The sequence below is a fragment of the Janthinobacterium sp. SUN118 genome, assembly GCF_030397695.1.
Lineage (GTDB): Bacteria > Pseudomonadota > Gammaproteobacteria > Burkholderiales > Burkholderiaceae_D > Janthinobacterium.
In genome coordinates, this window is record NZ_JAPUBV010000006.1 from 55848 (window position 1) to 112271 (window position 56424).

At 63.1% G+C, this 56424-nt stretch carries 51 protein-coding genes (2 of these 51 running past the window's edge); 31 read left to right on the top strand and 20 right to left on the bottom strand.

The window, feature by feature from the left end; translation table 11 throughout:
* Positions 1-54, bottom strand: partial view of a methionine synthase gene (gene metH / locus O0880_RS25910; RefSeq protein ID WP_289889394.1) — the start only. 3717 nt of this gene lie to the left of the window's left edge; only the first 54 of its 3771 coding nucleotides appear in the window; the start codon lies at positions 52-54; its stop codon lies beyond the left edge, outside the window.
* Between the two features lie 268 nt (positions 55-322).
* Between metH and O0880_RS25915 the strand changes: the two genes are divergently transcribed.
* Both O0880_RS25915 and O0880_RS25920 read left to right on the top strand, forming a co-directional pair.
* Positions 323-499: a hypothetical protein gene (locus O0880_RS25915; protein ID WP_289889395.1), complete on the top strand. Its 177-nt coding sequence runs from the start codon at positions 323-325 to the stop codon at positions 497-499.
* Between the two features lie 231 nt (positions 500-730).
* The gene (locus tag O0880_RS25920) at positions 731-3214 is read left to right on the top strand and encodes a hypothetical protein (RefSeq protein ID WP_289889396.1); all 2484 of its coding nucleotides are present in this window, start codon (positions 731-733) and stop codon (positions 3212-3214) included.
* Between the two features lie 70 nt (positions 3215-3284).
* On the opposite strand, the gene fmt is transcribed toward O0880_RS25920, so the two are convergent.
* Complete coding sequence (gene fmt, locus O0880_RS25925) at positions 3285-4241, bottom strand: methionyl-tRNA formyltransferase (protein WP_071325419.1); 957 nt, start codon at positions 4239-4241, stop codon at positions 3285-3287.
* Positions 4242-4340: 99 nt separating this feature from the next.
* Positions 4341-4883 (bottom strand): peptide deformylase, encoded by a 543-nt coding sequence (gene def, locus O0880_RS25930; protein ID WP_071325418.1) that lies wholly within the window; start codon positions 4881-4883, stop codon positions 4341-4343.
* A 336-nt stretch (positions 4884-5219) separates the two neighbouring features.
* On the opposite strand from def, the gene dprA reads away from it, so the two are divergent.
* From dprA to O0880_RS25945, 3 genes are all read left to right on the top strand, one after another.
* Positions 5220-6326 (top strand): DNA-processing protein DprA, encoded by a 1107-nt coding sequence (dprA, locus tag O0880_RS25935; RefSeq protein WP_289889397.1) that lies wholly within the window; start codon positions 5220-5222, stop codon positions 6324-6326.
* Positions 6327-6420: 94 nt separating this feature from the next.
* Positions 6421-6885, top strand: a complete 465-nt coding sequence (locus O0880_RS25940) for a DUF494 domain-containing protein (protein ID WP_071325416.1) — start codon at positions 6421-6423, stop codon at positions 6883-6885.
* Positions 6886-7252: 367 nt separating this feature from the next.
* The gene (locus O0880_RS25945; protein ID WP_289889398.1) at positions 7253-9922 is read left to right on the top strand and encodes a DNA topoisomerase III; all 2670 of its coding nucleotides are present in this window, start codon (positions 7253-7255) and stop codon (positions 9920-9922) included.
* Between the two features lie 80 nt (positions 9923-10002).
* Here O0880_RS25945 and pcaC read toward each other — a convergent pair whose 3' ends face one another.
* The 5 genes from pcaC to O0880_RS25970 form a co-directional block, all read right to left on the bottom strand.
* Complete coding sequence (pcaC, locus tag O0880_RS25950) at positions 10003-10401, bottom strand: 4-carboxymuconolactone decarboxylase (RefSeq protein WP_071325414.1); 399 nt, start codon at positions 10399-10401, stop codon at positions 10003-10005.
* A gap of 83 nt (positions 10402-10484) precedes the next feature.
* Positions 10485-11216, bottom strand: a complete 732-nt coding sequence (locus O0880_RS25955) for a hypothetical protein (protein ID WP_071325413.1) — start codon at positions 11214-11216, stop codon at positions 10485-10487.
* A gap of 79 nt (positions 11217-11295) precedes the next feature.
* On the bottom strand, positions 11296-12720 hold the full coding sequence (locus O0880_RS25960; RefSeq protein ID WP_289889399.1) for an alkaline phosphatase: 1425 nt from the start codon (positions 12718-12720) through the stop codon (positions 11296-11298).
* Positions 12721-12749: 29 nt separating this feature from the next.
* A complete protein-coding gene (locus tag O0880_RS25965) occupies positions 12750-14150 on the bottom strand; it encodes an alkaline phosphatase (protein WP_232251324.1) in 1401 nt (466 codons plus the stop codon).
* Between the two features lie 165 nt (positions 14151-14315).
* The gene (locus tag O0880_RS25970) at positions 14316-14993 is read right to left on the bottom strand and encodes a hypothetical protein (RefSeq protein WP_289889400.1); all 678 of its coding nucleotides are present in this window, start codon (positions 14991-14993) and stop codon (positions 14316-14318) included.
* A 96-nt stretch (positions 14994-15089) separates the two neighbouring features.
* On the opposite strand from O0880_RS25970, the gene O0880_RS25975 reads away from it, so the two are divergent.
* The 5 genes from O0880_RS25975 to O0880_RS25995 all read left to right on the top strand — a co-directional run bounded on the left by O0880_RS25975 (position 15090) and on the right by O0880_RS25995 (position 19762).
* Complete coding sequence (locus tag O0880_RS25975) at positions 15090-16010, top strand: LysR family transcriptional regulator (RefSeq protein ID WP_289889401.1); 921 nt, start codon at positions 15090-15092, stop codon at positions 16008-16010.
* 87 nt (positions 16011-16097) lie between these two features.
* The gene (locus O0880_RS25980; protein ID WP_289889402.1) at positions 16098-16967 is read left to right on the top strand and encodes an MBL fold metallo-hydrolase; all 870 of its coding nucleotides are present in this window, start codon (positions 16098-16100) and stop codon (positions 16965-16967) included.
* Positions 16968-16984: 17 nt separating this feature from the next.
* The gene (locus O0880_RS25985) at positions 16985-17641 is read left to right on the top strand and encodes a DsbA family protein (protein WP_289889403.1); all 657 of its coding nucleotides are present in this window, start codon (positions 16985-16987) and stop codon (positions 17639-17641) included.
* A 106-nt stretch (positions 17642-17747) separates the two neighbouring features.
* Positions 17748-19211, top strand: a complete 1464-nt coding sequence (locus O0880_RS25990) for a catalase (protein ID WP_289889404.1) — start codon at positions 17748-17750, stop codon at positions 19209-19211.
* Positions 19212-19384: 173 nt separating this feature from the next.
* Entirely contained in the window at positions 19385-19762 is a 378-nt protein-coding gene (locus O0880_RS25995; protein ID WP_156894961.1) for a hypothetical protein, read from the top strand.
* 59 nt (positions 19763-19821) lie between these two features.
* On the opposite strand, the gene O0880_RS26000 is transcribed toward O0880_RS25995, so the two are convergent.
* The 4 genes from O0880_RS26000 to O0880_RS26015 form a co-directional block, all read right to left on the bottom strand.
* Entirely contained in the window at positions 19822-23400 is a 3579-nt protein-coding gene (locus tag O0880_RS26000; RefSeq protein ID WP_289889405.1) for a M1 family aminopeptidase, read from the bottom strand.
* A gap of 10 nt (positions 23401-23410) precedes the next feature.
* Entirely contained in the window at positions 23411-24304 is an 894-nt protein-coding gene (locus O0880_RS26005) for an ABC transporter ATP-binding protein (protein WP_071325407.1), read from the bottom strand.
* Between the two features lie 194 nt (positions 24305-24498).
* On the bottom strand, positions 24499-25695 hold the full coding sequence (locus tag O0880_RS26010) for an ABC transporter permease (RefSeq protein ID WP_071325406.1): 1197 nt from the start codon (positions 25693-25695) through the stop codon (positions 24499-24501).
* Positions 25696-25699: 4 nt separating this feature from the next.
* Positions 25700-26479 carry an ATP-binding cassette domain-containing protein gene (locus O0880_RS26015; protein WP_289889406.1) on the bottom strand — a complete coding sequence of 260 codons (780 nt, stop codon included), beginning with the start codon at positions 26477-26479 and terminating at the stop codon, positions 25700-25702.
* Positions 26480-26627: 148 nt separating this feature from the next.
* Here O0880_RS26015 and O0880_RS26020 point away from each other — a divergent pair, with 148 nt between their 5' ends.
* Together O0880_RS26020 and coq7 are read left to right on the top strand one after the other, a co-directional pair.
* Positions 26628-27059, top strand: a complete 432-nt coding sequence (locus O0880_RS26020; RefSeq protein ID WP_071325405.1) for a hypothetical protein — start codon at positions 26628-26630, stop codon at positions 27057-27059.
* A gap of 87 nt (positions 27060-27146) precedes the next feature.
* The gene (coq7, locus tag O0880_RS26025; protein WP_071325404.1) at positions 27147-27791 is read left to right on the top strand and encodes a 2-polyprenyl-3-methyl-6-methoxy-1,4-benzoquinone monooxygenase; all 645 of its coding nucleotides are present in this window, start codon (positions 27147-27149) and stop codon (positions 27789-27791) included.
* A gap of 160 nt (positions 27792-27951) precedes the next feature.
* Here the strand turns inward: coq7 and O0880_RS26030 are convergent, their stop codons facing one another.
* The gene (locus O0880_RS26030; protein ID WP_071325403.1) at positions 27952-28380 is read right to left on the bottom strand and encodes an OsmC family protein; all 429 of its coding nucleotides are present in this window, start codon (positions 28378-28380) and stop codon (positions 27952-27954) included.
* A gap of 225 nt (positions 28381-28605) precedes the next feature.
* Between O0880_RS26030 and rplM the strand changes: the two genes are divergently transcribed.
* From rplM to erpA, 5 genes are all read left to right on the top strand, one after another.
* A complete protein-coding gene (gene rplM, locus O0880_RS26035) occupies positions 28606-29034 on the top strand; it encodes a 50S ribosomal protein L13 (RefSeq protein WP_010393282.1) in 429 nt (142 codons plus the stop codon).
* A 9-nt stretch (positions 29035-29043) separates the two neighbouring features.
* Positions 29044-29436 (top strand): 30S ribosomal protein S9, encoded by a 393-nt coding sequence (gene rpsI / locus O0880_RS26040; protein ID WP_010393285.1) that lies wholly within the window; start codon positions 29044-29046, stop codon positions 29434-29436.
* Positions 29437-29604: 168 nt separating this feature from the next.
* Positions 29605-30642: an N-acetyl-gamma-glutamyl-phosphate reductase gene (gene argC / locus O0880_RS26045; RefSeq protein ID WP_289889407.1), complete on the top strand. Its 1038-nt coding sequence runs from the start codon at positions 29605-29607 to the stop codon at positions 30640-30642.
* Between the two features lie 98 nt (positions 30643-30740).
* Entirely contained in the window at positions 30741-31130 is a 390-nt protein-coding gene (locus O0880_RS26050) for a polymer-forming cytoskeletal protein (protein WP_289889408.1), read from the top strand.
* Between the two features lie 98 nt (positions 31131-31228).
* A complete protein-coding gene (gene erpA, locus O0880_RS26055) occupies positions 31229-31591 on the top strand; it encodes an iron-sulfur cluster insertion protein ErpA (protein WP_029496047.1) in 363 nt (120 codons plus the stop codon).
* A 142-nt stretch (positions 31592-31733) separates the two neighbouring features.
* Here erpA and O0880_RS26060 read toward each other — a convergent pair whose 3' ends face one another.
* Positions 31734-32828: an anhydro-N-acetylmuramic acid kinase gene (locus O0880_RS26060; RefSeq protein WP_289889409.1), complete on the bottom strand. Its 1095-nt coding sequence runs from the start codon at positions 32826-32828 to the stop codon at positions 31734-31736.
* Between the two features lie 150 nt (positions 32829-32978).
* Positions 32979-34346: a M23 family metallopeptidase gene (locus tag O0880_RS26065; protein ID WP_071325400.1), complete on the bottom strand. Its 1368-nt coding sequence runs from the start codon at positions 34344-34346 to the stop codon at positions 32979-32981.
* A 154-nt stretch (positions 34347-34500) separates the two neighbouring features.
* Between O0880_RS26065 and tyrS the strand changes: the two genes are divergently transcribed.
* The 11 genes from tyrS (at position 34501) to O0880_RS26120 (ending at position 43834) form a co-directional block, all read left to right on the top strand.
* Complete coding sequence (tyrS, locus tag O0880_RS26070) at positions 34501-35766, top strand: tyrosine--tRNA ligase (protein ID WP_289889410.1); 1266 nt, start codon at positions 34501-34503, stop codon at positions 35764-35766.
* A complete protein-coding gene (gene dtd, locus O0880_RS26075) occupies positions 35763-36209 on the top strand; it encodes a D-aminoacyl-tRNA deacylase (RefSeq protein ID WP_289889411.1) in 447 nt (148 codons plus the stop codon). Before tyrS ends, dtd begins: the two co-directional genes overlap by 4 nt.
* A 131-nt stretch (positions 36210-36340) precedes the next feature.
* The gene (locus O0880_RS26080; protein ID WP_071325397.1) at positions 36341-36982 is read left to right on the top strand and encodes a YbhB/YbcL family Raf kinase inhibitor-like protein; all 642 of its coding nucleotides are present in this window, start codon (positions 36341-36343) and stop codon (positions 36980-36982) included.
* Positions 36979-37623 carry a histidine phosphatase family protein gene (locus tag O0880_RS26085; protein ID WP_289889412.1) on the top strand — a complete coding sequence of 215 codons (645 nt, stop codon included), beginning with the start codon at positions 36979-36981 and terminating at the stop codon, positions 37621-37623. The genes O0880_RS26080 and O0880_RS26085 overlap by 4 nt, the downstream gene beginning before the upstream one ends.
* Before the next feature lie 150 nt (positions 37624-37773).
* Positions 37774-38814, top strand: coding sequence for a tRNA dihydrouridine synthase DusB (dusB, locus tag O0880_RS26090; RefSeq protein ID WP_289889413.1), 1041 nt, complete (start codon positions 37774-37776; stop codon positions 38812-38814).
* Positions 38815-38992: 178 nt separating this feature from the next.
* Positions 38993-39226 (top strand): helix-turn-helix domain-containing protein, encoded by a 234-nt coding sequence (locus O0880_RS26095; protein ID WP_008445162.1) that lies wholly within the window; start codon positions 38993-38995, stop codon positions 39224-39226.
* A gap of 95 nt (positions 39227-39321) precedes the next feature.
* On the top strand, positions 39322-40908 hold the full coding sequence (gene purH / locus O0880_RS26100; RefSeq protein ID WP_289889414.1) for a bifunctional phosphoribosylaminoimidazolecarboxamide formyltransferase/IMP cyclohydrolase: 1587 nt from the start codon (positions 39322-39324) through the stop codon (positions 40906-40908).
* A 184-nt stretch (positions 40909-41092) separates the two neighbouring features.
* Complete coding sequence (gene ruvC / locus O0880_RS26105) at positions 41093-41632, top strand: crossover junction endodeoxyribonuclease RuvC (RefSeq protein ID WP_034784777.1); 540 nt, start codon at positions 41093-41095, stop codon at positions 41630-41632.
* A gap of 61 nt (positions 41633-41693) precedes the next feature.
* The gene (gene ruvA, locus O0880_RS26110) at positions 41694-42272 is read left to right on the top strand and encodes a Holliday junction branch migration protein RuvA (RefSeq protein ID WP_070222695.1); all 579 of its coding nucleotides are present in this window, start codon (positions 41694-41696) and stop codon (positions 42270-42272) included.
* A gap of 6 nt (positions 42273-42278) precedes the next feature.
* Positions 42279-43334, top strand: a complete 1056-nt coding sequence (gene ruvB, locus O0880_RS26115) for a Holliday junction branch migration DNA helicase RuvB (protein WP_071325394.1) — start codon at positions 42279-42281, stop codon at positions 43332-43334.
* A gap of 32 nt (positions 43335-43366) precedes the next feature.
* Positions 43367-43834, top strand: coding sequence for a YaiI/YqxD family protein (locus O0880_RS26120; protein WP_071326709.1), 468 nt, complete (start codon positions 43367-43369; stop codon positions 43832-43834).
* 56 nt (positions 43835-43890) lie between these two features.
* Here the strand turns inward: O0880_RS26120 and O0880_RS26125 are convergent, their stop codons facing one another.
* From O0880_RS26125 to O0880_RS26140, 4 genes are all read right to left on the bottom strand, one after another.
* Positions 43891-45030: an OmpA family protein gene (locus O0880_RS26125; protein ID WP_289889415.1), complete on the bottom strand. Its 1140-nt coding sequence runs from the start codon at positions 45028-45030 to the stop codon at positions 43891-43893.
* A gap of 13 nt (positions 45031-45043) precedes the next feature.
* Positions 45044-46819 carry an ice-binding family protein gene (locus O0880_RS26130; RefSeq protein ID WP_289889416.1) on the bottom strand — a complete coding sequence of 592 codons (1776 nt, stop codon included), beginning with the start codon at positions 46817-46819 and terminating at the stop codon, positions 45044-45046.
* Between the two features lie 278 nt (positions 46820-47097).
* Positions 47098-47565 (bottom strand): DUF2147 domain-containing protein, encoded by a 468-nt coding sequence (locus O0880_RS26135; RefSeq protein WP_289889417.1) that lies wholly within the window; start codon positions 47563-47565, stop codon positions 47098-47100.
* Positions 47566-47680: 115 nt separating this feature from the next.
* Positions 47681-50488 (bottom strand): valine--tRNA ligase, encoded by a 2808-nt coding sequence (locus O0880_RS26140; RefSeq protein ID WP_289889418.1) that lies wholly within the window; start codon positions 50486-50488, stop codon positions 47681-47683.
* Between the two features lie 489 nt (positions 50489-50977).
* On the opposite strand from O0880_RS26140, the gene O0880_RS26145 reads away from it, so the two are divergent.
* The gene (locus O0880_RS26145) at positions 50978-52042 is read left to right on the top strand and encodes a porin (RefSeq protein ID WP_289889419.1); all 1065 of its coding nucleotides are present in this window, start codon (positions 50978-50980) and stop codon (positions 52040-52042) included.
* Here the strand turns inward: O0880_RS26145 and O0880_RS26150 are convergent.
* Positions 52039-54123, bottom strand: a complete 2085-nt coding sequence (locus O0880_RS26150) for a bifunctional diguanylate cyclase/phosphodiesterase (protein ID WP_289889420.1) — start codon at positions 54121-54123, stop codon at positions 52039-52041. The genes O0880_RS26145 and O0880_RS26150 overlap by 4 nt on opposite strands.
* Positions 54124-54364: 241 nt before the next feature.
* On the opposite strand from O0880_RS26150, the gene O0880_RS26155 reads away from it, so the two are divergent.
* Positions 54365-55105 carry a Crp/Fnr family transcriptional regulator gene (locus O0880_RS26155; RefSeq protein ID WP_289889421.1) on the top strand — a complete coding sequence of 247 codons (741 nt, stop codon included), beginning with the start codon at positions 54365-54367 and terminating at the stop codon, positions 55103-55105.
* Between the two features lie 45 nt (positions 55106-55150).
* Positions 55151-56424 carry the 5' portion of an ATP-binding protein gene (locus O0880_RS26160; RefSeq protein ID WP_289889422.1) on the top strand. It continues 631 nt past the right edge of the window, so 1274 of the gene's 1905 nt are visible here — the first part of the coding sequence; the start codon lies at positions 55151-55153; the stop codon falls past the right edge of the window.

Below are 56424 nucleotides of genomic sequence, written 5' to 3' on the forward strand. Positions count from 1 at the left end.
GATCATGATCCGGCGCGCCAGGATGGCGCGCAGCGTGGCTTCGGTCGGGGACATGGCGGGGATCACGGTATCGTTCATTTCATGCTTTCAATAGGCAAACGGGCGGCGGCGCGGTGACGGGGCGTTGCGGGCCAGCAGGGTCGGCTGGCGGAGAGTGCCGGCCGGGTAGGGCGGGCAGAAGGTGGCAATCGCCGGATTTCACCGGGTCTAAAATTATACGGCATCAGGCTGCTTTGGTTTTGAGCAAAAGCGGCCCAGCCCCAGTCTGCGGCCGTCTACGCAACACATCGTGCCCCTGCGCCTGTCCTGTGGCGGCCATGGCATGTCCGTCCTCAAAAATTACATTCCTGAAAATCTTACTGAAAATGTTAATTCTTCCGCCAAAGTTGGCGAGAAAGCAGCATCTCTATGCTGTGGAAAAATTCCCACATTATTTGTGCCTGATCAAAATATTTTTCATGAATGGAATGGCAATAGGTGTATGGGGAAACAATCTTGATTTAGAACAACACAGAATGACGCCAATAATGCTCCTAATAAAGCTTGCCAAGCAGATACATTAATTATTATCAAAACCAATTGAATCAAAAGCATTAATAGTTGTCCTTCGGAATCAAATTGACCGATAATATTGGTTCCCGGAAATTAAATTCTCACCAAAAGTCACCGATATGTCACATTTCTCCCGTCTTTCCCTTGCCAGCGCACTGCGTGCCCTAGGTTGCCAGCCATGAAAAACCATTTGCTGATTGCATTGTTTCTCGCGTTGGGCCTGTCCGCCTGCGGCGGCGGCGGAGGCGGTGGCGGCGGCGACACGGTGGTGGCGACCACGTCGGGCAATCCCGTCGTCATTCCCGCCGTGACGGCCGTTTCGGCAACGAATGTGGCCGTCGGCGGCAGCCTCGTCGTCACTGGCGCAAATCTCAGCCGTGTGACGGCTTTCCAGGTGGCCGGCGTGACGGTCGCCACCAGCGCAGCCAGCGATGGCAGCGTCACCCTGGTCATGCCGGGCGTGCCCGTCACCGGTGCGCTGAGCCTGGTCAGTGCCAGCGGCACGGCCGCCACCAGCTATAACGTGAACGTGTACGTGCCCTTGACCGTCAGCAGCGTCGCCCCGGCGACGGGCGGCGTCGGGTCCAGCGTCACCATCGCGGGCAGCGGCATGGGCGCCGTGACGGGCGTGCAGTTTGGCAATGGCGCGGCGGCGACCCCGCAAAGCCAGAGCGCCACCAGCGTCACCGTGGTCGTGCCTGCGGGCGCCGTAACGGGACTGCTGACGGTGCGCGGCCCTTACAACGACGTGATCAGCAACGATACCTACACGGTGTTGGCGAATGTGACGGTGACGTCGATCTCGACGGTGATCAGCGGTTCGACGATGTCGGTGACGGTACAGGGTAGCAACCTCGACCAGGTGAGTTCGGCCTCGGTGGGCGGCACGCCGGCGAGCATCGTCAGCGCCAGCGTCGGCCAGCTGGTCTTGTCGGCGCCGGCCACGGCGACGGGCAATGTGCTGTTGTCGGCCGCCTCGCGCGTTGCCGTCAATGCGGGCACGGTGGCGGCCTTTACCCTGGGCAGCATTGATTTCGCGCAGGTACTCAATCTGAACGCCAGCGATACGGCCTTGCGCCTGACGCGCGGCAAGTCGGCTGCCGTGCGCGTGTCCGTGCTGGGCACCCAGGCTGGCCGCGCCAGCCCTGCCGTTACCCTGACCGCCACGGCGGCCAATGGCAGCAACCTGGGCAGCGTCAACATGACCGGTCCCGCCATTTTGCCGACAGGAAAAAGCGATTACAGTTTCAATGGCAACTTCAGCGGCGTCTTGCCGGCGGCCTGGATTCTGCCCGGCGTGCGCGTGCGCGTGACGGCCGTGGGCAACGACGGCACGCAAGTGAGCCAGGAGGCGGCACCGGCCGTGGCCAGCGCGGCGCGCATTCGCCTGGTGCTGGTACCGCTGAGCACTGACGATGGCGTGGCGCAGCTGCCTGACGCCGAGGCCATCCGTACCGCGCTGACCCGCGTGTATCCGTATGCGGTGGAAAACATCAGCATCAGCACGCGCGCGCCGCTGAGCATGCCTGGCAGCAGCACGGCCGACAGCTGGTGGAGCAATGCCCTGCAAGAACTGGAACGTAACCGTGTCCAGGAAGACAACGGCGCCTATTATTATGGTTTCGTGCCGAAAATGTCCGTCAACCGTTCCGCCGGCCTCGCGTACATCAACTTGCGCACCGGCAGCAGCGACTTCACGTCGGCCATCGGCCTGGACGCCAAGTTCAACAGCATCGCGGCGCTCGACCCGTTCGGCAATAGCTGGCCTGAATGGCTGACCACGCTCGTGCATGAACTGGGCCACAACCATTCGCTTTCCCACGTTCCCTGCGGCGGCCCCGCCAACGCCGTGACCGATTATCCGTACGCCAATGGCAACCTGGGACCGCAGCCACTGTATAACAGCAGCTATGCGGGCAGCCTCGGCCAGCTGAGCCAGGCCGCCTATGGCGCGGGCACGCCGATGAAGGACGTGATGAGCTATTGCAGCGGTGCCTGGTTCTCCGACTACAGCTATGCACGCGTGCAGCAGTTCCTGGAAAAGAGCAGCCGGCAGATCACGGGCAGCAATGTGCTGGCCGCCAGCATGTCCGTGGCCGAGAACGGCTACCTGACCATTTCCGGCCGCATCACGCCGGCCGGCGTGGCGCTGCGCCCGGCCGTTGCCTCGTCCGCGCGCGTCGGCGCCGCTGCCGGCAGCAGCGGCCAGGCGTACACGCTGCGCCTGCTGACGGCGTCAGGACAGACTATCGACTTGCCATTCGATGCCGTCGCGCTGGCCGATCATGGCGGCAGCGCCATCAGCCATTTCCGCGTCAGCTTCGCCAACCCGGGCGAGATCAGCGATGTGGAAGTGTTGTCAAAAGGCAAGGCCTTGGCCAAGCTGGAGCGTCCGGCCCGCCGCAGCAAGGCCGCTGCCAACGATGCGAGCTTTGAGGTCACACAAAGCGGCGGCAAGCTGGTGCTGGCCTGGAATGCGCAGGCCGAGCCGTATGCGGCCGTGCTGCACGTGGCCGCCGATGGCCGCAAGACGGTGATCGCCAGTGAGTTGACTGGTGGCAACGCCAGCGTCGACGTCAGCGCCTTGCCGGCCGGTGGCCGCTTCGAGGTCAGCCTGTCGTCGTCCGTCGGTGGACGCCTGATGAAGGTCATGCGTCGCTAAGCGCCATGGCCGGATAACAAAAAGGGCTTGCCGCGGCAAGCCCTTTTTTTATGTGCGTAGCGCCGTCGTGTTAAACGAAGCGCTTGCCTTCGAGGGGGAAGCCCTTGATGAATTCTGCGGCGGGCAGGCGCTTGCCACCCGGTTTCTGCAGTTGCGTCAGGCGCAGCGAACCATTGCCGCAGGCCACGATGATGCCATGCTGGGCATCGGCCGCCAGCACCTGGCCCGGCGCTTCCTTGCTGTCCGCTTCCAGCACGTCGGCGGCCCAGATCTTGATGGTCACGCCATCGACCTGGCCGCAGGCGCCGGGAAACGGATTGAAGGCGCGGATTTTCAGGCCCAGTTCCAGCGCCGGCAGGCTGAAGTCCAGCGCCGCCTCGTCCTTGGCGATCTTCGCCGCATAGGTGACGCCCGCTTCCGGCTGCGGCACGGCTTCCAGCGGCTGCTGCTGCATCTTGCGCAGGGTGTCGACGATCATCTTGCCGCCCAGGGTGGCCAGCTTGTCGTGCAGGGTGGCGGTCGAGTCGCCCGCCTCGATGGGCGTGCGCTCGATGGCCAGCATGGGACCCGTGTCGAGGCCTTCTTCCATCTGCATGATGGTCACGCCCGTCTCGTCGTCGCCGGCCTCGATGGCGCGGTGGATCGGCGCGGCGCCGCGCCAGCGCGGCAGCAATGAACCGTGGATATTGATGCAGGGTTTGATGTCGAGCGTGCTGCGCGGCAAGATCAGGCCATAGGCGGCCACCACCATCACGTCGTAGTCAAGGGCCAGCAGGCGCTCGTGGGCCGCTTTCGCCTCGGCGGCGCGCTGCGGGTCCTTGCTGTCCATGCGCAGGGACAGCGGCTGCAGCACTTCGATGCCATGCTGCTGCGCATACTGCTTGACGGCCGAGGCGTGCATCTGCATGCCGCGTCCGGCGGGGCGGTCCGGCTGGGTCAGCACCAGCGGAATTTCAAAGCCCGCTTCGTGCAAGTCCTTCAGTGCCGTGGCGGCGAATTCAGGCGTGCCTGCGAAGATCACTTTCATATGGTTCCTTGACGTGAGGTGCGCAGGCCCGCGCCCGAGGGCGCCAGGCTGGCGTGGTGTAACGGTTGGTCCAGTTTAGCAGCACTGGCGCCCGGAGGCTTAGAAACGGCGGTTCTGTGCGCGCAAGCTTGCTTCGCGCTCGAGACCACGGATTTCCTTGATCATCTTGGTCTTGATGCGGTTGCGTTTGAGCGGCGACAGGTATTCGACGAATACCTTGCCCAGCAGATGATCCATCTCATGCTGGATGCAGACGGCCAGCAAGCCATCGGCTTCCAGTTCAAACTGCTTGCCGTGGCGGTCCAGGGCGCGCACCTTGATGCGGGCCGGGCGCTCGACGCCATCGTAGACGCCAGGCACGGACAGGCAGCCTTCGTCGTACACCTGCTTTTCATCGCTGGCCCAGGTGATTTCCGGGTTGATGAACACTTGCAACTGGTTTTTTTCTTCGGTGATGTCGATCACCATCATCTGGATATGCTCGTCCACTTGCGAGGCGGCCAGGCCCACGCCCGGGGCGTCGTACATGGTTTCGGCCATGTCGTCGATCAGGGTTTGCAGGCGCTCGTCAAAGGCGGTGACGGGCTTGGCGACCGTGTGCAGGCGAGGATCGGGGTAACGCAGGATATTTAATATGGACATACGGATTCGACTGGTTAAGGTGGGCGCCGGTGCGCCGGATAATTCATGCCTGGGCCATGCGCGCGATGGCATGGCGGATTGTTATTGAGTGTCTGAGTACGCTACGGTTGGGTGCGTGTGGCGCAACGGCGCGGCAGATGCGTTTGCCAGTGCGTCGATTTGTCTGCTGTAAAGGGAAATTTTATCACAGACGCCCATGGCCCTGTGGATGGCGGGCCGTTTTGCACGGCCATTGCACGCATCCTTGCGCGCGTCGGCATCGCGTGCGCACCATGGCGCTAGCATGGAATGGCACAGCACTGAACGGGCACCGGGCGAGCAGGGAGCGAGGTTGTCATGCAGATAATTGCAACGGCGGCGGACGAGGCCAGCGAACTGGCGGGCTGGCTGCGCCTGCAGCACTTGCCCGGCGTGGGGCCGGTGGCGGCGCGCGCCTTGCTGGCCCGCTTCGGCTTGCCGCCGGAGATCTTTGCCGCGCCGTTCGAGGCCTTGCGCGAGGTGGTGCCGGCCGGCGTGGCGCGCGCCATCGTGCAGCCGCCCAAGCCGCTCGCCAACAGCCAGCTGGCACTCACCCTGCAATGGCTGCTACAGCCAGGCAATGCCGTGCTGACCCTGGCCGATGGCGCATATCCGCCGCTGCTGCTGGAAATCGCCGATCCGCCCCTGTTGTTATATGTGCGCGGCCGCGTCGAGCTGCTGTCGCGCCCGGGCGTGGCCATCGTCGGCAGCCGCAATGCCAGCGCGCAAGGCATGCAGAACGCGGCCGCGTTCGCGCAAGCGCTGAGCGCGGCGGGCCTGACCATCATTTCCGGGCTGGCGCTGGGCATCGACGCGCACGCGCACGAGGGCGGCTTGCGCGGCGCGGGCGCCACGGTGGCCGTGATCGGCACGGGCGCCGATCTCGTGTATCCGCGACGTAATCTTGATCTGGCGCAAAGAATTGCCGAACACGGCTGCATCGTCAGCGAGTATGCGCTGGGCTTGCCCGCCATGCCGGGCAATTTTCCGCGCCGCAACCGGCTGATCAGCGGCCTGGCGCGCGGCGTGCTGGTGATCGAGGCGGCGGCGCAATCGGGCTCATTGATCACGGCGCGCCTGGCCGGCGAGCAGGGGCGCGACGTGTTTGCCTTGCCCGGCTCCATACATTCCACCCTGGCCAAGGGTTGCCATGCGCTTATCAAGCAGGGCGCCAAGCTGGTCGAGTCGGCCGACGACGTGCTGCAGGAATGGCAGTGGCAGGGCGACTCCCCCGGCGTGCCGGCGCAGGCCGACGCGGCGGCAACACCGCTGCTGGCCGCGCTGGGCCACGATCCCGTCGACGCGGACAGCCTGGCCGCGCGCAGCGGCCTGTCCATGGGGGAACTGATGGGGCAATTGCTGGCGCTGGAACTGGCGGGCATGGCCGAACGCTTGCCGGGAGGACTGTTTCAACGCTGCAAATGACAGCTTGTCACTTGTGTGGCGGCCACGCCGCACGGGGGCGCTTTGTCGGTGCGCACCCTTGTGTCGCAGCGAACTTAGCTGCTAGAGTAGAGCCATGTTCGATATCCTGGTGTACCTCTACGAGACTTATTATCGCCCCGATGCCTGCCCCGAGCCGGCAGTCCTGGCGCGCAAACTGTCGGCCGTCGGTTTCGACGACGTGGAGATTTCCGAGGCGCTCGTCTGGCTGACGGACTTGAACGCCATGGCCGGCGTCGAGCAAACCCTGACGGCCAGCGCGACAGGCACGCGTTTTTACGTGCAGCAGGAAAGCGACGTGCTGGGCACGGCCGCCGTCGGCTTCATCCAGTTCCTCGAAAGCGCCAAGGTGCTCTCGCCGCTGCAGCGCGAAATCGTCATCGAACGGGCGCTGGCGCTCGACGAGGCGCCCGTCTCGCTGGGCAAGCTGAAAGTCATCGTGCTGATGCTGCTGTGGAGCCAGGGCAAGGAACCGGATGCGCTGATGTTCGACGACCTGTTCGTCGACGACGAAGACCTCCCCCCGCGCTTGCTGCACTAATCACCATGTCCATGGCGGCGTTGCCGCGCCTTGCCGTACCAGCTACTGCCTGCGACGCTGCGCCTTGCCCTGACTTTATGCCGGCTTGCGGCGTCTCCTGCAGCTGTTTGCCTGACCCTGGCGCCACCGCCGTGCCATCTCCTTTACGATGTGCTGCACCGGCGCGCACGCCAGTCCCTGGTGTTTGCGCTGGCGCATTCTTGCTTGCAGATAACTTGCCGAATTCTTCAATAGGCGCTTATCATTGGCCGCTTGACAAGACCACAAGTCACAAGGCCTTGCGCAGACAAAAGCGTCGGCGCCTGGCAATGCACTGTATGATGCGCATGCTGAAACTATCCTAGAGCATTTTTCGAGACTAAAAAATATGACAAAAACCCTCATCATCGCCGAGAAGCCTTCTGTCGCGAACGATATCGCGAAGACGCTTGGCGGCTTTACCAAGCACGATGAGTACTTTGAATCGGATGAATACGTCCTGTCGTCGGCGGTCGGCCACTTGCTGGAGATCGCCGTGCCGGAAGAATTCGACGTGAAGCGCGGCAAATGGAGTTTCGCGCACTTGCCGATGATTCCACCGTATTTCGCGCTGAACCCGATCGCCAAGACGGAAGCGCGCCTCAAAGTATTAAACAAGCTGATCAAACGTAAAGACGTTACCACCCTCATCAACGCATGCGATGCGGGGCGAGAAGGCGAGCTGATTTTCCGCCTGATCGCGCAAAACGCCAAGGCCAAGCAACCGGTCAAGCGCCTGTGGCTGCAGTCGATGACGCCGGGCGCCATCCGCGACGGTTTCGCCCACCTGCGCAGCGACGAGGAAATGCTGCCGCTGGCCGATGCGGCCCGCTGCCGTTCGGAAGCCGATTGGTTGATCGGCATCAATGGCACGCGCGCCATGACGGCGTTTAATTCGAAAGAAGGCGGCTTTTACCTGACCACCGTGGGCCGCGTGCAGACGCCGACGCTGTCCATCGTCGTCGAGCGCGAAGACAAGATCAAGAAATTCGTGCCGCGCGACTTCTGGGAAGTGCGCGCCGAATTCGTCTGCGCGGCCGGCATCTATGAAGGCCGCTGGCTCGACACGAAGTTCAAGAAGGACGAGAACGATCCCGAGAAGCGCGCCGAGCGCCTGTGGAGCAAGGCCGCTGCCGATTCGATCGCCACCGCCTGCCGCGGCCGCCAAGGCATCGTCACGGAAGAGTCGAAGCCGACCACCTCGATGGCGCCTGGCCTGTTCGATCTGACCAGCTTGCAGCGCGAAGCGAACTCGCGTTTCGGCTTCTCGGCCAAGAACACCCTGGGCCTGGCCCAGGCCCTGTATGAAAAGCATAAAGTGCTGACCTACCCGCGTACCGATTCGCGCCACTTGCCGGAAGACTACATGCCGACCGTGCTGCAGGCGCTGGAAACGGTCAAGGACAACAGCAACTATCACCAGTTCGCCAAGCAGATCATCGACAAGGGCTGGGTCAAGCCGAACAAGCGCATCTTCGACAACACGAAGATCTCGGATCACTTCGCGATCATCCCGACGACGATCGCGCCCAAGAATCTGTCCGAGCCGGAACAGAAGCTGTACGACCTCGTCACGCGCCGCTTCATGGCCGTGTTCTTCCCGCCTGCGGAATTCCAGGTCACCACGCGCTACACGGAAGTGTCCGGCCACCAGTTCAAGACTGAAGGCAAGGTCATGACCAATCCGGGCTGGCTGGCCATCTACGGCAAGGAAGCATCGACGGACGCCGACAAGGAAAGCAATGGCAACGGCAACCTGGTGCCGGTGGCCAAGGGCGAAAAAGTGCAGACGGAAAGCGTCAGCGCGAATGGCCTGGTGACGAAACCGCCCGCGCGATTCACGGAGGCGACCTTGCTGTCGGCCATGGAAGGCGCTGGCAAGCTGATCGACGACGACGAGCTGCGCGATGCGATGGCCGGCAAGGGCCTGGGCACGCCAGCGACGCGCGCCGCCACCATCGAGGGCCTGTTGACGGAGCGCTATCTGATCCGCGAAGGTCGCGAACTGATTCCGACGGCGAAGGCATCGCAGCTGATGACTTTGTTGAAAGGCCTGGGCGTCAATGAATTGACGGCGCCGGAGCTGACGGGCGAGTGGGAATACAAGCTGTCGCAGATGGAAAAAGGCAAGATTTCGCGCGAAGAATTCATGCGTGAAATCGCGCAGATGACGCAAATCATCGTCAAGCGCGCCAAGGAATACGACAACGACACCATTCCCGGCGACTACGCCACCCTGGAAACGCCATGCCCGAACTGCGGCGGCGTGGTGAAGGAAAACTATCGCCGTTTCGCCTGCACCAAGTGCGAATTCTCGATGAGCAAGACACCGGGTTCGCGCCAGTTTGAAATCGCGGAAGTGGAACAATTGCTGAAGGACCGCACCATCGGCCCGCTGCAAGGCTTCCGCTCGAAGATGGGCCGTCCGTTCGCCGCCATCCTGCGCATCGTGCGCGATGAAGAGATCAAGAACTTCAAGCTGGAGTTCGATTTCGGCCAGAACGACGAGAGCGAAGATGGCGAAGGCGTCGATTTCACGGGCCAGACGCCCGTGGGACCGTGCCCCAAGTGCAACGCCGGCGTGTATGAAATGGGCCTGGCCTATGTGTGCGAGCACAGCGTGGCGAAACCGAAGACGTGCGATTTCCGCAGCGGCCGCATCATCTTGCAGCAGGAAATCTTGCCGGAACAAATGGCGAAACTGCTCAACGATGGCAAGACCGACCTGTTGCCGGGCTTTGTATCGCAGCGCACGCGTCGTCCGTTCAAGGCCTTCCTCGTGCGCGGCAAGGATGGCAAGGTGAGCTTCGAGTTTGAAGAGCGCAAGGCCAAGCCGGGCGCGAAGACCAAGGCGGCTGCCGCCGAGGTCGACGGCGAAGAAGGCGCGGCGCCAGCGAAGAAAACGGCGGTCAAGAAAGCGGCGGCCGTGAAGAAGGCGCCAGCGAAGAAGGCGACGGCCGGGAAAAAACCGGCCGCCAAGAAGGCGCCGGCGAAGAAGGCAGCGGCAGCGGCGGAGTAATTCGCGGCGGCATGGGCCAGCGCAAAAAAGCCAGGGAGCGATCCCTGGCTTTTTTTATGTCCCGACCTGGCGTCCCCCGATCAGGCTGGCGGTGCGGCCGGCTCCACCAGGCCCATTTCCCGGAGCACTTCATGCGCCGAGCGGAAGGCATCGATGGCCAGCGGCATGCCGCAATACACGGCCGCGTGCAGCAGCACTTCCTGGATCTCCTGCATGGAGGCGCCATTGTTGACGGCGCCGCGCACGTGGCCGCGCAGTTCCTGGGCCCGTCCCAGGGCCGTCAGCATGGCGATGGTGGCCAGGCTGCGCGTTTTCAGGTCCAGACCGTCGCGGCACCAGGTCGTGCCCCAGGCGTTGCGCGTGACGAATTCCTGCAAGGGGGCCGTGAAGGCGTCGACCTGGGCAAACGCGCGCTCGACAAAGGCGTCGCCCATCACCTGTTTGCGCATGCGCAAACCATTCTCGAATTGTTCATCCATGCCGCGCTCCCGTTGCTGTACGCTTCAGATACTAGCGAGCGGGCAAACGGTGGTCAAGCGCGGCATGGCGCCGTGTGGCGCGATTAATCGAGATAGTCGGAGTATTCGCGCTGCGCGTAGTTCTGCAGGTTTGCCCACGGCTGCGCCTTGCTCACGGTCGGCTGCAGCTTGACGTCGACGCGGCGATAGAAAGTGTTCGCGCGGTCGCCGCTCTCGATGACGAGCGGGATCTGCTTTTGCTCGTCCCACAGGATGCGCTGGAACACGCCATTCTTTTCCACTTCGCGCCAGCGCGCGCCCGGCACGTTGGACGCCTGCTTCGACAGCGGCATGGCGGTGACCAGTTTCGGATCGAGCAGATAAAAGCTGTTTTCCCAGGAACCGTCGAAATTGACGTTTTCATACTCGGCCTTGGGGATGGCGACGACGATCTTGTCGTGCGCGTCGATGTATTCCACGCGCACCGTGTTCTTTTCCAGCACCACGTGGCGGGGAATCAGCACGGGATTGAAGTGCTTGTGTTCATGCTGCGTGGCCGCCGTCGTCGTTTTCAGCGCCACTTTCTTGTTTTCGCCATGCGCGTGTCCCGCATGCGCATCGGTGGCCGGCGCCAGTACGCGCTCGACCCACACGTGGCCGGGGCGGCGCAGCATCTTCTCTTCGTAGCGGCTTTCGCGCGTCACGCCTTCCGGCGTCAGCACGCGGCTGTAATACGTGATGCCCAGGTCCAGGTCGACAGGCGCGGCGGGGGCGGCGGCTTGGGCCGGGCCGGCGAAGCCGGCGGCGAGGAGGATGGCGATCAGGGTCGGTTTCATGGTGTTGCCTTTATTGTGCAAAGGGAGCGGAGGGCAATCCTGCCATCCGCCCCGGTGGGGTTGCGCTGCTGGTGCTACATCAGAAGCCCAGTGCCGCCTTCAGCAGGTCGAACACCTTGGTATTGTCCAGCGTGCCCTTGAAGGTCTTCGCGCCGGCGCCCGTGGCCAGCAGCTTGACGTCGCCGCCGCCGTGGGTTTCGCTGGCCAGGCGTACGCCTGTTTCTTGCAGGTAATTGTCTTTCAGGGCCGTGGCGCTGTCGACGTTGCTGCGCAGGTCAGGACGGTTCGGGCCGTTACCGAATACCAGGGTGGTGTAGGTATTGCCATCGGCATCCTTGCTTGGCTGGTTGTCCTTGTAGCCGCGGTTGATGTCGAGGATAGGATTGCCGCGCTTGCCATAGCCGTTGAAGGCCAGGGTGTGGTCGTGGTCGGCCGTGACGACGATCAAGGTGTTGGCCAGGGTCGGATCGGTTTCCTTGATCTTGGCGATGGCGGCCTTGATGGCGTCGTCGAAAGCGATGGTATCGGTCAGCGCGCGCTTGGCATTGATGCCGTGCAGGGCGTGGTCGATGCGGCCGCCTTCGACCATCAGGAAGTAGCCGTTCGCGTTTTTCGACAGCAAGTCGATGGCTTTCAGCGTCATTTCCGACAGGCTAGGCTGGGTCGCGCCTTCGCCCAGCGGCGGCGTGGCGGTGCGGTCCAGCTCATATTCGAGGTGGCTGCGGGTGCTGTACAGGCCGATGAACTTCTTGCCGCTCGGCGCCGCCGCCATTTCCGCTTTCGTCGCGGCCACGGTGTAGCCCTTGGCGGCAAATTCCGTCAACAGGTTGCGGCCATCGGCGCGGCCATACTTGTTGCTGGCCGACCATGGGGTAAAGTGGTTGCGGCCGCCACCCATCAGCACATCCACGCCGTCGCCCAGGGCCGCGTTGTAGCCGGCGCCGCCCGGCGCCGTTTGCGCGGCGATCGCGTATTGCGCATTGCGGTTGCAGATGTGCGAGAAGGTCGTCGCCGGCGTGGCGTGCGTCAGTTCCGTGGTGGTGATGGCACCCACGGCCTTGCCCTTGGCTTTCGCCAGTTCCAGGATGGTCGGCACGGTCTTGCCGCCGGCCGGGCAATTGTCCACGCCCAGGTTGCCGTTGGCGTCGCGGCTCGGTTCTTTGGCGATCGTGTCCTGCGCCATCGAGATGACTTCATTGTTCATCTTGACGCCGGTCATGTAGGCGGCCATCGACGGCGCGCTGTCCGTCGTTTGCGCATCGTTCGAGAACGTCTTGATGCGCGCCGTGCGCTCCAGCGTGTCCATCGTCAGGCTGCCGTCTTCGCCGTATTTGTAGATGCGCGAGGCCGTCACGACGGACGGGCCCATGCCGTCGCCGAGGAAGACGATGACGTTCTTGGCGTCGGCGGCGTAGGCGCTGGCAACGCTGGCCGCCACGAGCGTGGTCAGCAAGGAGAGTTTCAGAGCAGATTTCAGTGCGGCGGGTTTCAATGCGGGTTTCATATGCTTGTCCAATTCTTGTCTCTTGGGGATTACAGACCGCCGGCGGTCTTGACCAGGCCGAATACTTTGGTGTTGTCGATGGTGCCCAGGAAGGTTTCCGAACCCTTGCCGATGGCGCCCAGGAAGACGTCGGTGCCGCCGTGCGTTTCATTGCCGGCCGTGGTGCGGATGACCGCTTCCTGGTGGTAGGCATTGGCGCTGGTGACGGTTTCGTCGAGGCTGGCCATGGCGGCGCGGCTCGATTGCGTGCGGTTTTCGCCATTGCCGAAGCCGATGATCGAGTACGGTGCGCCATCGAGGTCCTTCTCGACCGCGCCGGTCACGTAGTTCTTCACCACGCCCAGCACGCCAGGATTGCCGGCGGCCGTCTTGCCCGTGCGCTTGGCGTAGCCGTTCAGCACCAGCGTATGGTCATGGTCGGCCGTGACGACGATCAGGGTATTGGCCAGGGTCGGGTCGCTGACCTTGGCTTTTTCGATGGCGGCCTTGATGGCGCTGTCAAAGGCGACCGTGTCCTGCAGGGCCTTCTTGGCCGTCGTTTCGTGCAGCGCATGGTCGATGCGGCCGCCTTCGACCATCAGGAAGTAGCCCTTCTTGTTTTTTGCCAGCACATCCATGGCCTTGGTGGTCATTTCCGCCAGGCTAGGTTCTTTCGCCGCGTCGCGGTCCAGGTCGTAGCTCATGTGGCTGGAGGTGAACACGCCGAACAGGCGCTCCGTCTTGGTCGCATCGACAGCCTTGAAGTCGGCGCCCGTGTTGGCGATGGTGTAGCTCTTCGCTTTCAATTCTGCCACCAGGTCGCGGCCGTCGGCGCGCTTGCCGCCGTCCTTGAACGGCTTGAAGAATTGTGCGCCGCCGCCCAGGACCACTTCCAGGCCGGTGGTGCCCAGCGCGCCGTTGTAGCCGGTGCCGCCCGGCACGAGGGCCGCGGCGATATCGTTTTCCAGGTCGCGGTGGCAGATGTGCGCATAGGTGGCCGCCGGCGTGGCGTGCGTCACGCGCGCCGTGCTGACGACACCGGCGGCGAAGCCCTTGGCCTTGGCCAGTTCCAGCAGGGTGGTGGCGGGCGTGCCGTTGCCGCTGCCGCATTTGTTGACCAGCTTGTTGCCGTTGGCGTCCGTGCCAGGATCGATGGCGACCGTGTTGGCCGACATCGAGATGACTTCATTGTTCATCTTGACGCCGGTCATGTAGGCGGCCATCGACGGCGCGCTGTCCGTCACTTGCGCGTCGTTCGAGAAGGTCTTGACGAAGGCCGTTTCCGGCAGGGTGTCCATGGTCAGCGAACCGTCTTCGCCTACCGAATAGATGCGCGCGGCCGTCATCGTGGTCAGGCCCATGCCGTCGCCGAGGAAGAAGATGACATTTTTCGGCGGCGCTTCTGGCGCAACGTCTTCTTTTTTGCTGTCGCTGCCGCAGGCGGCCAGCATCAGGGTGATGGCGACGCTGCAGCCAGCGACGGAAATTTTTCTGCGTGTCATGTGGTTCATCCGGCTAGGTTTGAAAGAGCTAGCAAGATAGCAATCCAATGTGACACCCTCATGACGCTGTAGCAGCTTGCGCCACGGCGCTACGCCGCGGCCGGTGATGTTGTTTTAGCGCACATCCTCGGTGGAAAAATACAGCGTGCCGCGCAAGGTGGCCGTTTTTCCCAGCCGCGTGCGCAAGACGGACGCCGGGGTTTCCTGCACGCCCGACTTGCTCGCCACGATATCGCCATGCGGCGCCTGCGCAGCGCTGGTCCAGGCGACGATATGCTCGAAATCGGGCCGGCTGTCGATGTGCTTGACGAGGAAGCGCTGCGTGCCGTCGCCCACCTGCAGGTAGCGCGCGCTGGCGCTAACGGCGGGCGCCGGGGAGAGCTGGCGCATCAGCAGGACGCGCTCGACGACGATGGCGGCATCGGCGTAGCCGGGCTCGGCTTGTCCATCCTTTTCGAAATGCCCGCGCACCACCGTGGCCCGGAACTGGCGCAGCGGCTGCGGCGCGTCCGGCAGCAGGCGCGCCAGCTCGAAGCGCTCGGGTTCCAGCGTCCACAGCGCCGTGCGGCCATCGAGCTGCGCGCGCAGCCGGGCATCGAGGGCGGGGTCGGCCAGGTGCACTTGCAGCACCACCTGGTAATCGTGGGGCGCATGGAACATCGGCAAATGCGAGGCATACAGCCCTTGCTGGCCGCCAAACAGCACCATGCCGTGCACGCCCCAGGTCGGGGGCGTGGCGTGGGCGAGGCTGGCAGCGAACAGGAACAGGGACAGGAAGAGGGGGCGCAGCATGGTTTTGATCGATGAGTTGGAATGCCACGATGATAGGGGCGGTATCATGAACGGTACAGCAACCATTTTTCACTTTTTGTATCCTGTCTGGAAATCATGATGAGCATGAGCCTTGCCGACCTGCGCGTGTTTTGCAGCGCCGCGCGCCAGCCGACCCTGGGCGCGGCGGCGCTGGAACTGCATGTGACGCCATCGGCCGTGTCGAAAGCCTTGCGCCGCCTGGAGGGCGCCGTGGGCGCGCCGCTGTTCGACCGGGCCGGCAAGCAATTGCTGCTCAACGACAGCGGCCGCCTGCTGCTGGCGCGGGCGCGCCCCTTGCTGGCGCTGGCCGAGCAGGCACGCCACGATGTGACGGGCGCGCGGGGCGCCATCGATGCCCGCATCGCCGGCCCGGCCCTGCTGCTGTGGCGCCATGCGGCGGCGCTGGCCTCGGCGCTGGACGCCTATCCGCAGGCCAGCCTGCGCCTGCAGCCCGCCTTCGAGGATGCGGCGCTGGCGGCCCTGGCGCGCGGCGATTGCCATGCGGCGCTGGTGACGCAGGAAGCCATCGCCCAGCGTGGCGGCGACTGGCCCGCCAGCTGGCAATGCAAGGCGCTGGGCAGCATGCGCATGCGGCTGGCGGCCGGGCGCTCGCATGCGCTGGCGCACGGCGTGCCGGCGGCGGCCGCCTGCGTGCCCTGCAGCCTGGACGAGGTCTTGCGCCATGCGTTCGCCAGTCCCACGCATTCCCTGCTGTGCGGCGAGGAGCGGGGCCGCCACGCCGATGGCTGGCGCGGCACGGCCGGGCGGACCATCCGCTACTGGAGCGACGACGTGCAGCTGCTGCTCGCTTATGTGCAGTCCGGCCGGGCGCTGGCCTACCTGCCGGACTTCGCCGTGCGCGCACACGATTTGCTGGGCGTCGAGGTGGCCGATGCCGTCGACTGCAGCGAGCAGGTGCTGCTCGTGTGGGATGGCGCGCTGGCGGGGCAGTGGCTGCACGCGGTGGCTGAACAGTTGTTGATTGCACCGATTTAAGCAACAAACAATTGCGAAATACCGGGTTTTTCTACCGGATTGAGCAACGTAAGATGCAGTCATCCCAACTTCTTGTGAAGGCGCATCATGTTCTCCAAATCCATTACCAGCATCCTTGTTGCCAGCGTGTTTGCCGCCGGCGCCGCCTCGGCCGCCGCCAGCGCCCCATTGACCCTGGACGTGTTCAACCCGGGCGAAGCGGCCATCTTCCCCGTCGCTTCCGTGCTGGTGGCCGGCAAGCATGACGCCGTGCTGATCGACGCGCAATTCTCGCGCGCCGAAGCGCAAAAGCTGGTGGAAAAGATCCGCGCCAGCGGCAAGAAACTGACGACGGTCTACATCAGCCACAGCGATCCCGATTTTTACTTTGGCCTCGACGTGATCAAGGCTGCGTTCCCGCAGGCAAAAATCGTTGCCACGCCGGAAACCGTGGCGGAAATCCGCCGCAAGGCCGATGCCAAGGTCGCCTACTGGGGCCCGATCCTGAAAGACAATGCGCCGCACGCCATCGTCATCCCGGAAGCGCTGAAGGGTCAGCGCATCACGCTGGAGGGCCAGTCGCTGGACATCGCCGGCCCGACGCCATCGCGCACCTATGTGTGGATTCCGTCGATCAAGGCCGTCGTCGGCGGCGTGGTGCTGTTTGGTAACTTGCACGTGTGGACGGCCGATACGCAAAGCCTGCAATCGCGCCAGGACTGGCTCAAGACCCTCGATGGCATCGCCGCGCTGAAGCCTGTCACTGTCGTGCCCGGCCACTTCAAGGTCGGCTCGCCGCTGACGCCGGACAGCATCGGCTTTACGCGCGACTACCTGGTGACGTTCGAGGCGGAAACGGCGAAGGCCGCCAATTCCAACGCGCTGATCGCAGCGATGAAGCGGCACTATCCGGCGCTGGGCCTCGATGGCGCGCTGGAAACCAGCGCGAAGGTCGCCAAGGGTGAAATGAAATGGTAAGCAGCAAGGACGTCGCCATGCCTGTGCTGCATTACATTTTCGATCCCCTGTGCGGCTGGTGCTATGGCGCCGCTCCGCTGGTCGAGGCGGCGCGCGCCGTGCCCGGCCTGACGGTGGCGTTGCACGGCGGCGGCATGATGACGGGCAGCAATCGCCGCCAGATCACGCCCGAATGGCGCGGCTATGTGCTGCCGCATGACCGGCGCATCGAGCAACTGTCGGGCCAGCCGTTTGGCGACGCCTACCTGAACGGCTTGCTGAACGACACCACGGCCATGATGGATTCCGCGCCGCCGATCACGGCCATCCTGGCCGCGCAAGACCTGGCCGGCAAGGGCCTGGACATGCTGCACCGCCTGCAGCGCGCCCATTACGTGGAAGGCTTGCGCATCGCCGACCTGCCCGTGCTGGTGCTGCTGGCGCAGCAGCTGGGCCTGGACGGCGCCGCCTTCGACGCCGCGTATGCGCGGCAGGCTGGCGCCGCCACCGAGCAGCACATCGCCGCCAGCCGCGCCCTGCTGGCGCAGGTGGGCGGCCAGGGCTTCCCCACGTTCGTGCTCGACGATGGCGCAGGCAAGCTGTCCGTGATCGATATCGGGGGCTTTCTGGGCCAGCCGGCGAAGTGGCAGGCGCAGCTCGGTGGCGCGTGCGGCGCCGCCGGCTGCGCAGTGTAGGTTGACATTGTAAATACCTATCGACTCGATAAAATCAATTAGCTTTTCCTTTGTTGTTGCACTCGTTACACTGATTTCATCAGCCAACAACGAAGGAAAAGCAGTCATGAGCCAACAGCCGCCATTCAGCACCGCCTCGGGCATTCCCGTCGCCGACAACCAGAATTCCATCAGCGCCGGCCCCCGCGGCCCCTTGCTGCTGCAAGACTTCCACCTGATCGAAAAACTCCAGCATTTCAACCGCGAGCGCATTCCCGAGCGCGTCGTGCACGCGAAAGGCTCGGGCGCCTACGGCACCTTTACCGTCACGCACGACATCTCGCGCTACACCAAGGCGAAATTGTTTGCCGAAGTGGGCAAGCAGACGGCCACCTTTGCCCGCTTTTCCACGGTTGGCGGCGAGCGCGGCAGTGCCGACACGGAACGCGACCCGCGCGGTTTCGCCGTGCGCTTTTATACGGAAGAGGGCAACTGGGATTTGGTCGGCAATAACACGCCGATGTTCTTCATCAAGGACCCGATCAAGTTCCCCGATTTCGTCCACACGCAAAAGCGCGATCCGCGCAGCAATTTGAAATCGGCCGAGATGATGTTCGACTTCTGGAGCCATGCGCCGGAAAGCTTGCATCAGGTCACCATGCTGTTCTCGGACCGCGGCACGCCGGACGGCTACCGTCACATGGATGGCTTCGGCAGCCACACGTATAGCCTGATCAATGCCGACGGCCAGCGCGTGTATGTAAAATGGCACTTCAAGACGCGCCAGGGCATCCGTAACCTGTCCGCGGCGGAAGCGGGCCGTCTGGCGGGAGACGACCCCGACTATGCCCAGCGCGACCTGTTCGGCGCCATCGCGCGCGGCGATTTCCCGCAGTGGGAAGTCAAGCTGCAGGTGGCGACACAGGAGCAACTCGATGCATGGGAGCAGCGCACGGGCTGGAACCCGTTCGACTTGACGAAGGTGTGGCCGCATGCGGACTTCCCGCTGCTGCCCGTGGGGATTTTCGAGCTGAACCGCAATCCCGACAATTACCATGCGGAAGTCGAGCAAGCGGCGTTCTCGCCGGCCAACGCCGTACCGGGCATGGGGTATTCGCCGGACAAGATGCTGCAAGGCCGGCTGTTCGCCTACCACGACGCCCAGCTGTACCGGGTCGGCACCAACCACCAGCACTTGCCCGTGAATGCGGCCCGTTGCCCCTTCCATAACCAGCAGCGCGACGGCAGCATGGCGATCAGCAATGGCGGCGCGGCGCAAAACTATGCGAACGTGGCGGCGGCAGGCACGCAGCCGCAAGGCCTGGGCCATGGCGAGCCGGCGCTGGCGCTGGACGGCGGCGCGGCGCGCTACGATGGCCGCGGCGCGGAAGATGATTACACGCAGGCAGGCAATCTGTTCCGCCTGATGTCGGCCCAGGCCAGACAGAACCTGTTCGATAACCTGGCAGGACCGTTGAGCCAGGTGCGGGCGGAAACCCTGCAGCGTCAACTCGGGCACTTCGACCGGGCCGATGCCGCGTATGGCGCCGGCGTGCGGGCGGCGCTGGCGGCGCGCGGCGTGGCGCTGTAATCCACGACACAGGCGGAGCAGGATTGTTCCGCCTGTTGTTGATATAGCACAAATTAACAGTTGATATTAAATATTGCCATGTGGACATATTTGTCGTCCATGCGTAGACTTGTCGGTCTGATGATCGCGCCCCTGTCGGCGGCGCCCTGACTAGAAAGTCTTGCAATATGAATATGGCCAAGTTGTCGGTGCATGGGGATGACCCCACGCTCAAATCCATCCTCGAAGTCTTGCCTTCCGATCCCGAACGCGAATGGCGCAAGGGCGAGGCCAAGGCGGGCGGCCGCGTCTACCTCGATTCCGGTTTCGAAGTGATCATCGCGCAGGCGGCCAAGTCGCAAGTCTTGCCCTCGCGCATACGCAGCTACCTGGCCGAATGCCGTTCGCGCGGCGTCACGTTCACCATGCCGCGCATCGTGGCCGAACTGCAGCTGGAGCTGCGCGGCGACGACACGCTCGATGCGCCGCTCGACCTGACCCTGGCCGACATGCAGCACCTGACGGAGATGGGCATCAGTGTGAGCATCGCCACGCGGGCCGTCGCGGCCTGACAGTGGCCTGAGGTATCGAGACATGACAATGGCCGCCGGTCCAGGGCGGCCATTTTTCGTCAGGGCTCGGCCAGGTCGACCGTCACCATATTGTCGTCCGGCTTGCGGTCGATCAATTTATTGTCGGGATCGATGCCGGCCTTGGCCGGCCGTCCATTGACGATCACCGTATAGCTGGCCTCGCGCGCCGTCATGCGCTGGCGTTCGCGCAGCAGCGGATGGCCATTCGCGTCATCGACGCCGATCTCGATCAGGTCGTGCAGCGGCGCATCCTGTTCTTCTCCCTGCTCACCGGCAATCAGCTTGCCCGCCTGTACCTTCACGGTGACGGCATACTTGCCGTCGCTGCGTTTGGTGGCCGTGGCGGACAGGGCGCGGTTGTCGAACAGCACGATTTTCTCGAACAGATCGTCGATCAGGTAAGCCTGCTCGGGCGGCGTGACCTTGCGCAAGCCGTCGATCAGGGCCGTCACGCTCGCGTATGGCGGGCCTTTCTGGCCGTAGCTGGCGAGCAAGTCGCGCAGCACGCCGTTGACCTTGTCTTCGCCGATGATGTCCTGCAGCAAATACATGGCCAGGCTGCCCTTGTGGTAGTGGATGTAGGCCTGGTTTTCATTCTCGGCCAGCGGCAATTCCTTCTTGCGTTCGCCGCTGCGGCCCGACAGGTATTGATTCAGGTCATAGCGCAGGAAGCGGCGCATCTTGGCCGGGCCCACGGTTTTCTTCATCACCATCAGCGCCGAATACTCGGCCAGCGTTTCGCTGAGCACGGTGGCACCCCGCGTGTTGCCCCCTACCAATTGATGCGCCCACCACTGGTGCGCCACTTCATGCGCCGTGACGTAGAACGGGTAGTCGAGGTCCTTGGGGTTCTTGTCGTCGACCTTGGCGATAAAACCCAGTCCTTCCGAATACGGGATGGTGTTCGGGAACGACTGCGCGAAGCTGACATAGCGGGGGAACTCGACGATGCGCAGCACCTTGTGCTGGTAGGGGCCGAACTGCTTCGTGTAATACTCGAGCGCTTCCTTGCTGCCGCGCACGAAGCGGTCGAGGTTGTACTCATGTCCGGGATGGTAAAACACGTCGATGGCCACATCCTGCCAGCGTTCGTGCCTGACGGCATAGCGGGCCGACTGGATCGAATAGAAATTCAGGATGGGCCGCTCCATCGTGTAATGGAAGTAATGGCGGCCATTGGCGATCCAGTCGTTGTCCAGCATTCCCGGCGCGATGGCCGTCTGGCCGTCGACGGTGCTGACGGTGGCGTCGAAGTTGATGCGGTCGGCATCGTTGCTGACGTAATTCTCGGCCAGTCCCTTCGCATCGTCGCGCGGCAGGGCCCGTTCACGCGCCGGCAGGCCGTGTTTCTTGCGGTCGCGCGGGTCCGTCAGCTCCAGCTGCGCCTGGTAACCGATATGCGGCAGCACGGCATTCGTGAAGAAGGTGCCGTTGGCCACCACGGGCGTGTCCTGGCCCAGGCCGAAGATGCCGCGCGGCGCGTAGCTGATGTCGAAATCGAGGCCCAGGGTGGCGCCCGGCGCCAGCGGCGCGGCCAGGCGGTAGCTGTAAAAGCCCAGCTGGCCGTCATCGAGGCCGGGATGCACGCGCGCATCGAAGCGCAGGCGCATGCTGGCGCTCGGGTCTTGCTGCACGAGAATCTGGCTGATCGGCAAGCTGGTCTTGTTTTGCAGCACGTAGCGGCCCTTGACGACCAGGGTGCGGCGCGCCGGGTAGATGGCCACGTCGAGCTTGACGTCGGTCACCTTCGGCTGCGGCGCGGCGGCAAACTTGCGGTACTGGCGCTCGAAGCTGGCGCGGTCCGCATCGCGCGCGTAGTCGGACTTGTAGTCGTTGGCCACGTGGAAGACGTAGAACAGCACGCCGCCGGCGCCGACGAAGAGCAGCAGGCCGGCGGCAAAGCTGGCCAGCACGGGCCGCGTCAGCGCATGGCGGGCCAGGCGCAGGCGGATGCGCCAGCTGTCCTGCGCGCCGCGGGGCCAGAACAGCAGCGACAGCACCATCAGCATCACGGCCGCGCCGCTCCAGTACAGCAGGTACCAGCGCTCGCGCAGCACATAGTGGCCGGCGCCGTTCATGGCCGAGTACACGAAGTCCGGCGTGCTGCCGTACAGCAAGAGCGGGTCGCCCAGGCCCAGCGAGCCCACGCTGACGCTGGCGATGTAGTACAAAATCATGGCGAAATACGCCAGGTACTTGTGATTGATCAATACCTGCAAGAACAGGGCCAGCACGGCGATCAGCACGTAGTAGGGCAGGTGCGACAGGAACAGCGATTCCACGTACAGGCCGGGATCGAGGCGGTAATAGCCCTTGACGATCTGGATCGACATGCCGCACAGCATGATGACCAGGCTCAGCAAGGCTTGCAGGCCGATCAGCGCAAACAGTTTCGACAGCAGCGGCAGCCAGTTCGGCACGGGCAGGGCGTCGAGCATCAGGTGGATGCGCGCTTCGCGTTCGCGCCACACCAGCTCGCCCGCATAGAAGGTGGTGATCACCAGCATGAACAGGGCGAACGAGGCGCTGACCATTTCCAGCACCTTTTCCGTCACCGGATAGGTGTTCGTGCCATACATGGAGCCCATGTCGAGCGCGCCCGCATACATGGTCAGCACGCCGGCGAGCACGATGACGACAAAATAAATGTTCTTGATGGTTTCGCGCAGGTTCAGCCAGCTCAGCTTGACGAGCAGGGCGGCCAGGTTGCGCTGCGCGAAGTCCGGCGTTTCCTGCGTCGCCAGCGAGGCGCTCGACAGGCGCAGCGGGGCGTCGCCCTCGCCGTGGCGCTTCGAGGCGCCCGCGTCGGGCGAGGCATGGAAGTGGAAGCGCCAGTAGCCGAGCAGCAAGGCCACGAGGGCAAAGCCGGACCAGATGGCGCGGTTCAGCAGGTACACGCCTTCCAGCGTCACCAGGCGCGTATTGCGCTCCGCATTCGGCCAGTATTCCGTCAGGCGTATCAGCGCCGTCGTGCCGAAGGGGTCGATCAGGGCGGCCAGGGTCTTGTAGTCGAGGTCGCGCGCCAGCGACGGCGCCACCAGGTAGCCGATCAGCATGACCACCGAGCTGATATACACGGGCAGCATGCGCCGCGTCAGCGCGGCGATGACGAAGAAGATGGCGCCAAAGATGAACAGGTTGGGCAGCAGGGTGAACGCATACGGCATCAGGTAGGCCAGCACCCGCTGCGGCCCCAGCCGTTCCGGATCGATGCCGGGCAGCCAGGCGCCCAGCCAGGCGCCCAGCACGATGCTGGAAAACACCACGGCCAGCACCAGGTAGGCGCCGAGAAAGCGGCCGAAAACATACTGGTATTTCCTGATCGGCGCGCTGAAGAAGAAATGCTGCATGCCGTACTCGAAATCCTGCTGCACCGAGCGGCCCATCATGGCGGCCACCACCACGGCGCCGAAGCAGCCCAGCAGGCTGCACGTAAACGCCAGCGAGCGCGGCGCATTGATCAGGAACTTGCCGCCGAAACTGACGCTCGCTTCCTTGAAGACGCCGCCGGCGGCCGCCATCCACAGCATGGACAGGGCCAGGAACATGGCGAAATACACCCAGGTGGACAGCAGCTTGAGCCGCTGTCGCGCTTCAAAGCGGGCGATGGCAAACATGGCCGCCCCCTCAGTCGCACTGCGGGGCGACGCGGTGACGCCCGGCAATGGTGGCGAAATACAGGTCTTCCAGGTCGCCGATGGCTTCCTCGAAGCCGTCGCCCGGGTCCTCGTCGCTGTAGACGTGGATCAGGGTGCGGCCCGACAGCAGGCGCGTGGAAATGACGGCGTGGCGCTGCTGGAAGCTGGCCAGCTCCTTCTTGTCGACAAAGCGGGCCCAGATCTTGTAGCTGACTTCGTCGATCAATTCCTGCGTCTTGCCGCACAGCAGCAAGTGGCCCTTGTTGATGATGGCCATGTTGGCGCACAGGTCGGCCACGTCGGACACGATGTGCGTCGACAGGATCACCGTCTTGTCTTCGCCGATGTCGGACAGCAGGTTGTGGAAGCGCACGCGCTCCTGCGGGTCGAGGCCGGCAGTCGGTTCGTCGACGATGATCAGTCTTGGGTCGCCCAGCAGGGCTTGCGCGATGCCGAAGCGCTGGCGCATGCCGCCGGAAAAACTGCCGAGGCGCTGGTGGCGCACGTCGAACAGATTGGTTTGCTGCAGCAGGCCGTCGACCACTTCGCGCCGGCGCGCCCGCTGCGACAGGCCTTTCAGGGTGGCAAAGTGGTCGAGCAGCTCGTAGGCCGTCACTTTCGGGTACAGGCCGAAGTCCTGCGGCAGGTAGCCCAGCATGCGGCGCACCTCGTCCTTGTCGTCGAGCACGTCGTAGTCGCCGAAGAAGACGGAGCCGGAATCGCATTCCTGCAAGGTGGCCAGGGTGCGCATCAGTGTCGACTTGCCGGCGCCGTTCGGGCCCAGCAAGCCAAACATGCCCGGTGGTATCGTCAGCGAGACGTTGTCCAGCGCCACCACGCCATTCGCGTAGGTTTTCGACAATTTGCGGATCTGCAATTCCATACAACTCCTAACTCATGCTGTTGCGGCCCTGCGCCAGGCAGGCGGTCCAGGGCTTCTCTATGCTGGCATTGTATTGAATTTAAGACGTACTGGGCAGTTGCATGCGATACACGGCATTTTCGCGTGCCCAGAGTGCAATTGGCAGGGGTGGACGGCGCGCCGGATCCGGCCTTTCCGGGCGCGCCGCGTGAGTGTCAGTTGCGGAACAAAACCGATTCCCGGTTAAACCACCAGCGGCACAGCATCAGCAGCGCGCCCGCGATGACCGTGGTCGAGGCGAGGATCACGCCGAACATGCGGTAATCCATGGTGCCTTTCACCAGCTCCTTCATGGCCAGCGAGACATTCGTCAGCGGCACCATGGCCCAGATCCAGTTCAGCTCGACGCCGGGCAGCATGGCCGCCACCGTGGGCAGGATGACAAACAGCATCAGCGGCGTGATCAGGCCGGCCGCTTCCTTGTAGCTTTTCGCATAGATCGAGATCGACAGCAGCAGCGAGGCGAAGATGGCGGCCGTCGGCACCAGCATCAGGGTCACCATGGCCAGGTCGGGCAAGCCGATGCTATGCACGAGGATGGCCATGTGGCCTTCCAGCGAACTGCCGAAGATGGCCAGCAGGGCGCCCATGCTGCCCACCATCAGCACGGCCGAGGTCATGCCGACGGTAAACAGCACGAGGAACTTGGCCAGCACGATGGCGCTGCGCGGCACGGGCGCCAGCAGCAGGGTTTCCAGCGTGCCCCGTTCCTTTTCGCCGGCGCCCAGGTCGATGGCCGGATACATGGCCGCCGTCAGGCACACCATCAGCAGCAGGTAGGGCACCATGCCGCCGATGATGGCGCCCATCTGCTCGCGCTCGTCGGCCGTCGATTGCCGCTCGAGCACGATGGGGTTGAGGGCGAAGGCCAGCTGGGCCGGGCTGAGCTTGAGCGCCGACAGGGCGTCGGCGCGCAGGCTGGCGTTGTAGGCGTCGACGATCTCGCGCACCCGCTGCTGGGTTACATCGACCGTGCTGGCGCTGTTGTAATGCAAGGTGACCTTCGCCTGCTCCTGTTGCAGCAAGGTATCTTCAAAGCGCGGCGGAATGACCAGCGCGAACTTGATGCTGTCGTCGCCGATGGCGCGGCGTATCTCGGCCTCGCTGGCCAGCGGCACTTCGCGCAGGTTGTGCTGCTGGGCGAAACGCGCGCTCAGGCCCGGTGAATGGTCCTTGCCGAACAGGGCGTAGCGCATTTCCGCCGTCTTGGCATTCTTGAACATATTGCTCGAGACATAGGCAAAGCCGCCAAAGATCAGCGGCATGGCGAAGATGGGAATGAGGATCGTGAAGATCAGCGTCTTGCGGTCGCGCGTCAGTTCCAGCAATTCTTTCAGATAGATGGTCCACATGGCGTCAGGCTCCCTGGTTGATGACGCTGACAAAGGCGTCGTACAGGTCGGCGCTGCCGCCCAGATGGCGCAGCGCGTCGACCGTGCCGTTGAAGGCCGTGGTGCCGCGGTTGATGATGCAGACCCGGTCGCACAGCTTTTCCACCTCGTGCAGGTGGTGGGTGGAAAAGATCAGCGGCACGCGCAGCGCCTTGTAGCTGGCGATGAAGTCGAGCAGGATCTTCGCCGACATCACGTCCAGGCCCGTCGTCGGTTCGTCGAGGATCACCACTTGCGGCTCATGCACGACGGTGCGGGCGATCGCGCACTTCTGTTTCATGCCCGTCGACAGCTGGTCGGCCCGCTTGCTGCCGTACTCCTCCATCTGCAGCAGGGCGAACAGCTCGTCGCAGCGGCGTTTCAGCTTGTCGGCCGGCATGCCGTGCAGGCGGCCGAAGTATTCCACGTTCTCGCGCGCCGTCAGGCGGCCGTACAGGCCCGTCGAGCCGGACAGGAAGCCGATGCTCTGGCGCGCCACCAGCGGCTGCTGCAGCACGTCGACACCGTTGACGAGGGCGCTGCCCGCGTCCGCCTGCAAGGCCGTCGACAACAGGCGCAGGGTGGTTGTCTTGCCGGCCCCATTCGGTCCCAGCAAGCCCAGCACTTCACCGGGAGCGCAGCTGAAACTGACGTCGCGCACGGCGTGGAACCAGCCGTCATGCTCGCGCGGGTCGCTGACGTGCACGGCCTTGCCCTTGTGGGGCGGCAGGCGAAAACGTTTTGCCAGGTGCTTGACCTCAATCATGTAATTCATCCATTCGACGGGGAAGAACGAGAGTAGCATGCAAAAAATGTAACTTGCAAGATGGAAATATCGTTTGGTCTATTGAAAAAAACAGCATCTTCATGCAAGCTGGCCCGGTAGGCGCCGGCAGACGGCGCGGGAGAGTGCAATGCAAACGATCGATCAGGCGATGCAGGACAGGGTGCTGGCCGTGGCGCGCGCCGGCATGACCAGTGCCGAAGCCATCGGTTTCTTTCGCGTCAGCCTGGGCCTGTATTACCTGGCCGGCCTGATGACGGAGGAAACGCTCGATTTCAAGCAGATCGACGCCCGTTACAACCGGTTCATTTACCACTCGATTGGTGGCGGGCACAGCATTGCCAGCGTGCTGCAATTCATGAGCGGCGAAAAAGTCTTGCGCGTGCTGCAATCGGAGCGCTTCCTGGCCGCCTTCGGCCAGCATTGCCCCGATATTCCCGTCGACAGCATTTCCTTCCTCATTTCGCTGAACCTGGGCGTGGCGAAAAGCCTGTCCGGCCTCGACGCCGTCGGTCCCGTGGTGGACTGGATCGAGCGGGAAAAAGCGCGCACAAGTCAATAAAGCCCCGTTCGCCCTGCGCGCGACGTGGGCATGCCGGGCCGCGATCGTCCTATAATTCATGTTTTCCTACTCATGAGCATAGCCACGATGACCGCGAACCGCTACTTTCACCCCCTGGATCGTTTGATTGTCGGCGCCGACAAGGCCTTGCGCGTCATGGCGGGCGTGGCGTCCGCCTCGCGCCCTTCGCCGGCCGCGCATGCGCCGGACGCGGAACTGAGCGCGGCCGAGCAGCGCCACAGCGCCGGTTTGATGCGCGTCAACCATGTCGGTGAAGTCTGCGCGCAAGCCTTGTACAACTCGCAGGCGCGCTATGCGCACAGCCCGGCCATCCGCGCCCAGTTCGACGAGGCGGGCCGCGAAGAGGAAGACCACCTGGCCTGGACGGCGCAGCGCCTGACGGAGCTGGGCTCGCGTCTGAGCCTGCTCAATCCCCTGTGGTATGCGGGATCGTTTGCGCTGGGCACCATCGCCGCGCGCATGGGCGACGGCCGCAGCCTGGGATTCGTGGTGGAAACGGAGCGCCAGGTGGAAGCGCACCTGGCCAGCCACCTGGAAGAATTGCCGCCGCAGGACGCCAAATCGCGCGCCATCGTCAAGCAGATGGCCATCGACGAGGTCGAGCACGGCGCCGCCGCCCAGCGCCTGGGCGCCATCGACACCCCGGCGCCGGTGAAGGCGCTGATGGGCATCATGGGCAAGGTGATGACGAAAACCGCGTATTACATTTAAAACAAAGGCGCTCTGAAGAGCGCCTTTTTTATGCATGCCTGAGCCGTGAAACGCCTGACAAAACCGTAGCGAGCGGAAGGGAGAGGTGGTCGAGAAGCGCAACCGTGCAAGGGCACGGTGAGCATCGCAGGCCGCCTATACCGACGCGCAGTAGGTTTGGTCAGGCGCTTTCTTCGATGATCTCGAAGGAATGCGTAATCTCGGCGGTTTTCGCCAACATGATAGACGCTGAGCAATATTTGTCATGCGACAAGGCCACGGCCCGTTCCACGGCCGTCGGTTTCAGGGCCTTGCCGCGCACGGTGAAGTGGAAGTGAATCTTGGTAAACACTTTCGGATCGGTCTCGGCGCGGTCGGCCTTCAGCGTCACTTCGCAGCCGCTGACGGCCTCGCGTCCCCGTTTCAGGATCAGCACCACGTCATAGGCGGTGCAGCCGCCCGTGCCCAGCAAGACCATTTCCATGGGGCGTGGCGCCAGGTTGTGGCCGCCGCCATCGGGCGCGCCATCCATGGTCACCAGGTGGCCGGAACCCGTTTCTGCCCGAAAACTCATGCCCGACGGGCCATTCCAGCTGACTTTGCATTCCATCGTACTCTCCGAAAATTGTAAGCGTTTTGTATTGTAATAGAGGAACGCCCGTCCATGTGCCGCCCGCCGGGCCGCAGCCGGCCTCGATTGCGGCTTGACGCGGCAAGGCAAAGCCGCTTATACTTGTCGGCTTTCCGTTCGCTCAGGAAAAGTAAATAAGGCAGAGTCCGCACAGCAACATCGGCGGAACCACCATTTGAGCGTGTAATCTATTAGGAAGTCAACATGAAAACATTTTCCGCTAAAGGACATGAAGTCCAGCGCGATTGGTTCGTGGTTGACGCGACGGACAAAGTCCTCGGACGTGTTGCCAGCGAAGTGGCACTCCGACTGCGCGGCAAACACAAACCAGAATTTACTCCTCACGTCGATACCGGCGACTTCATCGTCGTCATCAACGCAGGCAAACTGCGTGTGACCGGTACCAAAGCTACTGAGAAAATTTACTACCGTCACTCTGGCTATCCAGGCGGCATCTACGAAACCAACTTCCAGAAAATGCAACAGCGTTTTCCAGGTCGCGCGCTTGAGAAAGCGGTCAAAGGCATGCTGCCTAAAGGCCCACTCGGCTACGCAATGATCAAGAAGCTGAAAGTGTACGCGGAAGGTTCCCATCCGCACGCTGCTCAGCAACCTAAAGCACTTGTTCTCTAAGGAACTGACATGATCGGTAATTACAATTATGGAACCGGCCGTCGCAAAAGTGCAGTGGCTCGGGTTTTTATCAAAGTTGGCACAGGCTTGATCGTTGTTAACGGCAAACCAGCAAACGAATACTTTTCGCGCGAAACGGGTCTGATGGTCATCCGTCAACCACTGGAACTGACCGGCAATGTCGAGCGTTTCGACATCAAAGTCAACGTCCATGGCGGCGGTGAGTCGGGCCAGGCTGGTGCAGTTCGTCACGGCATCACCCGCGCTCTGATCGACTACGACGCAGCGTTGAAACCGGAACTGGCAAAAGCCGGCTTCGTGACCCGCGATGCACGTGAAGTCGAGCGTAAAAAAGTTGGTCTGCGCAAAGCACGTCGCGCAAAACAATTCTCGAAGCGTTAATTTTTACGCTGCAGCACCTTCCCGGTGCTGGTCGAAAAGCCGCTGGACTTCGGTCCCGCGGCTTTTTTGCATTTCAGCGTGACTCTGCGTTGCGCTGTAAAATACGCGGAAAACCCGTGGGGACCGTTTCCCCTCCATCTCTATGCAATATATACACAAGGAAAGAACATGATCAAAGTTGGCATCGTCGGCGGCACTGGATACACGGGCGTGGAGTTGCTGCGCCTGCTCGCTACCCATCCAGATGTCGAGTTGACGGCGATTACCTCGCGCAAGGAAGATGGCTTGCCCGTTGCCGACATGTATCCTTCCCTGCGTGGCCACGTGAAACTGGCGTTTTCCTCGCCCGACAAAGCCAATCTGGAACAGTGCGACGTGGTCTTCTTTGCCACCCCGCATGGTGTTGCGATGGCGCAAGCGCCAGCCCTGCTGGCCGCGGGCGTGAAAGTGATCGACCTGGCCGCCGACTTCCGCCTGAAGGACCAGGCCAAGTTCGAGCAGTGGTACAAGATTCCCCACACGGCGCCCGAGCTGATAGCCCAGGCCGTGTATGGCTTGCCGGAACTGAACCGCGACGATATCAAGCAGGCCAGACTGGTCGCCAACCCCGGCTGCTATCCGACCACCATGCAGCTGGGCTTTTACCCGCTGCTGAAGGCGGGCCTCGTCAACGCGGGCGGCTTGATCGCCGACTGCAAGTCGGGCGTGTCCGGCGCCGGCCGCAAGGCGGAAATCGGCATCCTGTTCTCGGAAAGCAGCGACAGTTTCAAGGCCTATGGCGTGGCCGGCCACCGCCACCTGCCGGAAACGACGGCGCAATTGCAGCGCTTCACGGACGAGAAAGTGGCGCTGACCTTCACGCCGCACCTGGTGCCGATGATACGCGGCATGCATTCGACCCTGTACGCGCAGCTGAACAAGGACGTCAGCAATGGCGAATTGCAAGCCTTGTTCGAAGAGCAATACAAGGACGAGCCTTTCGTCGACGTCATGCCATTCGGCTCGCATCCGGAAACCCGCTCCACGCGCGGCTCGAACATGCTGCGCCTGGCCTTGCACCGTCCCGAAGGCGGCAACACCGTCATCGTGCTCGTCGTGCAGGATAACCTGGTCAAGGGCGCGTCGGGCCAGGCCGTGCAATGCATGAACTTGATGTTTGGCTTGAAGGAAACGGCTGGTTTGCAACATATCGCCGTGATGCCTTAAATATGGGCATATAGGCACCAGTGCTTGTGCAGGTCCGGCGTCTTTTTGCCGGACCTGTGATAAATTGGACTGCCGCGTACCCCGATAGGATGACGTTCATGTTCGAGCGCAATGCGAAAAACCCCATCGACACCCTGATCGGCGCCTCGACGCGGATCGAGGGCGACTTGCTGTTTTGCGGCGGCTTGCGCATCGATGGCCATGTGCGCGGCAACGTCACGGGCGAGCCGGGCGAACCCACCTATGTGGTGCTGGGCGAAGCGGGCCGCATCGACGGCGAAGTGCGCTGTTCGTGCCTGGTCGTCAGCGGCGAGATCAACGGGCCCGTGTACGTGTCCGAAATGCTTGAAATCCAGCCGAAAGCCCGCATTGTAGGTGAGGTCTATTACAAGGTGCTGGAAATGCACAGCGGCGCATTGGTGCAGGGCAAGCTGAGTCGCCACGACAGCGCCGACCCCGTGCTGCACCTGGCCGTGTCGGAAATGTGAGCAGGAACAACACCGTCCAGCCGCATCAGCGGCAGCGGCAGCGCGAGTTGCGCCAACAGTCTATAATGACTTAATGTTTTCTAGTAGGAGTGCCTGATATGAATGCCGTCGCTGAAATGCAAGATGTGATCCCTTCGCCTATTATCTTTACCGACAGCGCCGCCGAAAAAGTCGCGCAGCTGATCGAAGAAGAAGGCAATCCCGACCTGAAATTGCGCGTGTTCGTGCAGGGTGGCGGCTGTTCCGGCTTCCAGTACGGCTTCACCTTCGATGAAATCGTCAATGAAGATGACACCACCATGGTCAAGAACGGCGTCCAGCTGTTGATCGATTCCATGAGCTACCAGTACCTGGTCGGCGCGGAAATCGACTACAAGGATGACCTGGAAGGCGCGCAATTCGTGATCAAGAATCCGACTGCGACGTCGACCTGCGGTTGCGGTTCCTCGTTCTCGGTATAAGCACACCTGAGAAAGTGCCCATGGCGGCATTGCATGGGCTTGCCCTGAAGATTGTTCAGGCACGCTTGTAAGAATGTTGGGCAAGTAAGAAAATAGCGGATCGATGATCCGCTATTTGTGTTTCTCGAACGCTTGTTCCTTGTTAACGTGGATACAGCGCGCCGAGCACCCGCAGTCCCTTCGCTCCCGTCACGGCCGGCAAGTTGCCCGGCTTGCGCTGTGTAAAGCGCCAGGCCAGCCAGGCGAATGCCAGCGCCTCGACCTGGCTGGGCGCCACGCCCAGCGCTGCCGTCGATGCCACCGCCATGCCCGGCAATGCGCGGGCCAGGGCCGCCATCAGGCTGGCGTTTTGCGCGCCGCCGCCGCACACATACACGGTTTCCGCCTGCGCCCCATCGCGCGCGATGGCGTGTGCCAGGCTGGCGGCCGTCAGCTGGGTCAGCGTGGCTTGCACGTCGGCGGGGCTGGCGCCGGGGTGGCTGGCCAGTTTGCTGTTGAGCCACTCGGCGTGGAACAGGTCGCGGCCCGTGCTTTTCGGCGCCGGCAAGGCAAAATACGCTTCATTGAGCAGCTCGGCCAGCAGGGCAGGCAAGACTTTGCCCGTGGCGGCCCAGGCGCCGTTGGCGTCGTAGGGCTGTCCCAGGTGCTGCAAGACCCAGCCATCCATCAGCGCGTTGCCGGGGCCCGTATCGTAGCCCGTCACCGTGCCATCCGCATGCAGCACGCTGATATTGCCGATGCCGCCGATATTGGCCACCACGCGCGTGTGGCCGGGCGCATTGAAGACGGCCTGGTGAAAGGCGGGCACCAGCGGCGCGCCCTGGCCGCCGGCTGCCACGTCGCGGCTGCGCAAGTCGGCGATGACGTCGATGCCCGTCAGTTCGGCCAGCAGGGCCGGATTGTTCAACTGGCGCGTAAATCCCAGTTCGGGGCGGTGGCGGATGGTCTGGCCATGCGCGCCGATGGCGGCGATGGCGTCCGGGCCGATGCCCGCATTATCGAGCAGCACGGCGACGCAGTCGGCGTAATGGCGCACCAGCGCGTTGGCGGCCAGCGCCTCGCGTTCGATTTCATCGTGCCCCGCGCCTTGCAGCGCCATCAGGTCGGCGCGCAGGCTGGCGGGAAAGGCAATATACGCGTCGCCCAGGCTGCGCACGCCGCCATCGTCAGAAAAGTCGACCAGCGCGCCATCGACGCCATCCAGGCTGGTGCCAGACATTAAACCGATATACAGCATGGGTGTTTCCTCGCGTGCGTAAGTGATGGTATGGATTGTGCCGCATTTGTGCCGTACGCAAAAGCGCACGGGAAGCACGCGCACAAAAAACAAAGGCACCGGCCATCTGCATGGGCGGTGCCTTAGTCTATTGCCCGAAGGCAGTGTCGCTTAGCGCGACGCCAGTGCCGTGTCGTTCGGACGCAGCAGGGTGAAGCGGTGCATCATGTCGGCCGACACCATGCGGAAGCGGCTCAGCTCGGCGGCCGTCAGCGGCGCCTGTGCTTGTACGTTCAGCTTGCTTGGGTCTTGTGCCACGCCGCCGACGCGGAATTCATAGTGCAGGTGGGCGCCCGTCGACCAGCCGGTGGTGCCGACGTAGCCGATCACATCGCCCTGGCTCACTTTCTGGCCTTTTTTCAGGCCGGAAGCGAAGCGGCTCATGTGGGCGTAGGCCGTCGTGTAGTTGGCCCAGTGTTTCAGGACAACAACATTGCCGTAGCCGTTTTGCATGCCGACGGAATCGACCACGCCGTCGCCCGAAGCGCGGATAGGCGTGCCCGTTGCTGCAGCAAAATCGATGCCTTTATGCGCTTTCCAGTTGCCGGAAATCGGGTGCACGCGCATGGAGAAGCCGGACGAGATGCGGGAAAATTCGAGGGGGGATTTCAGGAAGGCTTTTTTGAGGGACTTGCCGTCGAAACTGTAGTAACCGCCGCCTTGCTTGCTGGCTGGGTCTTCGAACCAAACGGACTGGTAAGTCGTGCCGCGGTTGGTGAATTCACCGGCCAGGATGCGGCCCGCTCGGACGAATTCGCCATCTTGCCAGAACGTTTCGTAGACAACGTTAAACGAGTCGCCGCGTTTCAGGTCGGAGCGGAAGTCGATATTGGTGGAGAACATTTCCACGATTTGCGCGGAAATCGAGTCTGGCAGGCGGGTGCCGTCCAGGCTGGAGTCGGTGGCGGCGAACAGGGTGGAGGTAATCTTGCGCGCGTGCATTTCAACGCGGCGTTCCAGCTGGGCTGCCACTTCCGTGGCCACGAACTTGTCGCCCTTGCGGGTGATCAGGATGTTCTTGACCGATTTGTCGGTGCCGTCGACGAGCGTGGCGCGCATCCAGTTGAGGTCGCCGTTTTCGGACGTTTGCGCTTGCACGCGCTTGCCCGATTTCAGCAACATCACGCCGCGCGCGATCTTGTCGGTCTTGATGAAATTGGCGGCCGCCGCATCATCCACGCCGAGACGGGTCAGCAGGGTGGCGAGGGTATCGCCGGCGCGGACTTTTTCTTCGTGGGTGAAATTCTGGTCTACCTGTTCCATCGCGGAAATTTGCGAGGCGAGGTCAGGCATTTCCAGGTTCTGGGCGATCGACTTGACCGGCAGGTCGGACGCGTCGGGCGCCAGCGGGGCCACACCGGCCGCGCCGAAGGCGACCACGGCGAGCAGCACTGCCGACACGCCAATAATGCGTGCCTTGCGTGTCGTCGCCAGCTGTGTGTACAAGCGTGAGCCTGTGATTTTATGTATAGGGTTCATGCAATCAGTTAAAATTTGCCCTTGAACGATACCTGAACTAGCGCTCTTTGTTATTGTTATTTTGATTCGTTTTCATACGGCAAGATTGATGGGATCGAGCATTATAGCAAACTCCGCAAACCTACTACCATTTTGAGATCTACAGTCAAATTTTATGGAAATCAACACCACCGCATCGCCTACAAAGGCTAACGCAGCTCAGACCGCGCTTCCGCTGTCGGACAGAGTACAAGAAGCCCTCGCGATTACCAAGCGTGGCGTCGACGAACTCTTGATCGAAAGCGAATTTGCGCAAAAATTAGCACGCTCCGAGAAAACGGGCGTTCCGCTGCGCATCAAACTGGGCCTGGACCCGACTGCACCCGACTTGCATCTGGGCCATACCGTGGTACTGAACAAGATGCGCCAGCTGCAAAACCTCGGCCATCAAGTCATTTTCCTGATCGGCGATTTTACTTCCATGATCGGCGACCCTTCGGGCCGCAACGTCACGCGCCCGCCGCTGACCAAGGAACAGATCGAGATTAACGCGATGACGTATTTCGCGCAAGCATCTTTAGTGTTGGACGCCAGCAAGACCGAAATCCGCTATAACTCGGAATGGTGCGATCCGCTGGGCGCGCGCGGCATCATCCAGCTCGCTTCCCACTACACGGTGGCGCGCATGATCGAGCGCGACGACTTCACCAAGCGCTTCCAGGGCGGCATTCCAATTTCCGTGCATGAATTCCTGTACCCGCTGATGCAGGGCTACGACTCGGTGGCGCTGAAGTCGGACCTGGAACTGGGCGGCACGGACCAGAAGTTCAATCTGCTGGTGGGTCGCGAACTGCAAAAGCAGTACGGACAGGAACAGCAGTGTATTTTGACCATGCCGCTGCTGGAAGGTTTGGACGGCGTGGAAAAAATGTCCAAGTCGAAGAACAATTACATCGGCATCACGGAACCGGGCAACACCATGTTCGCCAAGCTGATGAGCATTTCCGACGTCATGATGTGGCGCTACTACGAGCTGCTGTCGTGGCGCTCGATCGGCGAACTGGCGCAGCTGAAGAGCGAAGTGGAAGGCGGCCGCAATCCGCGCGACGCCAAGGTTGCGCTGGCGCAAGAAATCGTCGCCCGCTTCCACTCGCAGCAGGCGGCGGAAGATGCGCTGGCCGATTTCGTCAACCGCTCGAAGGGCGGCATTCCCGACGATATCCCGGAAGTGACGCTGGCCGGCGCGCCGCTGGGCATCCCGCAATTGCTGAAGCAGGCAGGCCTGTGCCCGTCGACGTCGGAAGCCATGCGCATGATCGAGCAGGGCGGCGTGCGCATCGACGGCACCGTCATCAGCGACAAGGGCTTGCAAGTGGCGGCGGGCGTGCTGGTGTTGCAAGTTGGCAAGCGCAAGTTTGCGCGCGTCACCTTGACGGCATGATCGCGCTGCTGCAGCGCGTCACGCAGGCGAAGGTCGATGTTGCCGGCGCCACCATCGGCGCCATCGACGGGGGCCTGATGGTGCTCGTGTGCGCCGAGCGCGGCGATACGGAGAAGGAAGCGGATGCCTTGCTGGCCAAGCTGCTCGGTTACCGCGTCTTTGCCGACGCGGCGGGCAAGATGAACCGCAGCGTGACGGACGTGGCCGGCGGCTTGCTGCTGGTGCCGCAGTTCACGCTGGCGGCCGATACCAAGTCCGGCACGCGCCCGTCGTTCACGCCGGCCGCCGCGCCGCAGGACGGCTTGCGCCTGTTCACGCATTTCGTGGAACAGGCGCGCAGCCGCCATGCGACCGTGCAAACGGGGCAGTTCGGCGCCGACATGCAGGTGTCGCTGACGAATGACGGGCCCGTCACGTTCTGGCTGCAAGTGAATGCCAAATAAACCTGCTGCGCGTCGCCATGTGCGGCCTGCGATGCTCCTGTGCTTCCAGCACAGTTGCGCTTCTCGGCCCCGACTGGCTGCCGCTCACCACGGTTTGTTGCTGAAATTATAACTATAAAGAGGAGCAAGCGATGAAGTTGTGGAGCGAGACCTTTCGTGATGGCGGCCTGATGCCGGCCGAATATGCTTTTGCCGAGATCGATCCGGCCAGCCGCGTGCGCCTTGCCGGCAACCGCAATCCCCACCTGGCCTGGGACGAGGTGCCGAATGGCACCGAGTCGCTGGTGTTGTTCTGCATCGATCCCGATGCGCCGCAGGACGCCAGCCTCGTCAACCGCGACGACCGGACCTTGCCGCTGGCCGCGCCGCGCGGCGACTTTTACCACTGGAGCTTGCTCGATATTCCCTTGGCCATGCGGGCCATTGCCGCTGGCGAGTTTTCCAGCGGCATCACGCCCCATGGCAAGACGGCCGCTGGCGGACCGCTGCAATTGCGCCAGGGTCTCAACGACTACACGGGCTGGTTTGCCGGCGATGCCGCCATGGCAGGCGACTATTATGGCTACGATGGCCCGTGTCCGCCGTGGAATGACGAACGCATCCACCACTATATCTTCCGCCTGTATGCGCTCGACGTGCCGCGTCTGGACTTGCCCGAGCGTTTTACGGGGCAGCAAGCCTACGCTGCCATTTACGGCCACATTCTTGACGAAGCGCAACTCGTCGTCGCCTACTCGCTCAACCCCGAGCTGGCACTTACCTTGAAAACATGAGCACAACCATTTTATTGATACGCCATGGCGAAACGGCCTGGAATGCGGACCGCCGCCTGCAGGGCCATATCGACATCGCCCTGAACGAGGCGGGCCTGGCGCAGGCGGCCGCGCTGGGGCAGGCGCTGGCTGACGAGCCGCTGGTTGCCATCATCGCCAGCGATCTGCAACGCGCGCAGCAGACGGCGCAAGCCGTGGCCGACGTGCAGCAGTTGCCGGTGCAGACAGACCCCTTGCTGCGCGAGCGCTGCTATGGCGCCTTCGAAGGCTTGCTGTATGCGGACATCGCCGCGCGCTATCCGCACGAGTATGCGCAATGGCAATCGCGCCAGATCGACGCCGTGATGCCTTCCGGCGAGCGCCAGGCCGAAAGCTTTCGCCAGTTCTATGCGCGCGCGAATGGCGCCATCGCCCGCTGGACCCAGCAGTATGAGGGCCAGACGATCGCCATCGTGGCGCACGGCGGCGTGCTCGAGTGCGCTTACCGCGAGGCGGTGGGCATGACGCTCGACAGTCCACGTGACTTCCAGGTAAAAAATGCCAGCGTGAACCGCTTTTCGTACGCGGACGGCAAGCTGCATTTAGTGCACTGGGGAAATATCGAACACCTGAGCGCGCCCGCAATGGACGAGCTGGGCTAAGAGCGGGGCCAGTGCCGCCATGGCCCCATTTTGCTGTGCTGCACAAGCGCGATGCACGCCCTGGCGCACTGAAGCGAAAAAATAGTGCTTATTAATTAGGCAGGGAATCGGTTAAAATAGCAGGTTCCTCCGTCCATTCCAGGTTCTTCAGTGCAAATCGGCCCTCACATTCTGCGCAACAACGTTTTCGTCGCTCCCATGGCCGGCGTGACGGATCGGCCTTTCCGCCAGTTGTGCAAGCAGCTGGGGGCAGGCTATGCCGTGTCGGAGATGGCGGCGTCGAATCCGCGCCTGTGGGCGACGGAAAAAAGTTCGCGCCGCACGGACCATGAGGGCGAAATGGAGCCGAAAGCCGTGCAGATCGCCGGCGCCGATCCGCAAGACCTGGCCGACTGCGCCAAGTTCAATGTGGACCGGGGCGCGCAGATCATCGACATCAACATGGGTTGCCCCGTGAAGAAGGTGTGCAACAGCTGGTGCGGTTCGGCCCTGCTGCAGGACGAAAGCCTGGTCGAGAAGATTTTGCATGCCGTCGTCAACGCCGTCGACGTGCCCGTCACCCTGAAATTTCGCACGGGCTGGAACCGTTCCAACAAGAATGCCCTGACCATCGCCCGCATCGCCGAGCAGGCCGGCATCCAGATGCTGACCTTGCACGGCCGCACGCGCGCCGATGGCTACAAAGGCGATGCCGAATATGAAACCATTGCTGCCGTGAAAGCATCGGTGGGCATTCCCGTGGTGGCCAATGGCGACATTACCAGCCCGGAAAAAGCCCGCTTTGTGCTGGATCAAACAGGCGCCGATGCCGTCATGATCGGCCGCGCGGCGCAGGGCCGGCCGTGGATTTGCCGTGAAATCGATCATTTCCTGCGCACCGGCACCTTGCTGCCGGCGCCGTACGTGGACGAAGTGCGCACGCTGATGGATGAGCATTTGCGCGCCCACTACGCGTTTTATGGCGAATTTCTCGGCGTGCGCACGGCGCGCAAGCACATCGGCTGGTATGTGAAAGACCTGGAAGGCGGCGAAGCGTTCCGACAGCAAATGAACTTGCTCGAGTCGACGGAAGCGCAGTTGCTGGCCGTCGATCAATTTTTTGAGTCGCAATGGAAATTTGGCGAACGGTTACAATACCGCCTCTCCGAATCCAGTGAAAGTGGCCTGATAGAAGCGGCCACGACAGCATGAGCAGATAGCAAGAAAGTTGCGTATAAGTTAAGCAGTAAGTTAAAAGCAATACAAGGGCGAGCGCCTATACAGAGCGTCATGCAATATTAATTACACACCGAGACAAGACGGTAGCACGCGGACCGCATGAGCGACGCGGCAGCGGATTGTCAGGTGTTCAGCCGGTTGAAGCATAAAAATGAGCAAAGAAAGCATTCAGGAAGTCGTACAGAAAAGTCTAGAAGATTACTTCAATGACCTGGGCGAACAGCAAGCATCGAATATCTACGACATGGTCGTGCTGACCGTGGAAAAGCCCATCCTGGAAGTCGTGATGACACGCGCCGATGGCAACCAGTCGCACGCCGCGCAGATGCTGGGCATCAACCGCAATACCCTGCGCAAGAAATTGCAGGAGCACGGTTTGCTGTAATGCCGGCATGCAAGTGACGCCAAGATTTGAATCCGCCGCAGCCCGGCCCGGGCCTGCGCCATTCGCCAAGAACACTTAACCACCTAGCCACAGCCATGATCAAACAAGCTCTCCTCTCCGTTTCCGACAAGACCGGCGTACTCGAATTCGCCCGCGCCCTGTCTGCGCTCGGCGTCAACCTCCTGTCCACCGGCGGCACCGCCAAATTGCTGGCGGACAACGGTGTTCCCGTGACGGAAGTCGCCGATTACACGGGTTTCCCGGAGATGCTCGATGGCCGTGTGAAGACCCTGCACCCGAAAGTGCATGGCGGTATCCTGGCGCGCCGCGATTTCCCTGAGCACATGTCGAAACTGGTCGAGCACGACATGCCGACCATCGACATGGTGGTGGTCAACCTGTACCCGTTCCAGGGCACGGTGGCCAAGGCCGATTGCACTCTGGAAGACGCCATCGAGAACATCGATATCGGCGGCCCGACCATGCTGCGTTCGGCGGCCAAGAATCACAAGGACGTGGTCGTCATCTGTGACCCCACCGACTACGACGTGGTGCTGGCGGAAATGCGTGCGGCCGACGGCAAGGCCGGCGACGTGAGCTACGACACCAAATTCATGCTGGCGAAAAAAGTCTTTGCGCACACGGCGCAATACGATGGCGCCATCACCAACTACCTGACCAGCCTGGGCCCGACGAAAGTGCACGCCGAGCGCGGCGCCTATCCGCAAATCCTGAATGTCGCATTTGAGAAAGTGCAAGACATGCGCTACGGCGAGAATCCGCACCAGAGCGCCGCCTTCTACCGCGACCTGGCCGTCACCGACGGCGCGCTGGCCAACTACCGCCAGCTGCAAGGCAAGGAATTGTCGTACAACAACATCGCCGACGCCGATGCGGCTTGGGAATGCGTGAAGAGCCTCGGCGGTTTCGAGCAAAGCGCCGCCTGCGTCATCGTCAAGCACGCGAACCCCTGCGGCGTCGCGCTGGGCAAGAATGCGGCCGAAGCGTACGCGCGCGCCCTGCAGACGGACCCGACCTCGGCATTCGGCGGCATCATCGCGTTTAATACCGAACTGGACGGCGCTACCGCCGGCGAGATCGCCAAGCTGTTCGTCGAAGTGCTGATCGCGCCGTCGTTCTCGGCCGAAGCGAAACAGATTCTGTCGAGCAAGCAAAACGTGCGCATGCTGGAAATCCCGCTGGGCAATGGCGTCAACGCCATGGACTTCAAGCGCGTGGGCGGCGGTCTGCTGGTGCAATCGCCGGATGCGAAGAACGTCGCCATGGGCGACCTGCGCGTGGTCAGCAAGCTGCAGCCAACGCCGCAGCAATTGTCCGACCTGATGTTCGCCTGGAAAGTGGCGAAATTCGTCAAGTCGAATGCCATCGTCTTCTGCGGCGGCAACATGACCCTGGGCGTGGGCGCTGGCCAGATGAGCCGTATCGATTCGGCCCGCATCGCATCGATCAAGGCGCAGAACGCGGGCCTGTCGCTGGCCGGTTCCGTGGTGGCGTCGGACGCCTTCTTCCCGTTCCGCGACGGCCTCGACGTTGTCGTCGATGCGGGCGCGACCTGCGTCATCCACCCGGGCGGCTCCATGCGCGACCAGGAAGTGATCGATGCGGCCGACGAGCGCGGCGTCGTCATGCTCTACACGGGTACGCGTCACTTCCGTCACTAATATAGATAGAGAAAGTAGGCCGGATTGGCGGCGCCGAAGGCTGCGCGTCATCCGACAAGCGCAGTTGGCGACGCATGTCGGATGAGGCGTCCCGCTAATCCGACCTACCCCTACTCGATAAAGTACTCAGCGGCAGGCACCGGTTATTCACCGGTGCCTGCCGTATTCATTATAGAATCTGGCGATGATTATTCTTGGCATCGATCCTGGCCTGCGCACGACCGGCTTTGGGGTCATTGAAAAACACGGCAACAAGTTGCGCTATATCGCTTCGGGTACCGTCAAGACGGGGTCCGAAGGGGAATTGCCGCCGCGCCTGAAGGTCATCCTGCAGGGCGTGAGCGAGATCGTCGGCACTTACCAGCCCGACTGCGCGGCCATCGAAAAAGTGTTTGTCAACGTCAACCCCCAATCGACCCTGCTGCTGGGCCAGGCGCGCGGCGCGGCCATTTGCGCGCTCGTGCATGCCGACCTCTCGGTGGCCGAATATACGGCGCTGCAGGTGAAGCAGGCCGTCACGGGCCATGGCAAGGCGGCCAAGGAGCAGGTGCAGGAGATGGTGTCGCGCCTGCTGTCCTTGCCAGGCTTGCCCGGCACCGATGCGGCCGATGCGCTGGGCGTGGCCATTTGCCATGCCAACAGCATCGATGCGCTGGCCATGATAGGCGCGCTGGCGCCCCAGTTGCAGGGCTTGCGCATGAAGCGCGGCCGCCTGGTGGGCTAGGTTGCCAACTTGGCCCTCATATATCAATAGAAACAACGATACACAACATTAGGAACACGCGATGATAGGCCGTCTCTCCGGTATTTTGCTTGAAAAGAATCCGCCACAATTGCTGGTCGATTGCCAGGGCGTCGGCTATGAAGTCGACGTGCCGATGAGCACGTTTTACAACCTGCCCCACGTGGGCGAGAAAGTCGTGCTGTTCACGCACCAGGCCATCCGCGAAGATGCGCACCTGCTGTTTGGCTTCGGCAATGCGGCCGAGCGGGCCGTATTCCGCCAGTTGATCAAGATCACGGGTGTGGGTGCGCGCATGGCGCTGTCGATTCTCTCGGGCATGACGATTGCCGACCTGGCCCAGGCGATCACCCTGCAGGATTCCGGCCGCCTGGTGAAAGTACCGGGCATCGGCAAGAAGACGGCCGAACGGCTGTTGCTGGAACTGAAGGGCAAGCTGGGTGCCGATATCGGCGCCGGCGGCGCGCACGCGGCGCCGGACGCGCAATCGGACATCCTCAACGCCCTGGTGGCGCTCGGCTATTCGGACAAGGAAGCGCTGGCGGCCGTGAAAAACGTGCCGGCCGGCAGCGGCGTCTCCGACGGCATCAAACTGGCGCTGAAAGCGCTGTCGAAAGGCTGATCAGGCATGAGCATCCAGACCGACAGCTTCACGGAACAGCGCATCATCGACGCGGCCCCCATCTCGCACAACGAGGAGGCCATCGAACGGGCCTTGCGCCCGAAGCAGCTCGACGAGTACGTGGGACAGGAAAAGATCCGCGACCAGCTCGAGATTTTCATCACGGCCGCGCGCCAGCGCAAGGAAGCGCTCGACCACACCTTGCTGTTCGGCCCGCCGGGCCTGGGCAAGACGACCCTGGCGCACATTATCGCGCGCGAAATGGGCGTCAACCTGCGCCAGACCTCGGGCCCCGTGCTCGAGCGCCCGGGCGACCTGGCGGCGATCCTGACGAACCTGGAAGCGAACGACGTCCTGTTCATCGATGAAATCCACCGCCTGTCGCCGGTCGTCGAGGAAATTCTGTATCCGGCGCTCGAGGATTATCAAATCGACATCATGATCGGCGAAGGGCCGGCCGCCCGTTCCGTGAAGCTCGATTTGCAACCGTTTACCCTGGTCGGCGCCACCACGCGCGCTGGCATGCTGACCAATCCGCTGCGCGACCGCTTCGGCATCGTGGCGCGGCTGGAGTTCTACAACACGGGCGAGCTGACGAAGATCGTCACGCGCAGCGCGGCGCTGTTGAAGGCCCCGATCGACCCGGAAGGCGCGCACGAGATCGCCCAGCGCGCGCGCGGCACGCCGCGTATCGCCAACCGCCTGCTGCGCCGCGTGCGCGATTTCGCGGAAGTCAAAAGCAATGGCGAGATCACCAAGGTGGTGGCCGACCGCGCGCTGGCCATGCTCGACGTTGATTCCGTCGGCTTCGACGTGATGGACCGCAAGCTGCTTGAAGCCGTGCTGTTCAAGTTCGGCGGCGGTCCCGTCGGCATCGGGAACCTGGCGGCCGCCATCGGCGAAGCGGCCGACACCATCGAAGACGTGCTGGAGCCGTATCTGATCCAGCAAGGCTTTTTGCAGCGCACACCGCGCGGCAGGGTCGCCACGCCGGCCGCCTACCTGCATTTCGGCGTCAGCGCGCCGCGCATGGGCCCGAGCGGCGAAGCGTGGGAATTGTGATGGTGGAAGAGGGCGTATCTTCCAGCACGGGCATGCAGATCTGGATCGACGCCGATGCCTGTCCCGTGGTCATCAAGGAAATCCTGTACCGCGTCGCCGACCGCCTGGAATTGCCCGTGACCCTGGTGGCGAACCAGGGCTTGCGCGTGCCGCCGTCGCGTTTCATCCGCACCGTGCAAGTGCCGTCCGGCGCCGACGTGGCCGACCAGGAAATCGTGCGCCTGCTCAATGCGGGCGACCTGGTCGTCACGGGCGACATTCCGCTGGCCGCCGACGTGCTCACCAAGGGCGGTTACGCGCTGAACCCGCGCGGCGAGTTTTATACGAAAGATAATATCGCCCAGCAACTGACGATGCGCGCCTTCATGGAGGAATTGCGCAGCGGCGGCGTTGACACGGGCGGCCCGGCCGCCTTCAGCCAGTCGGACCGGCAGCAATTCGCCAACAGCCTCGACCGGCATTTGAGCAAGCACCACCGCAAGCCGGCCCCGGCGCAATAATCTGGGGACGAAAAAAAACCGGCTGCCAGGCCGGTTTTTTTATGTGTGCAGCTAGCTTAACGTGACACTTTTCGCGTGCCCACCACTTCCACCGTCACGCGGCGGTTCTTGGCGCGTCCGGCGGCGCTCGTGTTGTCGGCCACGGGCTGCGTCTCTCCCTTGCCTTCCGTGTAGACGCGGTTCGTCTCGATGCCGTGCGCCACCAGGTAAGCCTTGACGGCTTCGGCGCGGCGCTGCGACAGTGTCTGGTTGTAGGCGTCGGCACCGACGGCATCCGTATGGCCGACCGTGACGATGACTTCCAGGTCCATGCCCGTCAACTGACCGAGCAATTGCTCCAGCGCCGTCTTGCCTTGCGGCTTGAGCGTGGATTGATCGAAATCAAACAGCGCCTCGGAAGCAAACGACACTTTTTCCGCCACGGGGACCGGTGCGGGCTTGGTTTCGATCAGCGGCGGCGCCATCGTGACGACGGGCGCCACTGCCGGCGCCGGCTGGTAGGCGGGCGTGGCGCTGGCCGGGCGGCCCAGTTTGTACACGAGGCTGACGGAGTACAGGTCGGCGTCGCCGCGGTTGCCGACAGCATCGTTCAGGCGATAACGCTCGACTTCGCCGCGCAAGGCCAGCGCTTCGCTGAACTTGTATTCGAGGCCCAGGCCCAGCTTGGCATTGAGCTTGCGCTCGCTGGCATGCGTGTTCGTCGAGCCCAGCAGGCGGTTGCCGCTGAATTCCGTACTCGTCCTGGTGTAGTGCATGCCGACACGGCCCAGCAGGGACAGGCGCTGTGACAGCGGCAGCTGGCCCAGCAAGTCCAGGTTCACGCCGCGAAAGGCCGCTTCTCCATTGAGCACGCCATTGCCGCTGCTGGCGGACTGGAAATTGAATTTGCCCAGGTCAAAGTAGCCGGCTTCCACGGCCAGGTAGGGGGTCAGTTGCCGCCCGACAAACAGTTTATAGCCGGTGTCGCGCTCGTCCTTGTTGAAAGCGGTGACGTTTTCGCCGTTGGCGGCCAGGCTGGCGCGCAGGCGCGGCTCGTCGATGGTGGCGCGCGACTGGCCCACGCCCGCGCCGAGGTACCAGGCGCTGTTGGCCCAGTCCGGGTTGATGAAGGTGCTGTCCTGCGCTTGCGCCGAGTGGGCTGCCAGCAGGGAGCCGGCCATCACGCTCAGGGCGCCCAGTGTGTGTGCGATCGTCATGGTCATGTCCCGTTTATTTGGTGATCTGGTTGTTGCGCAGGGTAACGGCGGCTGCCGTCAGCACGCGGCCGTTGAGCAGTGTCGTATTGTCGCCCACCGTGATGGCGGCCGACTGGCCCAGGATGTTGCCCTTGAAGACGCTGTTGGCGGCCAGGGTGGTGGGGCCGACGGGCAGCCAGCTGACGTTGTCGGCCGTGGCGCCGTTGTTCAGGGCGACCACCGAGTTGACGGTCGAGTTCAGGGTCAGCGCCGTGCGGAAGATGTACACGCCGGGACCGTTCAGGGTCAAGGTGCCCGTGATGCTGATGGCGCCCGCATAGCAGTACACGCCGGGGCCGAAGGTCTGGCCGCCGAGGTCGATGCCGCCGGCAAAGCTGACGTCGCAGCTGCGGCTGTTGCCGTCCGTGATCGCCGCCTGCAGGTCCGTCATGGCGCCGGCCAGGATGGCGCCCGACTTGTAGTTGCTGAAACCTGCCGCCTGGGTCGGATCGACCGTTTGCGACGGCGCGCCGACGTCGCCCGTGATCAGGGTGGTGCCGCCCGAATTGTTGGTGATCGAGGTGCCGGCCAGCACGCCGAACGGCGCCGCGCGGCCCAGGTTGATCGGGTTGAACACGGGCGGGATGGCGACGGCCGTGACGGTCAGCAGCGCGCTGCCCGACTGGCCGCCGGCCGTGGCGGTGATGTTGCTGGTGCCGACGGCGATGCCGGTGGCGACGCCCGTGTTCAGTACGGTGGCGTTGGCAACGGTGCCCGCCGTCCAGGTGGCGCCGGCGGTGACGACGGCGTTCGAACCGTCCGAATACGTTGCCGTGGCAACAAATTGCTGTACGCCGCCGACGGCGATGCTGGCGGTGGCCGGCGTGACGGCGATGCTGACCAGGGTGAGGGCAGGCACGGTGACGCTGGTGCTGGCCGTCTTGCCGTTGAAGCTCGCGTTCATGACGCTGCTACCGAAGGCCAGGCCCGTGACGAGGCCGCCGCTGGCGACGCTGGCGACAGCGGGCGTGGCGGCAACGAAGCTGCTGCCGGCGGTCACGTCAACGGTGCTGCCATCCGAGTACGTGGCGAGGACAGCCAGCTGGCGCGTGGCGGCAACGGCAACGATGGGGTTTTGCGGCGCGACGGCGATCGCCAGCAAGGTTGCCGGGGTAACGGTCAGCACGGTGCTGGCCATGAGCGTACCCGTGGTGGCCGTGATCTGCGTCGTGCCGGCAACCTTGCCCAGGGCCAGGCCGTCAGCGGCGATGCCGGCCGTGGCGGGACTGGCCGAGGCAAAGGCCGAGACGGCCGTGACGTCGCGTGTGGTGCTGTCGCTGAAGCTGCCGGTCACCGTGAATTGCTGTGATGCGCCGATGGCGATGGACGGCGTGAGCGGCGTGATGGCAATCGCCGTGAGCGTGGCTGGCGAGACGGTCAACTGGGCCGTGGCGCTCTTGCCGCCAAACGCGGCGCTGATGCTGCTGCCGCCCGCAGCCACGCCAGCGGCAAGGCCGCTGCTGGCGTTGACGGTGGCGCTGGCCGGCGTGGCGGACGTCCAGGCCGCCTTGGCGCTGACGTCTTGCGAAGAGCCGTCGCCGTACGTGGCGATGGCCGTGAATTGCTGGGCGCCGCCGATGGCCAACGTCGCCGTCGCCGGTGTGACGGTCAGGCTGGCAAGGGTGGTGGCGGGCAAGCCGAGGATGGGATCGCGTCCCTGGTCGCCGCCGCCGCAACCGGCCAGGGCGGCCATGGCCAGCAAACCTGCCGAGACGAGCAGCGGGTTCAGATATCGTTGGAAGAGGTTCATATGTTTCCTTTGTGCTTGGGCAAGTCATTGCCGGGCATCCACGGATGAGGTCATCCTGCGGAGCCATGCCGCCCTTCGCTACAGGGCGATGGCGTCACAGGCATGCACTATTTCATTTAGGAAACTTCAGGTATGTTCGGTGGCGCGCATAGGTTCTTAGCATTTGGAAATATCTCCTAAAACGCGCTGTTCGGCCTGGAATACAACACCAGGGCGCCGCTTCCGGACGCAAAAAAGCCGGCGCAGGGCCGGCTTCATCAGGGCAGGGCGTGTGCTGCTTATTCTTCGCGCACCCACGTTTGCGAGCGGCCAAACATCGGCACGCCGACATAGCCGCGCACTTGTAGCTTGGTGCCGCCTTCCGTCAGCTCGGCCTTGCTCTTGTAGGTCTTGCCATTGGCCGGATCCATGATTTCGCCGCCCGTCCATTCCTTGCCGTCATATTTCAGGCCGGACAGGATCACCATACCGATGATGGGCTGGTCTTTCTTGGCGCCCGTGCACTTGTCGCACTTGGGGTTTTGATCTTCGTCAGGGCCGCGGAACAGCTTCTCGATCTTGCCTTGCAAGACGCCGTTGCTTTCCGTGATGACGATGAGGGATTTCGGCTTGCCGCTGGCGTCGTCGATGGTTTTCCACGTGCCGACAGGGGTGTAGTTGCCGTCGCGCGCGGTGGCGCTGCCGGCGATGGCCAGGGCGGCCACCAGTACGCTTGCTTTGACGCTTGCTGTGAGTATGTTATGCATCGCTAGTCTCCAATGGTTTTTTTTGATCGGGTCACGAACAGTTTTTATACCAAGGCAAGACTATCAGTGCTGCGCGGCGTCACGGATGACGCCGCGCAATTCTGCCAAACTTGCCTTATGCGCTAGCTAGTTTAGCAAACTGTTCGCGCAATTTTTCAATTGTGGCCGAAAAACTGAGCAAACGCTCGTTTTCTTGCGCAACAATGGCGGCAGGCGCGCGGGCGACGAAGCTTTCATTGCCCAATTTGCTGTTGACCTTGGCAATTTCCGCTTCGATGCGGGCGATTTCCTTGCCCAGGCGCTCGCGTTCGGCAGCCACGTCGATTTCCACTTTCAGCATCAGCTTGGTGGTGCCGACGATGGCGACGGCCGCTGGCGAGTCCGGCAACGCATCGACGATCTGCACCTCGGCCAGCTTGCCCAGCGACTGGATGTACGGCGCGTACGACGCCAGCGCTTCTTTCTCGCTGGCATTGCCCGCTTCGACGATCAGCGGCACGCGCACGGAAGGCGAGATCTGCATTTCGCCGCGCAGGTTGCGCGTGGCGTCCGTCAATGCTTTCAGCTGCTGCATCCACGCTTCCGCCGATTCGTCGATCTTGTCGGTGTTGGCGATCGGATACGGCTGCATCATGATCGAATCGCCCTCTGGCTTGAGCGTCTTGCCGGCCAGTGGCGCCACTGTCTGCCACAGCGCTTCCGTGACGAAGGGGATGATCGGATGGGCCAGGCGCAGCACCACTTCCAGCACGCGCAGCAGGGTGTGGCGGGTGGCGCGCTGCTGGCCTTCCGTGCCCTGCTGCACCTGGACTTTTGCGACTTCCAGGTACCAGTCGCAATACTCGTCCCAGACGAATTTGTAGATGGTGGCGGCGATATTGTCGAAACGGAAATCTTCGAAACCCTTGGCCACGTCCAGTTCCGCCTTTTGCAGCAGGGAAATAATCCACTTGTCCGCCTGCGACAGGTCGGCGTCATTCGGCGAACAATCCTTGTTCTCCGTATTCATCATGACGAAACGGGTGGCGTTCCACATCTTGTTGCAGAAGTTGCGGTAGCCTTCGCAGCGGCCCAGGTCGAAATTGATGTTGCGGCCCAGCGAAGCATAGCTGGCCATGGTGAAGCGCACGGCGTCCGTGCCATAGGCGGAAATGCCCTCCGGGAATTCCTTGCGCGTCGCCTTGGTGATCTTTTCCGCGTCGCGCGGGTTCATCAGACCCGTGGTGCGCTTGACGATCAAGCCTTCCAGGTCGATGCCGTCGATCAGGTCGATCGGGTCCAGCGTGTTGCCCTTCGACTTGGACATCTTCTGACCCGTCGAATCGCGCACGAGGCCGTGCACGTAGACGGTTTCAAACGGCACCTTGCCCGTGAAGTGCGCCGTCATCATGACCATGCGCGCGACCCAGAAGAAAATGATGTCGAAACCGGTGACCAGCACGGACGACGGCAGGAACGCCTTCATGTCCGGTGTTTCTTCAGGCCAACCCATGGTCGAGAACGGCACCAGGGCCGACGAGAACCACGTGTCGAGCACGTCGTCGTCGCGCTTCAGCGGGCCCGTGCTGCCGGCGGCCAGGGCCTTGGCTTGCGCCTCAGCTTCCGTCTTGGCAACAAAGATATTGCCCTTGTCGTCGTACCAGGCGGGGATTTGATGGCCCCACCACAGCTGGCGCGAGATGCACCAGTCCTGGATGTTGTTGAGCCACTGGTTGTAGGTGGTGCTCCAGTTTTCCGGCACGAACTTGATTTCGCCGCTGGCGACCTTGTCCAGCGCCGTCTCGGCGATCGACTTGCCGGGGAAGAAAGTGCCTTCCGGGGCCGGCTTGCTCATGGCGACGAACCACTGGTCCGTCAGCATCGGCTCGATGACGACGCCCGTGCGGTCGCCGCGCGGCACCATCAGCTTGTGCGGCTTGACTTGCTCGAGCAAGCCTTGCGCATCGAGGTCGGCCACGATCTGCTTGCGCGCGGCGAAACGGTCCATGCCGCGGTACGCTTCCGGCGCATCGTCGGTGATCTTCGCGTCCAGGGTCAGGATGACGATCTGCGCCAGTTTGTGGCGCTGGCCGACGGCGTAATCGTTCATGTCATGCGCGGGGGTAATCTTGACGCAGCCCGTGCCGAATTCCTTGTCGACGTATTCGTCGGCGATGATGGGGATTTCGCGGTCGGTCAGCGGCAGTTTCAGCATCTTGCCCACCAGCGCCGTGTAGCGCTCGTCCGTCGGATCGACGGCCACGGCCACGTCGCCCAGCATGGTTTCAGGACGGGTCGTCGCCACCGTCAGGAAGCCGCTGCCGTCGGCCAGCGGGTACTTGATGTACCACATGGAGCCGTCTTCTTCCTCGGACACCACTTCCAGGTCGGAAACCGCCGTGCCCAGCACGGGATCCCAGTTGACGAGGCGCTTGCCGCGGTAGATCAGGCCTTGCTCGAACAGGCGCACGAAGACGTCGGTGACGACTTTCGAGCGCGGCTCGTCCATCGTGAAGTATTCGCGCTGCCAGTCCGCCGAGGCGCCCAGGCGGCGCATCTGGCCGGTGATGATGGAACCGGATTTTTCTTTCCATTCCCACACTTTTTCCACGAATTTCTCGCGGCCCAGGTCATGGCGCGAAATCTTTTGCGCATCCAGCTGGCGTTGCACGACGATTTGCGTGGCGATGCCCGCGTGGTCGGTGCCGGGAATCCAGGCCGTGTTGTGGCCCAGCATGCGGTGGTAGCGCGTCAGGCCATCCATGATGGTCTGGTTGAACGCATGGCCCATGTGCAGGGTGCCGGTGACGTTCGGCGGCGGCAACTGGATGCTGAAGGAAGGTTTTCCCGCATCGAGGGTGGCGGTAAAGTAACCGCGCTGTTCCCACTCGGTGCGCCAGAATTGTTCAATGTCGGCGGGCTCGAAAGACTTGGCTAATTCCATGATTTGGCGTGTGATTGGCAAAAGGAACCATTATAGATGACGCGGCATCGCCTGCAGCGGGGTAGCGGGCATTTTTCAGTGTTTTGGCGGCTTTGCGGACCGTTGGCGGGCAAGGGAACGGGGGTAAAACAGCTGGCGATGTTATAATGTCGGCCTCGGCGCCTCCTGCCTCATCTTCGCGGACGGCGCCAGCGGACGCAGTTTTACCCAACTCTCGTCCGCGCCATACGGCTAGCGCATCAGCGATGCCAGCCACTTTCAGTGCGTCCCCTGCGGGCCGGGCGCCTGAGCCACGCGCACCGCCAGCGGTGCACCATTCACGGCGGACTACCGCGCGCCATCGTTTCCCGGCCGCGCCGCCACAGCTTAGCCAGGAATGTTGTTATCTGGCCCGTCGTCTTTCGATACGGCATGTTCCGCAGCGCCTGGCCGCTGTGGCCGTGCCATGGCCGCGCGCTTTCCCGGCGATGCCTGCATAAGGAAACCAGCATGAAAAAACTCTCGATCAGCGTCGGCCTCGTTTCGACCATCGCCACCCTGGGCGCCATGCCCGCCGTCCACGCCCAGTCGTCCGTCGAGCCGTCTTCGGTCACCATGTATGGCTTGATGGATGCGGCCCTGGTACAGGAGCGCGGCATCAGCAAGCTGACCAGTGGCGTTTCGGCCGGTTCGCGCCTGGGCCTGCGCGGCACGGAGTCGCTGGGCGACGGCTGGCAAGCCGTGTTTACCCTGGAAGCGGGCGTGCAGGGCGACACGGGCCGCTCTGACCAGGCGGGACAGTTGTTCGGCCGCCAGGCCTTTGTCGGCTTGAACAGCCCCCTGGGCATGCTGACCGTGGGCCGCCAGTACAACCTGCAAAGCCAGGCGCTGACGGACATGGCCGACCCGTTCGAGGGCGGCATGGCCGGCGCCTCGACCAACCTGGCCGGCTATTCGGCCACGCGCATCGACAATACCGTGCGCTACACCTCGCCCGAGTTGCGCGGCGTCACGGCCACCGTCATGTACGGCTTTGGCGAGCATACGGGTGTTGCGGCAGATCAACGCTCGCTGGGCCTGGCCCTGGGCTATGTCAACGGTCCCCTGACCCTGCGCCTGGCGCGCCAGAGCCGTGGCGGCGAGTTCGGCAAGGCCGACGTCAACAACACCATCCTGGCCGGCAACTACAACTTTGGCGTGGCGACGGCGTTTGCCGGCTATGGCCGCAACACGGGCGACGGCAGCACGATGTTCTTTGCCGAGAATCCATATGGCGCGGCGCAGGCGCCGGCCCAGTCGACGGACAGCCGCGACGCCATCGTCGGCGTTGCCGTGCCGCTCGGCGCGACGACCCTGCTGGCCTCGTTCATCCACAAGGATGACCGCGATGCCGCCAACCGCGATGCGCAGCAGCTGGCCATCGGCGCCACGTATGCCTTGTCCAAGCGCAGCAAGCTGTATGTTGCCTACGCGCATATCCGCAACCGCAACGACGCCGCCTACATGGTGGGCAATGCCACGGAAGTGGGCACGGGCAACCGCGCGCTGAACATCGGCTTGCGCCACGCGTTTTAAGCCGGCAGTTTCTTTCCTTGCTGCAATAGCGCCTCGAAGGCGGGCGCGGCCAGCGGACGGCTGAACAGGTAGCCCTGCATCTGCTCGCAGCCGTGCTGGCGCAGGAAGGCCAGCTGCTGCGCCGTTTCCACGCCTTCGGCGATCACGCTCAGGCGCAGGCTGTGCGCCAGCGAAATGATGGCGCGCACGATGGCCGCGTCGTCGTCGCTGTGCGTGATGTCGCTGACGAAGGATTTGTCGATTTTCAGCACGTCGATGGGGAAGTGGCGCAGATAGGCGAGGCTGGAATAGCCGGTGCCGAAGTCGTCGATCGACAGTTGCACGCCCAGCGCCTTCAGGTTGCCCATGATGGCCGTGGCTTGTTCCACGTCATGCATGACCATGCTTTCCGTCAATTCCAGTTCCAGGTAGGCCGCATCGAGTCCCGTCTCGGCCAGCGCCTGCGCCACCGCATGCAGCAGGTTCTTTTGCTTGAATTGCCGCGCCGACAGGTTGACGGCCAGGCGCAGCGGCCCATGGCCGGCCAGCTGCCAGGCACGCGCCTGCGCGCACGCCGTGCGCAGCACCCAGTCGCCGATGGGCGTGATCAAGCCCATTTCCTCGGCCAGGCCGATGAAGCTGGCCGGCGCGATGCGTCCCAGTTGCGGATGGTTCCAGCGCAGCAGCGCTTCCATGCCCGTCACGGCGCCGCTGGCCAGGTCCAGCTGCGGCTGGTATTCGAGGTGGAACTGCCCGCGCTCCAGGGCGTGGCGCAATTCGCTTTCCAGTTCCAGCCGCTCCAGCGTGCCCGCATTCATGCTCGACGCATAGAATTGCCAGTGGCCCCGTCCCTGTTCCTTGGCGCGGTACATGGCGATGTCGGCATGCTTGATCAGGGTATCGCCATCGTTGCCATCGTCGGGATACACGGCCACGCCCATGCAGCAGCTGAGAAAGAATTCATATTCGCCCAGCTGCAGCGGCCGCGCCACGGCGTCGAGGATGCGCTGCAGGATGGCCGCGCCCGGTTCGCCATCGCCATGCTGGGGCAGCAGCAGCACGAATTCGTCGCCGCCCAGGCGCGCCACCGTGTCGACTTCGCGCGTGGCGTCGCGCAGGCGCTCGGCCACGCTTTTCAGCACGCTGTCGCCCGCGTCGTGGCCCAGGGTGTCGTTGACGAACTTGAAGCGGTCGAGGTCGATGAAGACCACCCACAGGGGCAGCTTGCTGCGCCGCGCCACGGCCATCGCCTGCTCCAGCCGCTCGCGCAGCAGCAGGCGGTTGGCCAGGCCCGTCAGGACGTCGTGCCGCGACTGGAATTCCAGCTGCTGCTCGAAGCGCATGATGGTGCTGATGTCGTATTGGGCGACGACAAAGTGGCTGACGGGGCCATCGCCATCGTCGCGCACGGGCGCCACGAACAGTTCGCTCCAGTAGCAGCTGCCATCCCTGCGGTAATTGCGCACGATGGCCTTGCCCTCGCGCCGCTCGCGCAGGGCTGCGGTAATTGCATGCATGTCCTGCCGCGCATGTTCGGGACCCTGCAAGTCTTCCAGGCGCTGCCCGATGACCTCGCTGGCCGCATAGCCGGTGATGCGCTCGAACGCGGGATTCACGTATTCGATCAGGTAGCCGGGCGCGTCGGCGCTGCACAGGATGATGGCATTGGCCGACACTTCGATGATGCGTTCGCGCAAGCGCAGCGATTTTTCATTGTGCATGCGCGCGGCGATGTCCTCGGACAGGCGCAGATTGGCAAACTGCAGCGCCGCCGTGCGTTCGCCCGTGATGCGCGCAATGACGCTGTTGCGCGACACCAGCTGGTAGACATAGGCGGCCGCCAGCAAACTCGACAGCAGTCCGCCCAGCAGCACATACAGCGAACCGCGGCGGTTGGCGTCGAACGTCAGCCCGTGCGCGGGCAGCAGGGCGGCGCTCAGCGCATGGCCGCTGGCGTGGTGCTGCCACAGCAGCCTGGCGCTTTCCGCTTCGATCTGGCGCGCCGAGACATAGCACAGGGCCGTCAGGCACAGCCCGGCCGCCAGCGTGAGCAGGGCCGAGGTGGAGACGGAAATGGAGATGCGCTTGAAGAATGATTGCATGGTGGCGTCCGGTGGCTGTGCGCGCCGGTGCGTGTCCATGATCAGGTCGCCCGGTTAGGACTGGACTGTAGGGCCGCGGCCGATTCAGCGTCCGTACGCTAGCGAACGGACGACCATGCCAACAAGAAATATAGTCGGGCCACTGTGCAAGCGCTGTGTTACGCTGCACAGCATGGCGGCTCTCGTTCGGACGCCTTTCACATATCCCCTAGCTGACGACTGGAAACCAGGAACCCTGCCCATGTCGAGTCCGCATGCCCAGTTGCACAACCCGAATCAAAACCATTTGCTCGCCGCCATGCTCGACGCCGATTTCGCGCGCCTGGCGCCGCACCTCGAGCAAGTGCCGATGCTGCTGGGCGACGTGATCTACGATTCGGGCGACAAGCTGCAGCATGTGCATTTTCCCACCACGGCCATCGTATCCCTGCATTACCTGCTGGAAAACGGCGGCTCGTCCGAGATCGCCGGCGTCGGCAATGAGGGCATGGTGGGCGTGTCGCTGTTCATGGGCGGCAATTCCACGCCGAGCCGCGCCGTCGTGCAGACGGGCGGCGTCGGCTATCGCCTGAAGGCGCATCTGCTGATGGAGGAATTCGACCGCGCCGGCCCCGTGATGCGCCTGTTGCTGCGCTATACGCAGGCGCTGATCACGCAAATGTCGCAGACGGCCGTGTGCAACCGCCACCATACGGTGGAACAGCAGCTGTGCCGCTGGCTGCTGCTGACCATGGACCGCCTGCCGAACCGCGAGCTGACGATGACGCAGGAATTGATTGCCAACATGCTGGGCGTGCGCCGCGAAGGCGTGACGGAAGCGGCGGGGCGCCTGCAGGCGCGCGGCTTCATCAGCTATCGGCGCGGGCATATCACGGTGCAGGACCGCGCCGGCCTCGAAGGCCATGTGTGCGAATGCTATGGCGTGGTGAAGAAGGAATTCGCGCGCCTGTTGTCGGACGTGCGCCAGCGTCAGGGCCATTGAGTTCCCCCGTCCCCTCTTTCATTGTCGTTACAGCCAGGCCATTCCATGCACACAGTTGATAAACTCCCCTCCCGCGCCCCATCGCGCTGGCCCATGGCGCTGGCGTTTTCGTTCAGCGCCATCGTCCTGGTCGCCGTCGGCGTGCTGGCCTGGCGCGCCCCGTTCGAGACGGCGTGCGTGATCGACGCGCTGGTGTTCCTGCTGCTGATGCTGCTGGCGGCGCTGTACCGGCGCACGGTGGCGGCCAGCCTGCCGCGCCAGCTGCTCAAGGCGGGCGCCTTGCAGGACGCGATTTTCAACAGCGCCAACTTCTCGTGCATCGCCACCGATGCGCAGGGCGTGATCCAGATTTTCAATGTGGGCGCCGAACGCATGCTTGGCTACGCAGCCGGCGAGGTGGTCGACAAGCTGACGCCGGCCGGTATTTCCGATGCGCAAGAAATCGTCGCGCGCGCGGCCGCCCTCAGCGCCGAACTCGATACGCGCATCACGCCCGGCGTGGAAGCGCTGGTGTTCAAGGCCACGCGCGGCATCGAGGATATCTACGAGCTCACGTATATCCGCAAGGATGGCAGCCGCTTTCCCGCCATCGTCTCCGTGACGGCCCTGCGCGATGCGCAAAGCAAGGTCATCGGCTATCTGCTGATCGGCACGGACAACACGGCGCGCAAGCAGGTCGAGGCGGAACAGGCGCTGCTGGACCAGCGCCTGCAGGAGCAGCAGGCGTACACGCGCTCGCTGGTCGAGAGCAACAATGCCGAGCTGAAAAAGGCGCGCCAGGTGGCGGAAAAGGCCAATCGCGCCAAGTCGGAATTCCTGTCGAGCATGAGCCATGAATTGCGCACGCCGCTGAACGCCGTGCTGGGCTTTGCGCAGCTGATGGCGTCCGACGTGCCGCCGCCCACGGTGCCGCAGCAGCGCTCGATCGAACAGATCCTCAAGGGAGGCTGGTATCTCTTGCGTTTGATCAATGAAATCCTCGACCTGGCCATGATCGAATCGGGCAAGGTCACCCTGTCGCAGGAAGCGATGTCCTTGCTCGACGTGCTGCAGGATTGCCAGGCGATGATTGCGCCGCAGGCGGAAAAGCGCGGCATCCGCATGCAGTTTCCCCGCTGTGGCCAGGCCTTCTACGTGCATGCGGACCGCACGCGCGTGAAACAGGTGATGGTCAACCTGCTGTCGAATGCCATCAAGTACAACCATTCCGGCGGCACCGTCACCGTCGAATGCAGCCGGAATGGCGACAAGGTGAGGGTCAGCGTGCGTGACAGCGGCGCCGGCCTCGATGCGGGCCAGGTGGCGCAGCTGTTCCAGCC

Excerpts from the sequence above, each read along its gene's own strand:
- O0880_RS26005 (WP_071325407.1), bottom strand. The coding sequence starts at position 24,304 with ATGGAATTGCAGATCCGCAAATTGTCGAAAACCTACGCGAATGGCGTG.
- def (WP_071325418.1), bottom strand. The coding sequence starts at position 4,883 with ATGTCCATATTAAATATCCTGCGTTACCCCGATCCTCGCCTGCACACG.
- O0880_RS25965 (WP_232251324.1), bottom strand. The coding sequence starts at position 14,150 with ATGCTGGCCGCCTGCGGCAGCGACAGCAAAAAAGAAGACGTTGCGCCA.
- rplM (WP_010393282.1), top strand. The coding sequence starts at position 28,606 with ATGAAAACATTTTCCGCTAAAGGACATGAAGTCCAGCGCGATTGGTTC.
- rpsI (WP_010393285.1), top strand. The coding sequence starts at position 29,044 with ATGATCGGTAATTACAATTATGGAACCGGCCGTCGCAAAAGTGCAGTG.
- ruvB (WP_071325394.1), top strand. The coding sequence starts at position 42,279 with ATGAGCATCCAGACCGACAGCTTCACGGAACAGCGCATCATCGACGCG.
- purH (WP_289889414.1), top strand. The coding sequence starts at position 39,322 with ATGATCAAACAAGCTCTCCTCTCCGTTTCCGACAAGACCGGCGTACTC.
- O0880_RS26060 (WP_289889409.1), bottom strand. The coding sequence starts at position 32,828 with ATGCTGTATATCGGTTTAATGTCTGGCACCAGCCTGGATGGCGTCGAT.
- O0880_RS25980 (WP_289889402.1), top strand. The coding sequence starts at position 16,098 with ATGTTCTCCAAATCCATTACCAGCATCCTTGTTGCCAGCGTGTTTGCC.
- O0880_RS25970 (WP_289889400.1), bottom strand. The coding sequence starts at position 14,993 with ATGCTGCGCCCCCTCTTCCTGTCCCTGTTCCTGTTCGCTGCCAGCCTC.
- O0880_RS25915 (WP_289889395.1), top strand. The coding sequence starts at position 323 with ATGTCCGTCCTCAAAAATTACATTCCTGAAAATCTTACTGAAAATGTT.
- argC (WP_289889407.1), top strand. The coding sequence starts at position 29,605 with ATGATCAAAGTTGGCATCGTCGGCGGCACTGGATACACGGGCGTGGAG.
- O0880_RS26080 (WP_071325397.1), top strand. The coding sequence starts at position 36,341 with ATGAAGTTGTGGAGCGAGACCTTTCGTGATGGCGGCCTGATGCCGGCC.
- O0880_RS25960 (WP_289889399.1), bottom strand. The coding sequence starts at position 12,720 with ATGAAACCCGCATTGAAACCCGCCGCACTGAAATCTGCTCTGAAACTC.
- O0880_RS26085 (WP_289889412.1), top strand. The coding sequence starts at position 36,979 with ATGAGCACAACCATTTTATTGATACGCCATGGCGAAACGGCCTGGAAT.
- O0880_RS25920 (WP_289889396.1), top strand. The coding sequence starts at position 731 with ATGAAAAACCATTTGCTGATTGCATTGTTTCTCGCGTTGGGCCTGTCC.
- O0880_RS26140 (WP_289889418.1), bottom strand. The coding sequence starts at position 50,488 with ATGGAATTAGCCAAGTCTTTCGAGCCCGCCGACATTGAACAATTCTGG.
- O0880_RS25955 (WP_071325413.1), bottom strand. The coding sequence starts at position 11,216 with ATGAAACCGACCCTGATCGCCATCCTCCTCGCCGCCGGCTTCGCCGGC.
- ruvC (WP_034784777.1), top strand. The coding sequence starts at position 41,093 with ATGATTATTCTTGGCATCGATCCTGGCCTGCGCACGACCGGCTTTGGG.
- dtd (WP_289889411.1), top strand. The coding sequence starts at position 35,763 with ATGATCGCGCTGCTGCAGCGCGTCACGCAGGCGAAGGTCGATGTTGCC.
- O0880_RS25985 (WP_289889403.1), top strand. The coding sequence starts at position 16,985 with ATGCCTGTGCTGCATTACATTTTCGATCCCCTGTGCGGCTGGTGCTAT.
- pcaC (WP_071325414.1), bottom strand. The coding sequence starts at position 10,401 with ATGGATGAACAATTCGAGAATGGTTTGCGCATGCGCAAACAGGTGATG.
- O0880_RS25945 (WP_289889398.1), top strand. The coding sequence starts at position 7,253 with ATGACAAAAACCCTCATCATCGCCGAGAAGCCTTCTGTCGCGAACGAT.
- O0880_RS26145 (WP_289889419.1), top strand. The coding sequence starts at position 50,978 with ATGAAAAAACTCTCGATCAGCGTCGGCCTCGTTTCGACCATCGCCACC.
- O0880_RS26150 (WP_289889420.1), bottom strand. The coding sequence starts at position 54,123 with ATGCAATCATTCTTCAAGCGCATCTCCATTTCCGTCTCCACCTCGGCC.
- O0880_RS25995 (WP_156894961.1), top strand. The coding sequence starts at position 19,385 with ATGGCCAAGTTGTCGGTGCATGGGGATGACCCCACGCTCAAATCCATC.
- fmt (WP_071325419.1), bottom strand. The coding sequence starts at position 4,241 with ATGAAAGTGATCTTCGCAGGCACGCCTGAATTCGCCGCCACGGCACTG.
- O0880_RS26125 (WP_289889415.1), bottom strand. The coding sequence starts at position 45,030 with ATGACGATCGCACACACACTGGGCGCCCTGAGCGTGATGGCCGGCTCC.
- O0880_RS25975 (WP_289889401.1), top strand. The coding sequence starts at position 15,090 with ATGATGAGCATGAGCCTTGCCGACCTGCGCGTGTTTTGCAGCGCCGCG.
- tyrS (WP_289889410.1), top strand. The coding sequence starts at position 34,501 with ATGGAAATCAACACCACCGCATCGCCTACAAAGGCTAACGCAGCTCAG.
- coq7 (WP_071325404.1), top strand. The coding sequence starts at position 27,147 with ATGACCGCGAACCGCTACTTTCACCCCCTGGATCGTTTGATTGTCGGC.
- O0880_RS26020 (WP_071325405.1), top strand. The coding sequence starts at position 26,628 with ATGCAAACGATCGATCAGGCGATGCAGGACAGGGTGCTGGCCGTGGCG.
- O0880_RS26155 (WP_289889421.1), top strand. The coding sequence starts at position 54,365 with ATGTCGAGTCCGCATGCCCAGTTGCACAACCCGAATCAAAACCATTTG.
- dprA (WP_289889397.1), top strand. The coding sequence starts at position 5,220 with ATGCAGATAATTGCAACGGCGGCGGACGAGGCCAGCGAACTGGCGGGC.
- O0880_RS25940 (WP_071325416.1), top strand. The coding sequence starts at position 6,421 with ATGTTCGATATCCTGGTGTACCTCTACGAGACTTATTATCGCCCCGAT.
- O0880_RS26015 (WP_289889406.1), bottom strand. The coding sequence starts at position 26,479 with ATGATTGAGGTCAAGCACCTGGCAAAACGTTTTCGCCTGCCGCCCCAC.
- ruvA (WP_070222695.1), top strand. The coding sequence starts at position 41,694 with ATGATAGGCCGTCTCTCCGGTATTTTGCTTGAAAAGAATCCGCCACAA.
- O0880_RS26135 (WP_289889417.1), bottom strand. The coding sequence starts at position 47,565 with ATGCATAACATACTCACAGCAAGCGTCAAAGCAAGCGTACTGGTGGCC.
- O0880_RS26130 (WP_289889416.1), bottom strand. The coding sequence starts at position 46,819 with ATGAACCTCTTCCAACGATATCTGAACCCGCTGCTCGTCTCGGCAGGT.
- O0880_RS26065 (WP_071325400.1), bottom strand. The coding sequence starts at position 34,346 with ATGAACCCTATACATAAAATCACAGGCTCACGCTTGTACACACAGCTG.
- O0880_RS26010 (WP_071325406.1), bottom strand. The coding sequence starts at position 25,695 with ATGTGGACCATCTATCTGAAAGAATTGCTGGAACTGACGCGCGACCGC.
- O0880_RS26120 (WP_071326709.1), top strand. The coding sequence starts at position 43,367 with ATGCAGATCTGGATCGACGCCGATGCCTGTCCCGTGGTCATCAAGGAA.
- O0880_RS26030 (WP_071325403.1), bottom strand. The coding sequence starts at position 28,380 with ATGGAATGCAAAGTCAGCTGGAATGGCCCGTCGGGCATGAGTTTTCGG.
- O0880_RS26050 (WP_289889408.1), top strand. The coding sequence starts at position 30,741 with ATGTTCGAGCGCAATGCGAAAAACCCCATCGACACCCTGATCGGCGCC.
- erpA (WP_029496047.1), top strand. The coding sequence starts at position 31,229 with ATGAATGCCGTCGCTGAAATGCAAGATGTGATCCCTTCGCCTATTATC.
- O0880_RS26000 (WP_289889405.1), bottom strand. The coding sequence starts at position 23,400 with ATGTTTGCCATCGCCCGCTTTGAAGCGCGACAGCGGCTCAAGCTGCTG.
- O0880_RS26095 (WP_008445162.1), top strand. The coding sequence starts at position 38,993 with ATGAGCAAAGAAAGCATTCAGGAAGTCGTACAGAAAAGTCTAGAAGAT.
- O0880_RS25990 (WP_289889404.1), top strand. The coding sequence starts at position 17,748 with ATGAGCCAACAGCCGCCATTCAGCACCGCCTCGGGCATTCCCGTCGCC.